The sequence below is a fragment of the Synechococcus sp. 65AY6A5 genome (assembly GCF_002760415.1).
GTDB lineage: Bacteria > Cyanobacteriota > Cyanobacteriia > Thermostichales > Thermostichaceae > Thermostichus.
On record NZ_AXUW01000001.1, the window covers coordinates 1,354,552 to 1,397,854 of the forward strand.

At 58.0% G+C, this 43,303-nt stretch carries 38 protein-coding genes, 1 tRNA gene and 3 pseudogenes; 24 read left to right on the forward strand and 18 right to left on the reverse strand.

The features are described from left to right. Positions 1 to 822, reverse strand: an 822-nt coding sequence (locus tag SYN65AY6A5_RS06460; protein WP_143597144.1) for a glycosyltransferase, incomplete at its 3' end; no start/stop codon positions are given. Between the two features lie 171 nt (positions 823 to 993). On the opposite strand from SYN65AY6A5_RS06460, the gene SYN65AY6A5_RS14385 reads away from it, so the two are divergent. The 3 genes from SYN65AY6A5_RS14385 to SYN65AY6A5_RS06475 all read left to right on the forward strand — a co-directional run bounded on the left by SYN65AY6A5_RS14385 (position 994) and on the right by SYN65AY6A5_RS06475 (position 3,600). Next, positions 994 to 1,137, forward strand: coding sequence for a hypothetical protein (locus SYN65AY6A5_RS14385; RefSeq protein WP_011432125.1), 144 nt, complete (start codon positions 994 to 996; stop codon positions 1,135 to 1,137). Positions 1,138 to 1,312: 175 nt separating this feature from the next. Then, a complete protein-coding gene (locus SYN65AY6A5_RS06470) occupies positions 1,313 to 2,632 on the forward strand; it encodes a 2OG-Fe(II) oxygenase (protein ID WP_240530998.1) in 1,320 nt (439 codons plus the stop codon). A 17-nt stretch (positions 2,633 to 2,649) separates the two neighbouring features. After that, positions 2,650 to 3,600, forward strand: coding sequence for a glycosyltransferase family 2 protein (locus SYN65AY6A5_RS06475; RefSeq protein WP_099884093.1), 951 nt, complete (start codon positions 2,650 to 2,652; stop codon positions 3,598 to 3,600). Positions 3,601 to 3,709: 109 nt separating this feature from the next. On the opposite strand, the gene SYN65AY6A5_RS06480 is transcribed toward SYN65AY6A5_RS06475, so the two are convergent. After that, the gene (locus tag SYN65AY6A5_RS06480) at positions 3,710 to 4,243 is read right to left on the reverse strand and encodes a prepilin-type N-terminal cleavage/methylation domain-containing protein (RefSeq protein WP_099884095.1); all 534 of its coding nucleotides are present in this window, start codon (positions 4,241 to 4,243) and stop codon (positions 3,710 to 3,712) included. A gap of 203 nt (positions 4,244 to 4,446) precedes the next feature. Here SYN65AY6A5_RS06480 and SYN65AY6A5_RS06485 point away from each other — a divergent pair, with 203 nt between their 5' ends. After that, positions 4,447 to 7,383, forward strand: coding sequence for a methyltransferase domain-containing protein (locus SYN65AY6A5_RS06485; protein WP_240530999.1), 2,937 nt, complete (start codon positions 4,447 to 4,449; stop codon positions 7,381 to 7,383). An 81-nt stretch (positions 7,384 to 7,464) separates the two neighbouring features. Here SYN65AY6A5_RS06485 and SYN65AY6A5_RS06490 read toward each other — a convergent pair whose 3' ends face one another. Then, the gene (locus SYN65AY6A5_RS06490; RefSeq protein ID WP_099884097.1) at positions 7,465 to 7,983 is read right to left on the reverse strand and encodes a phosphoribosyltransferase domain-containing protein; all 519 of its coding nucleotides are present in this window, start codon (positions 7,981 to 7,983) and stop codon (positions 7,465 to 7,467) included. 65 nt (positions 7,984 to 8,048) lie between these two features. After that, positions 8,049 to 8,969 carry a branched-chain amino acid transaminase gene (locus tag SYN65AY6A5_RS06495; RefSeq protein ID WP_099884099.1) on the reverse strand — a complete coding sequence of 307 codons (921 nt, stop codon included), beginning with the start codon at positions 8,967 to 8,969 and terminating at the stop codon, positions 8,049 to 8,051. A 202-nt stretch (positions 8,970 to 9,171) separates the two neighbouring features. Here SYN65AY6A5_RS06495 and SYN65AY6A5_RS06500 point away from each other — a divergent pair, with 202 nt between their 5' ends. Then, positions 9,172 to 9,591 (forward strand): PepSY domain-containing protein, encoded by a 420-nt coding sequence (locus SYN65AY6A5_RS06500; RefSeq protein WP_240527698.1) that lies wholly within the window; start codon positions 9,172 to 9,174, stop codon positions 9,589 to 9,591. Between the two features lie 202 nt (positions 9,592 to 9,793). Continuing rightward, positions 9,794 to 11,227 carry a hemolysin family protein gene (locus SYN65AY6A5_RS06505; protein WP_099884544.1) on the forward strand — a complete coding sequence of 478 codons (1,434 nt, stop codon included), beginning with the start codon at positions 9,794 to 9,796 and terminating at the stop codon, positions 11,225 to 11,227. A 4-nt stretch (positions 11,228 to 11,231) separates the two neighbouring features. Here SYN65AY6A5_RS06505 and SYN65AY6A5_RS06510 read toward each other — a convergent pair whose 3' ends face one another. Further along, positions 11,232 to 12,767, reverse strand: a complete 1,536-nt coding sequence (locus SYN65AY6A5_RS06510) for an aminotransferase class I/II-fold pyridoxal phosphate-dependent enzyme (protein WP_099884547.1) — start codon at positions 12,765 to 12,767, stop codon at positions 11,232 to 11,234. A gap of 122 nt (positions 12,768 to 12,889) precedes the next feature. Between SYN65AY6A5_RS06510 and SYN65AY6A5_RS06515 the strand changes: the two genes are divergently transcribed. Beyond that, positions 12,890 to 13,456, forward strand: a complete 567-nt coding sequence (locus SYN65AY6A5_RS06515) for a DUF2854 domain-containing protein (protein ID WP_099812264.1) — start codon at positions 12,890 to 12,892, stop codon at positions 13,454 to 13,456. Between the two features lie 193 nt (positions 13,457 to 13,649). Here the strand turns inward: SYN65AY6A5_RS06515 and SYN65AY6A5_RS06520 are convergent, their stop codons facing one another. From SYN65AY6A5_RS06520 to pilM, 4 genes are all read right to left on the reverse strand, one after another. After that, positions 13,650 to 15,725 carry an AMIN domain-containing protein gene (locus SYN65AY6A5_RS06520; RefSeq protein WP_240530482.1) on the reverse strand — a complete coding sequence of 692 codons (2,076 nt, stop codon included), beginning with the start codon at positions 15,723 to 15,725 and terminating at the stop codon, positions 13,650 to 13,652. Between the two features lie 326 nt (positions 15,726 to 16,051). Further along, positions 16,052 to 16,774 (reverse strand): hypothetical protein, encoded by a 723-nt coding sequence (locus SYN65AY6A5_RS06525; RefSeq protein WP_011429877.1) that lies wholly within the window; start codon positions 16,772 to 16,774, stop codon positions 16,052 to 16,054. Continuing rightward, entirely contained in the window at positions 16,774 to 17,478 is a 705-nt protein-coding gene (locus SYN65AY6A5_RS06530) for a PilN domain-containing protein (protein ID WP_011429876.1), read from the reverse strand. The genes SYN65AY6A5_RS06525 and SYN65AY6A5_RS06530 overlap by 1 nt, the downstream gene beginning before the upstream one ends. Before the next feature lie 63 nt (positions 17,479 to 17,541). Beyond that, the gene (gene pilM, locus SYN65AY6A5_RS06535) at positions 17,542 to 18,624 is read right to left on the reverse strand and encodes a type IV pilus assembly protein PilM (RefSeq protein ID WP_240530483.1); all 1,083 of its coding nucleotides are present in this window, start codon (positions 18,622 to 18,624) and stop codon (positions 17,542 to 17,544) included. A gap of 249 nt (positions 18,625 to 18,873) precedes the next feature. On the opposite strand from pilM, the gene SYN65AY6A5_RS06540 reads away from it, so the two are divergent. Next, on the forward strand, positions 18,874 to 20,031 hold the full coding sequence (locus tag SYN65AY6A5_RS06540) for an iron-containing alcohol dehydrogenase family protein (RefSeq protein WP_240531000.1): 1,158 nt from the start codon (positions 18,874 to 18,876) through the stop codon (positions 20,029 to 20,031). A gap of 20 nt (positions 20,032 to 20,051) precedes the next feature. On the opposite strand, the gene SYN65AY6A5_RS06545 is transcribed toward SYN65AY6A5_RS06540, so the two are convergent. From SYN65AY6A5_RS06545 to SYN65AY6A5_RS06555, 3 genes are all read right to left on the reverse strand, one after another. Then, positions 20,052 to 20,990: a DMT family transporter gene (locus SYN65AY6A5_RS06545; protein ID WP_240527702.1), complete on the reverse strand. Its 939-nt coding sequence runs from the start codon at positions 20,988 to 20,990 to the stop codon at positions 20,052 to 20,054. 249 nt (positions 20,991 to 21,239) lie between these two features. Further along, positions 21,240 to 22,358, reverse strand: a complete 1,119-nt coding sequence (locus tag SYN65AY6A5_RS06550; RefSeq protein ID WP_011429872.1) for a glycosyltransferase family 9 protein — start codon at positions 22,356 to 22,358, stop codon at positions 21,240 to 21,242. A gap of 112 nt (positions 22,359 to 22,470) precedes the next feature. Further along, a complete protein-coding gene (locus tag SYN65AY6A5_RS06555) occupies positions 22,471 to 23,244 on the reverse strand; it encodes a hypothetical protein (RefSeq protein ID WP_228375449.1) in 774 nt (257 codons plus the stop codon). A gap of 34 nt (positions 23,245 to 23,278) precedes the next feature. On the opposite strand from SYN65AY6A5_RS06555, the gene SYN65AY6A5_RS13825 reads away from it, so the two are divergent. The 3 genes and pseudogenes from SYN65AY6A5_RS13825 to SYN65AY6A5_RS14770 all read left to right on the forward strand — a co-directional run. Then, positions 23,279 to 23,518 (forward strand): hypothetical protein, encoded by a 240-nt coding sequence (locus SYN65AY6A5_RS13825; RefSeq protein ID WP_011429871.1) that lies wholly within the window; start codon positions 23,279 to 23,281, stop codon positions 23,516 to 23,518. Between the two features lie 203 nt (positions 23,519 to 23,721). After that, positions 23,722 to 25,005 carry a DUF4912 domain-containing protein gene (locus SYN65AY6A5_RS06560; protein WP_099812268.1) on the forward strand — a complete coding sequence of 428 codons (1,284 nt, stop codon included), beginning with the start codon at positions 23,722 to 23,724 and terminating at the stop codon, positions 25,003 to 25,005. Between the two features lie 164 nt (positions 25,006 to 25,169). Then, positions 25,170 to 25,353 (forward strand): annotated as a pseudogene (locus SYN65AY6A5_RS14770) (hypothetical protein); the annotation flags it as partial. A 24-nt stretch (positions 25,354 to 25,377) separates the two neighbouring features. Here SYN65AY6A5_RS14770 and SYN65AY6A5_RS06570 read toward each other — a convergent pair. Next, positions 25,378 to 26,418: an anthranilate phosphoribosyltransferase family protein gene (locus tag SYN65AY6A5_RS06570; RefSeq protein ID WP_099884103.1), complete on the reverse strand. Its 1,041-nt coding sequence runs from the start codon at positions 26,416 to 26,418 to the stop codon at positions 25,378 to 25,380. 113 nt (positions 26,419 to 26,531) lie between these two features. Then, positions 26,532 to 27,497 (reverse strand): LysR family transcriptional regulator, encoded by a 966-nt coding sequence (locus SYN65AY6A5_RS06575; protein ID WP_011431998.1) that lies wholly within the window; start codon positions 27,495 to 27,497, stop codon positions 26,532 to 26,534. A gap of 127 nt (positions 27,498 to 27,624) precedes the next feature. Between SYN65AY6A5_RS06575 and SYN65AY6A5_RS06580 the strand changes: the two genes are divergently transcribed. Further along, entirely contained in the window at positions 27,625 to 28,776 is a 1,152-nt protein-coding gene (locus SYN65AY6A5_RS06580) for a serine hydrolase domain-containing protein (protein WP_099884105.1), read from the forward strand. Positions 28,777 to 28,909: 133 nt separating this feature from the next. On the opposite strand, the pseudogene SYN65AY6A5_RS14775 reads toward SYN65AY6A5_RS06580, so the two are convergent. Beyond that, positions 28,910 to 29,117, reverse strand: a pseudogene (locus SYN65AY6A5_RS14775) (hypothetical protein); the annotation flags it as partial. A 50-nt stretch (positions 29,118 to 29,167) separates the two neighbouring features. On the opposite strand from SYN65AY6A5_RS14775, the gene SYN65AY6A5_RS06590 reads away from it, so the two are divergent. The 4 genes and pseudogenes from SYN65AY6A5_RS06590 to SYN65AY6A5_RS06605 all read left to right on the forward strand — a co-directional run bounded on the left by SYN65AY6A5_RS06590 (position 29,168) and on the right by SYN65AY6A5_RS06605 (position 31,283). Beyond that, complete coding sequence (locus tag SYN65AY6A5_RS06590) at positions 29,168 to 29,746, forward strand: XdhC family protein (RefSeq protein WP_049749728.1); 579 nt, start codon at positions 29,168 to 29,170, stop codon at positions 29,744 to 29,746. 70 nt (positions 29,747 to 29,816) lie between these two features. Then, a complete protein-coding gene (locus tag SYN65AY6A5_RS06595) occupies positions 29,817 to 31,028 on the forward strand; it encodes an RNA-guided endonuclease TnpB family protein (RefSeq protein ID WP_011429863.1) in 1,212 nt (403 codons plus the stop codon). Between the two features lie 15 nt (positions 31,029 to 31,043). Continuing rightward, positions 31,044 to 31,196: pseudogene (locus SYN65AY6A5_RS14780) on the forward strand (hypothetical protein); the annotation flags it as partial. A 13-nt stretch (positions 31,197 to 31,209) separates the two neighbouring features. Then, a tRNA-Met gene (locus SYN65AY6A5_RS06605) sits at positions 31,210 to 31,283 on the forward strand. Between the two features lie 58 nt (positions 31,284 to 31,341). On the opposite strand, the gene SYN65AY6A5_RS14390 is transcribed toward SYN65AY6A5_RS06605, so the two are convergent. After that, the gene (locus SYN65AY6A5_RS14390; protein ID WP_240527422.1) at positions 31,342 to 31,554 is read right to left on the reverse strand and encodes a hypothetical protein; all 213 of its coding nucleotides are present in this window, start codon (positions 31,552 to 31,554) and stop codon (positions 31,342 to 31,344) included. Between SYN65AY6A5_RS14390 and SYN65AY6A5_RS14395 the strand changes: the two genes are divergently transcribed. Further along, complete coding sequence (locus SYN65AY6A5_RS14395) at positions 31,492 to 31,626, forward strand: BolA/IbaG family iron-sulfur metabolism protein (RefSeq protein ID WP_240527421.1); 135 nt, start codon at positions 31,492 to 31,494, stop codon at positions 31,624 to 31,626. The genes SYN65AY6A5_RS14390 and SYN65AY6A5_RS14395 overlap by 63 nt on opposite strands. Positions 31,627 to 31,637: 11 nt before the next feature. Here the strand turns inward: SYN65AY6A5_RS14395 and SYN65AY6A5_RS06615 are convergent, their stop codons facing one another. Continuing rightward, the gene (locus tag SYN65AY6A5_RS06615; RefSeq protein ID WP_011429861.1) at positions 31,638 to 32,762 is read right to left on the reverse strand and encodes a SpoIIE family protein phosphatase; all 1,125 of its coding nucleotides are present in this window, start codon (positions 32,760 to 32,762) and stop codon (positions 31,638 to 31,640) included. Between the two features lie 371 nt (positions 32,763 to 33,133). Here SYN65AY6A5_RS06615 and SYN65AY6A5_RS06620 point away from each other — a divergent pair, with 371 nt between their 5' ends. The 7 genes from SYN65AY6A5_RS06620 to grpE all read left to right on the forward strand — a co-directional run bounded on the left by SYN65AY6A5_RS06620 (position 33,134) and on the right by grpE (position 42,745). Beyond that, on the forward strand, positions 33,134 to 34,930 hold the full coding sequence (locus SYN65AY6A5_RS06620; protein WP_240531001.1) for a hypothetical protein: 1,797 nt from the start codon (positions 33,134 to 33,136) through the stop codon (positions 34,928 to 34,930). Positions 34,931 to 35,020: 90 nt separating this feature from the next. Next, positions 35,021 to 36,061, forward strand: coding sequence for an NADP(H)-dependent aldo-keto reductase (locus SYN65AY6A5_RS06625; RefSeq protein ID WP_011429859.1), 1,041 nt, complete (start codon positions 35,021 to 35,023; stop codon positions 36,059 to 36,061). A 150-nt stretch (positions 36,062 to 36,211) separates the two neighbouring features. Next, positions 36,212 to 37,771 (forward strand): S-layer homology domain-containing protein, encoded by a 1,560-nt coding sequence (locus tag SYN65AY6A5_RS06630; protein ID WP_168174242.1) that lies wholly within the window; start codon positions 36,212 to 36,214, stop codon positions 37,769 to 37,771. A 130-nt stretch (positions 37,772 to 37,901) separates the two neighbouring features. Continuing rightward, positions 37,902 to 38,846: a hypothetical protein gene (locus SYN65AY6A5_RS06635; protein ID WP_041438197.1), complete on the forward strand. Its 945-nt coding sequence runs from the start codon at positions 37,902 to 37,904 to the stop codon at positions 38,844 to 38,846. A 63-nt stretch (positions 38,847 to 38,909) separates the two neighbouring features. Next, the gene (locus SYN65AY6A5_RS06640; RefSeq protein WP_011429856.1) at positions 38,910 to 40,130 is read left to right on the forward strand and encodes a DUF445 family protein; all 1,221 of its coding nucleotides are present in this window, start codon (positions 38,910 to 38,912) and stop codon (positions 40,128 to 40,130) included. 63 nt (positions 40,131 to 40,193) lie between these two features. After that, the gene (locus SYN65AY6A5_RS06645; protein WP_011429855.1) at positions 40,194 to 41,855 is read left to right on the forward strand and encodes a bifunctional UDP-sugar hydrolase/5'-nucleotidase; all 1,662 of its coding nucleotides are present in this window, start codon (positions 40,194 to 40,196) and stop codon (positions 41,853 to 41,855) included. Positions 41,856 to 42,007: 152 nt separating this feature from the next. Continuing rightward, entirely contained in the window at positions 42,008 to 42,745 is a 738-nt protein-coding gene (grpE, locus tag SYN65AY6A5_RS06650; RefSeq protein WP_228375447.1) for a nucleotide exchange factor GrpE, read from the forward strand. 13 nt (positions 42,746 to 42,758) lie between these two features. On the opposite strand, the gene SYN65AY6A5_RS14140 is transcribed toward grpE, so the two are convergent. After that, a complete protein-coding gene (locus tag SYN65AY6A5_RS14140) occupies positions 42,759 to 43,160 on the reverse strand; it encodes a transposase (RefSeq protein ID WP_240530486.1) in 402 nt (133 codons plus the stop codon). Positions 43,161 to 43,303: the final 143 nt, after the last annotated feature.

The window sequence follows — 43,303 nt, forward strand, 5'->3', positions numbered from 1 at the left end:
GGCTTCGGAGTTGTAGGTGTCGCAGTAGGTGCCGGGCGCCAAAAGTTCGTCCAATCCTGAGGCGAAGGAGAGCTGGTCAGTAAGCAGAAAGCCCCCTGCAGAAATCACTTCCAGGTTCCTTAAGTTCAGATCCCCATTTTGGCTGCAGTTAAAGGAAATCAGAGAATGGGCAAACCATTTGGCTGCCTCTTGGCGGTTGGCTGTTTTGATGAGGATGGGCAAATCTGCATTCTTTATGGCTTGAACCAGCCGGCAACGCCTGGGATGGCGGGATCCCTGTTGGCCGATAAAGACCACTTGATTTTCTCTATCTTCCACCCAATCGTGGGTAACAGTGCGCATGGAGATAAGAGGCAACCAGGCAAGATTCTCAGCGCCTGCTGCGGCAAACCAGTGCAAATGCTGGAAGTTATAGGCAGTAGCGACGTAATCAAAGCCTTCAGTAGCCCAGTAGGCCAAGAGATGGTTGATGGGAAACTCCCAGTGGTGGGTGTCTCCAGCCAGTAAAACAGTTGGACAGCCAAACTTTTTGGTATTAAGAGGATTGCTGTAGTCGAAGCTCGAAGTCCAAACAACAACTAGGTCAAACTCCTTATTTGTAATTTGCTCAGACTGCTGCACAAAGTCATAGAGGTCATAGTCTCCCTCTGGGCACTCCACCAATTCCTTAGAGAGATTGACAAAGTTTAGTCCAAAGCCCTTGGCTCTCCTCTTGGGGCAAAGACTGACCTGCCGATCTGAAAGCTGCGGGGGCGGGATATAGTCTGGCGGAGTTGGCCAATTGAGGAGAATTCGCGGAGCATTGGCCTTGATGTCTTGCATTTCTCGACTCCCCAAGTTGAGCGGCAGGTTCTTCTAGATCCTACAGGCTACTAGGATTGGACACAACAACAAGGGATCTCTGTTGCCCTGGAAAACGATAAGCCGAGAATAGGTTATAAGCAACCTCATGGATCCCTGTCTGCAAGAGCCGAATCCAGTTTACCTGCCTGGATGGCCCCTACCCAAGACGAGCTCTCCTACGACAATGGCATACCCATGGAAAGCTGGCGGCACACGTGCCAGATGGACTTGCTCATCTCCACCACCCATGCCGAGCGAGGTTTTGAGGCTGTACCCAGCGAAGTGGGAGGGTAGGAGGCCACCTGGATTCTGTGGGCCACTGCCGCTGGGGAACTGATGCCTGCCAAGGCTGAACTGGAGCAGCAAAGGGCTGAGCGCCTGGCCTAAAAAGCGCCTGGCCTAAAAGTTGTGAGAACTGGGGGTGGATCCGGGTACATTAAGCTAGAGCAGACGTCAGGGATCCCTCCCCATGGATTGCCAAGACCTTGCTCAGGATCTTCTCCTAGAACTGGAGCAAGCTCAGAGTCTCACCCAGCTCCTAGATTGGGCTTTAGCCTGCCTTCCTAGCCAGCAAATCTTCTGCCAGATTGGCTGGGAAGAGTCCGCAGCTGTTTTGCAGGCAATGCTTCGCTATCCTGAAAAGTTAGCAGTGATTCTACGGAATCCCCTACAGAGCTCATCCGAAAAGTCAATCAGCACAGAAGATATCCAAACCCAAATTTCTCAGTTGGGATTAGAAGAACGGGTTCTACTCCTAGAAGGCCCCATTCCTGCCCTTTTGGCAGATCTCGGTCAATGTTTCCCAGAGACCCAGATTGGCGTTTGTTTCTGGACTGAACTCACGGACTACCGTACCTGTCTGCTTCAGTCTTTGCTACTGCGGGATTACTTGGCCGACTCAGCCCTATACTTGGTCAACCATTGCCGCTACGGAGCCATAGCCCAAGCCAACCTAGATTTGATGGGGATAGATCCCAGTTTTCATCTGCAGAAGGTTTTGCCCAATCTAGGCCAAGGGATCCATCTCCTCACTTGGGATCCCCAGCGCAAAGGCTTAAGCGAACGAGACCTGGCTTACATCCAAGCAACTGCCCCTGGATTATTGCTATCTACCAGTCCACTGTTCCTCACCTTTGCTCAGCCGGATCCACCGGAGCCAGCGCGGTTTTATCCCTGCAGGTACGTTAAGCTAGATAACTTCCTACCTGCTGAAGTCAACCAAGCAATTCTAGAGCATGCCATCGCTCACCAAGATAAGTTTATCCCCTCCAGAAGCTATAGCCAAAACAACACCGAAGCTGAGTCACTGAAGTTTCGGCGATCCTTACGTCTGGATTATGCTTATTTTCAAGAGTATGGATCCCTGCTGAGAGAAAAAATTGCGGCAGTGGCTCCCGATATCTTTGTTAAGCTTGGTATTGAAGATTTTGATATTCAAATCTTTGAAATGGAGATGGTTGCTAGCCATGATGGTTGCTACTTTACCATGCATGCTGATAACTCCTACCCGCAAACCGCTTTTCGACAAGTGAGTTGTGTATATTACTTTCACAGAGAACCAAAGCCCTACCGAGGAGGTGAGCTGCGTATCTATGACACGCAGAGGCAGAAGCCACACCCACCAATCCTGTACGGAACCTATGACGAGGTGATCCCGACCAACAACAGCATCGTCTTTTTCTCCAGCAGTTGCCTACATGAAATCCTGCCGGTATTTAGCCCTAGCCAAGCCTTTGCCGATAGCCGCTTTACTATCAATACTTGGCTAGGAGCCAAGCAATTCACCTAAAGGCTTGCAGCTCCACCATGGCCAGAGTTTGCATAATTACCACTGTTCGGGATCCAGGCGTGTGCTTGGAGTCGTTCATTCGCTATCACCTTGCCCTTGGAATTGCCCATATTTATATCTTCTTTGACGATCCAGAGGATCCCGCTATTCAGGTAGCACTTCAGTTTTCCGATGTAACGGCTATTCCCAACGATGAAGCTTTGCAAGTTCAACAAGCATTGGGGAATGTTCTCTACCCAAAATATGGCCCTCATGTTGGCTATGAGGTCATGGCTCGTCAGATCCTTAACGTAGAAACTGCTATACAACTTGCCCTGGATCAGGGCATGGACTGGATTCTTCATATTGATGGAGATGAGCTTTTTTATCCTGGCCAGATGATGGCTTTGGATTGGTTTGATCAAGTAAGCGACGATATATTCCAGGTTACGTTCCTAAACCACGAAGCAGCTCCCGAAGCGTTTGAGATCGAAGACTACTTCCGCGAGGTCACTTTATTTAAGAGAAACCCTGCTATTTTGGATCCCGGATTCTATACCCAGTTTCAGAAGATCTCTAGTAAGAGTCAATACTTTTTGGCTTACCAGAATGGAAAGTCAGCAGCTCGGATCTATCCCTCTCTTCTGCCTAACAGCGTACATAGCTTTGATATTCCAGAATGTCATACCTTGGTAACATCATTCCCCTCTATTTTGCACTACTTAAACTGCGGCTTTCAAAACTACTATAAAAAGTATGCTCAACTGGGAAACTTTCCCGACTACTGGTGGCGCTCAAAGTCTAATCCTATTCGGGTTCCCTTTCACTTGGCCTCACGGGATGCCTACTGCTCAGGAGATATGGCTTGCATGGCAACCCTCTATCAAGAGTTCGTACTTTATGACAATCCTGCAATCAACCAGAGCCTCATCGAAAAGGGTATTCTTACTCGCATCTCCTACCCATCACAGTTACTGTCCTCGCTCTAGTTCACTGGTTTAGCCTAGAGCCCTTGCCTACTCTTGAGGGAGACTGGAGCAACTGAAATAAAAAAGCTCCCCACAGGGAGCCACGGAGTACATAAAGTAGAGATAGAAACTAGTCAAAGACGTTGCAGCTCTTACCAACAAAGGTAGCCGCAGTAGCCACAACTGTTTCCTTTGATCCCAGCCCAATCGAGCATTGAATTTTGTTGCCAGAAGCGTTGATGTACTTATTGTTGTTTGCTGTGGTGTCCCAGCGCATTCCCTGAGGCGAAACAGAAGAAATCTCGGTGGCCACTGGTGTCTCGTAGTTGGGAGCGCTCCACGGGTCATTCATGTATTTATCCTTCTTACTGCCGCAGTAGCTTGTGGGGCAGCCGTACTGAATCGTAGTGTAGTCACTAGGATACTGGGAGAAGTCCAGCCGATAGACTTCAGAAGCACGACCTACCGCAGTAAGAGCTGCCTGGGCTTCAGCCGTACGGGAGCGGCGCACTTGGTTTAAGAACTGCGGGATCGCCACCGCCGATAGAATACCGACGATTACAATCACCACCAACAGCTCAATCAGGGTGAAGCCCTTGGCTTTGGAGAGAATTTGCTGAGCCAGCTTGGCCCGCAACAGAGACTGACGAGACTTCGCACTCATGGTACTCGATCCTTTGACAACCTAGAGAGTTAACCGTGCAGGTTACCTGCCGCTATTAACTTACCCCGCTGGCGGGCAGTTCATAACAGTCCCCTCCCACGGAGTGCAATTGCGGATCTCTGCTAGGGGCAGCCCAAAAACCGGTGGTCTAGCTGAGCTGGCTGCAGCGGGGCAAACTAGGACTAGTGCTCTCCTTCCCACCCATGAACCCTACACTGCAAGCCCAGATCCTGGAAGCTAGGCAACTGCTTCAGCAGGCTCCCAATGCCTTTGCAGAGTGGCTGGTGGCTTTCTACCGAGAGCAAGACGCAAAGGGTTGGCGGGAGTTTTTGCGGGGCTTCTGTGACCTCCCCTCATCTTCATTGGCTGATGAGTCGGCTTCTCCCTCTGAGCCAGAGGCAATCACCCTATCGGCGCTGGAGCAGGCCTTGGTTGCCAACCGGCTGAACCTTGCCTACCAGCTCTACACACCTTTGGTAGAAGCAGGAATCCTACCGGCGGAGAAGGTGGTAGAGGTGTTGCTATCCTTGGCAGAAAGCCTGGAAAAAAGCTCCACTGAAGATTCGCAGCAACAACGTTTCCAGGTTTGCCTGAAGCTGCGCGAGCTGGCTTTTGAGCTGGATCCATCCCGGCGGGACAACACCCAGGTTCTACTGTTGCGATCCCTGCAAGCTCAAGACGAGCTGGCCGTGGGCTTTTACGGGCAGGCTTTGGCGGAGCAATTGGCCAGTTTGGGAGAAGAGCAGACCCTAGACATTACCCAGGAGCCCCTCCTGACTCAACTTCTCACTCGGCTATGGGATGACGGCTACCTGGATCTGTTCTTCGAGGTGGCCACAGCTTTACAAGCTCGTCTTTTGGAGGACCAGAAATCCGGATTTGCTGCTTTGCTGGCCCAGCTAGCCAATGCGGTGGATCCCGAGCAGGCGAAGCGCTATGAAGGTTTGTGGACGATAGAGGACTTAATCGGTGACTTTTTTCAGAGGGCAGCCCGCGCCTTCTTCCGGAACTCTACCAGTGATGGCTATTCCATTTTAGGAGAAGCTCTCATCACGGCGGCCGAGAGCTCACAGGTGCAAGAGAACTTTACTCTTCGCCTATCTCTTCTGTCAGAATCCATGGAGAAATTGATCCATGCTGCACAGCTGGAACGGGTAAACTTTGTTATCCAGAAAATTATAGACTTAATTTTATCGAGGGAAGCCGACTTAGGATCACTAAGAATTAACGATGAAAATCTACTCGAGAGTCTAACGATTGCTAAAGCCATTCTGTTTCGAGTTTGCTTTTGTTGGAGTTATCTAACTGATGATCGCTCTCTGATTCGTCATTACCAACAAATTGGTGGTAGAATCTTTAACGACTGCCTAAGCTTAATGGCTTCTCAGCGAGACTTTCTTTGGTCGGAATATTGGCAGAAGAATCAGCAAGACTACTGCGGATCTGGCAGAACTAAGCGAAAGCTGAGGGTAGGCTTTCTGGGTAACTGCTTTCAGCGACATTCGGTTGGCTTTCTCAGCGAGGCTACTCTCAGGAGCCTATCTCGCGATCTTCTGGACGTTGTCTACTACTACTACCAGGGGTGGAAAAATGAAGATATGGCCAGTCATGACAACATGTACCAAAAATTTCGCTCTCACGAAAATCTCCATTTTCGCTTTTTTCCAGAAGAAACCAAGCCGCCTCAAGTAGCTGCCCAAGCGCGTGAGGATCGCATCGATATCATGGTTTTTATGGACTCCCTTACCAGTCACGATGCCAGCATCGTAGCAGCTTTGCGGGCCGCTCCTATCCAAATTGGTTGGCTTGGCGGAGATGCTGTCGGTTTGCCGGAATTTGACTACTTCTTTGCCGATCCCCATATCCTTCCTGAGGAGGCCCAAGCTGACTACCATGAAAGAATTATTCGCTTGCCCAGCTACTGTGCTGTTGATCATCTGGACGTCTGTGCTGCCAACGAGGTAGACTTTAAGACTGGTCTGAGAATAGAGCCGAAAAATGTTGTTTTCCTAACCGCAGCTAGTGCTTACAAACGCACTCCCAAATGTATCGACGCTCACCTGCAAATCTTAAAGGCCGTTCCCAACGGAGTTTTGATTGTCAAAGGATCAGGAGAAATTGCTACGGTTATTAGACACTACCAGGAAAGAGCCAAAGAGCTGGGCGTTCTCGATCGCGTCCGATTTCTTGCTCGAGCCAGCAGTGTGGAAGAGCATCGTGGCCAACTAGCCTTAGTGGATCTCGTTCTGGATACCTTCCCCTACACAGGTGCAACCCACACCATGGAAGCTCTCTATATGGGTGTGCCAGTCCTTACCCTAGTGGGCAGGCATTACTATGGCCGAATGAGTTACAGCCTGCTGAAAAATGTTGGCCTCGAGGATTGCATCACCTGGTCGGTGGAGGAGTTTATTGAGCGTGGGATCCAGCTAGGCAATAATCCAGAACGCTTGGCTAAAGCTAAGCAAACTATTCGAGATTCATATTACAGATCAATAGTATGGGATCCAAAGCGGTTGGCTAAAGCTATGGAGAGAGTTTTCTTCGAGCTAGCTTATGAGCATCAACTTATTCAATCTATTCCTCCTCTAGAAGATTGCCAAGCTGAGCCCAAGCCCGCTGAGTCTATTCGTCTTCATATTGGAGGTAAACAGCCTCATCCAGACTGGAAGATTCTAGATAGTCAGGTAGGAGACCATGTGGATTATGTTGGAAGCGCCATTGATCTCAGTCAATTTGAAGATAACTCTATAGAAGCCATCTACGCTCCCTATATTCTGCAGCGCTTTAACTACACACGTGAACTACCTACTGCTCTCAAAGAGTGGCACCGGGTTTTGCGCTTTGGGGGCCAGTTGATGATCAGTGTCCCAGATATGCCTACTCTCTGCCGTCTTTATCTGAAGGATGAAGTTTCTTTAGAGCAGAGGTTTCGCATTATGCGTATGATGTTTGGTGACCAAGTAGATGAGCAAAACTACCATAAAGTTGGCTTCTCGTGGGAATACTTATTTGCTTTACTTGCTCAGGTAGGTTTCAGGGTTATTCGAAAGGTGGACAGATTTGGGCTGTTCAATGATTGCAGCGATATGGTCTTTCTCGGGGAACCAGTTAGCCTAAATGTAGTTGCAACTAAGTAGGGGTGCAACTTCAGCAACCGGAATACGGTGTATTGAGCCGCTTGTCGATCTAAAAGCTTACTCAGGAGTTAGATTTGCAGTTTAACCCAAAGAGCGCAGGGACTCCATTAGCTGCTGGGGCGTCATCTGCTCGTAGGGCTCAAAGGGCTGGTGGATCCAAGGGTTATCCGGCAAGTAGTCCACATAGTAATCCGGCTGATAGATGGAAGCTGCTTTGTACCAGAGCACGCCGGTGCGGATTTCCTCGATGTAGAAGCCGTAGTGGTGCTTGAGCCAGTGGACAGAGCGCTTTAGGGTCATGCCAGAGTCTGCCAGATCGTCCACCAACAGCACGTGGCTGCCCAGGTTGGCGGTGGTCATGGCTAGATCCCGCGAGAAGGTCAGTTGCCCCCGCTGGCGGTTACCGGGCCCAGAGTAGGAAGAGGCTGAGAGAATAGCCAGGGGCAGGTCGAAAAGACGGGCCAGGGTATCGCCAATGCGCAGCCCCCCCTTGGCAATACAGACGATTTGGTTAAATTCCCACCCGCTTTCGTAGACTTTGACGGCCAACTCCTCGATTTTGCGGTGGTAGTCGGCCCAGGTAATGGAAATTTCGTGCAAGGGATCCCCCTCTACCCATCTAGAGTGCTCAGTTTAATAATGACGCTTCTCCCCTCGACTAGGGACTAGCTTTCTTTCAGAGGGATCACCTTCACCCAATGGGCATAGGCGGGATCCCGATTTTCGGTAATTGCCGTCAGCTTCTGCCGCAACTGCTCGGTGATGGGGCGGGAGGAAGGCAAGACGTACTGCTCGATCTGGCGAATGGGGGTGATCTTGGCGGCAGTGCCAGTCAGGAAAGCTTCATCGGCAATCAACAGCTCCGACTTATCGACAGGCCGTTCTTGGGTAGGGATCCCCAGATCACGGGCCAGGGTGAGGACGCTGTCGCGGGTGATCCCTTCTAGGATGTCCTGGTCGAAGCTGGGGGTAATCAGCACGCCGTTGCGCACGATGAAGATGTTCATGCCCGAGGCTTCGCTCACTTTGCCCTGGGAGCTGATTAAGATAGCTTCGTCGAAGCCAGACTGTACTGCCTCGGTCTTGGCCAGGGAGGAGGTAATGTAGGCACCAGTGATCTTGCCCCGCAGCGGTAGGCTGCGATCCTCTTGGCGGGCCCAGGAGCTGATGCGGCAGGTGACTCCCTCCGGCGAGAGGTAGTCTCCCAATTCCAAGCCGTACACGAAAAAGTCTTTCTCGATATTGTGCAGCCGCGGCGAAATGCCCAGGTCGGAGGTGTACACCAGGGGGCGGATATAGAAAGAGGTGGAAGGGCGATTTTTCCGGATCAGCTCCACAATGACCTGCTCGATCTTCTCGGCGGGCAGATCGAAGCAGAGCAGGCGAGCACTCTGACTCAGCCGTCGGCAGTGGCGATCCAGGCGAAACACCAGCACCTGATCTGGGTTTTGCGGATCGGGGATCCCGCGCAGGCCGCCAAACGCTGCCGTCCCGTAGTGCAGAGCATGGGTGGCAATGGAGATCTTCGCCTCGGCAAAGGGGACGATCTGGCCCTGAAAGTAGGCGTAGGGCAGAAAATCGGGCATGGTCGGCACCTACTGCGGTGGGGAAAGATGTAAGAGTAGGAATATTATCACCGATGGAGGCAGCGCCGGCAGCACTCGGGAAGATATATGCACCGCAGGGTTTTTTAGCCAGTCCATTTCTGCGAGGGCTGCGGCGGCAAATAGCTTCTAATCTACGAGGGGCTGACGAACTACACCCTATGACGCAAGGAGCCCACTCCCCTTGCGAAGGCAACAATGCTCTTTTTGGCAAGGCTTCTTTCACCCCGAGGGTGGTAGGGTAAGAATGTGGTTACTCAAACAGTTGGAAATGAAGCTTTCAAAACCTTCTGTTGCTTCCTTGCTTTTGCTGGGCGTTTTGCCCCTCAGCAGCCCGATGCTAGGGGTAGGCGAAAGCACAGAGGCAGCTTTTGCTCAATCTCCTGCTCCAGCCGTCCGCATTGAAGAAGCGATTCAGATTGCTCGATCTGCTGTTCCCAATGCTGTGATCAAAGAAGTTGAGTTGGAGCGCGAAGATGGGCGCTTAGTTTGGGAAGTAAAATTCACCAACGATGTTGAAGTCAAGATCGACGCCACTAGCGGCGATGTTGTCGATATCGATGACTGCACGAACTGGGGTAAGCGTTGCCGGAAAAAGCGGTAGTTGCCACTGCTTGATGAATGCTTGATGAAAAAGTAGCAATCTTGAGAACTGCAAAAGCTGGGGATCCCGTTCATTTGGGCAGGGGGAAGGTGTTCGCATAATAGCCGCCCGATGGCTGAGGCCAGTTTAACTGCTGGCCAGGGGCAGGTGGTCGAGTCGGTCTGGGCTAAAATGCTCTCTATCCGTCTTGCTGCTCCCCCTGATGGACGACCCTCCTTTAGCCTCGGCCCCCAGCCCTGAGTTCTCTTGGGGAGAGGCGTCTCTCAGTCTCCTCTGGGTTATCGCCCTTCTCCTCATCAACGCTTTTTTTGTGGCGGTGGAGTTTTCCTTGGTGTCGGCGCGGCGCTCCCGCATGGTGCAGCTGGCCAGCGAAGGGAACCGCCAGGCGGGGATTGTGCAAAAGGCCCAGGAACAGTTGGAGTATGCCCTCTCCACCGCCCAATTGGGCATCACCCTAGCCAGCGTCCTGTTGGGCTGGATCGGGGCCACCCAGGTTGCGCCGACGCTGTTTTTGGCCTTGAGGCAGTTGGCTTGGCTTCAGAATGTGGATCCCGCCCTTATCCGGGGAGTGGCAGTGGTGGTGGTGTTTTCGCTGCTCACCTATTTCCAAATTGTGGTGGGAGAGCTGATCCCGAAAACTCTGGCCATTCTCTACTCGGAGCCGATTGCGCTGCAACTGGCCTGGCTTAACCGCTTGGTGAGCCGCTTTTTGCACCCTTTCGTGGAGCTGCTCCGGTTCTCCTCCCGCTGCTTGTTGCAGCTTTTTGGCGTCCGCATCCCGGAGGCCACTTCTTTTTACAGCACCATGACAGTGGAGGAGCTGCAACTGCTGATTGCCTCGTCGGTGGAGTCGGGCAACATCGAGGCGGAGGAGCGGGAGCTGTTGAGCAACATCTTTGAGTTTGGCGAGACAGTGGCCAGCGAGGTGATGATCCCGCGCACCAGCATCGATGCGGTGCCGGAGACGGCCACGGTGCAAGAGGTGCTGGCCGAGGTGGCCGAATCGGGGCATTCCCGCTACCCGGTCTATGGCGAGTCTTTGGACGACATCCGGGGGCTGATTCACGTCAAGGAGCTCATTGGCGAGCTGGCCAAGGGATCCCTGGATTTGCATAGCCCTATCACCCCCTTTATCCGCGAGGCCCACTTTGAGCCGGAGAACAAGCCGATTGCCGAACTGTTGCCGGAGATGCGGCAGCACCACTGGCCGATGGTGGTGGTGGTGGATGAGTTCGGTGGCACGGCGGGCCTGATCACCATCCAAGACCTGGTGGAGGAGATCGTCGGCAAGCTCTCCGATGGCCCAGATCCCAAGGCGAAGGAGCCGGATATTCAGGAGCTGGACGAAAATACCCTCCTCATCCAGGCCCAGTTGGACATTGAAGAGGTCAACGAGCGCTGCCACCTCAACTTGCCCCTCCACGAGGACTACCAGACCCTGGGGGGCTTTTTGATCTACCACCTGCAGAAGATCCCGCGCGTGGGGGAAAAGTTTACCTACCAAGACATGGAGTTCCAGGTGGTGCGCATGGAAGGGCCGCGGGTGGATCGGGTGAAGGTCGTCCGCCACCGCCGCAGCTCTCCCAACCCCCTGCCTTCCCTGCCCCCTGCTCAGACGGCGCAGCCGGGCACTTGAGGAGCTAGGTTTTGACGACCTTGAGGGTCTGCAGCCGCACATCTTCGGGGCCGTTGATAAAGCCGCCTGCCTCGTGCACCAACAGCAGATAGTCCACCGCTTCCTGGGTCACTTCTTCGCCGGGCACCAGGATTGGGATCCCAGGGGGGTAGGGGGAGATGATCTCGGCACAGATATGGCCCACAGCCTCCTGGAAGGGGATCCGCTCGATGGGGGCGAAGAAGGCCTGTCGCGGCGAGAGCCGTTGCGGCGGCAGGGGAGGGCGTTTTAACTGGGCCAGGCGCCGCAGTTTCTCGGCCAGCGCCAGCGAGGGCTGGGATCCCTGCGCCTGCTCCGACAAGGCGGCCACGCTCTCCACCAGCCGGTCAATATCCCGCTGGGTATTGCCGAGGCTAACAATAAAGACCACGTTGTGCAGGGTAGACATCTCCGGCTGCACGTGGAAGTGCTCGTTGACCCAGTCATGGGCGTCGAAGCCAAAAAGGCCCAGCCCCGACACCGTCACGGTCAAGCGGGTGCGATCCAAATCGAAAAAGCCGGGAGTGGAGCCAATGCGTTCCGGGCCAAAACAGAAGATCCCGGAAATACGGTTGAGGCGGGCGCGGGCCTGATCCGCCAAAGCCAGGGCTTGGCCCAGGAGAACTTCCCCTTCCAGGGCCATCTGCCGCCGCGCCACGTCCAGCGACATCATGAGCACGTAGTTAGGGCTGGTGGACTGCAGCAGCTGCAGGATGTTGCGGACTCGGTTGGGATCGACTCGGGATCCCTTGAGGTGCAGCATCGACGCCTGGGTCATGCCGGAGATGACTTTATGGGTGGACTGCACCACCAGGTCAGCCCCGGCTTCCAAGGCGGAGAGGGGCAGTTCTGGGTGAAAGCCAAAGTGGGGCCCGTGGGCTTCGTCCACTAGCAGAGGCAGGTTGTGGGCATGGGCAATGGCTGCCAGCGCTTCTAAGTCGCAGCAAACCCCATAGTAGGTGGGGCTGACCACCAACACGCCCTTGGCGTCGGGGTGTTCTGCTAGGGCCCGCTCCAAGCCAGCTGGGGTGATGCCGTGGGCGATGCCCAGCTCCAAGTCAAAATCTGGCTCAATGTAGACGGGCACGGCCCCAGAGAGGATTACGCCGGCGATGGCCGACTTGTGACAGTTGCGCGGTAGTAGGATCTTGTCCCCTGGGTCGCACACCGCCATCACCAGGGTTTCTACGCCACAGGTGGAGCCGTTGACCAAAAACCAACTGCGATCGGCGCCGTAGGCCGCTGCAGCCAGCTCCTGGGCCTCTCGGATCACGCCATCGGGATCGTGGAGGTTGTCCACCTCCGGCAGCTCCGTCAGATCCGCCCGGAAGACGTTCTCTCCCAGAAAGGCTCGCAGATCGGCAGCGATCCCACGTCCCTGTTTGTGGCCTGGCGTGTGAAAAGGAGCCTTATCCAAGCTGCAATAGTGGCGGATGGCCTCAAATAGAGGTGCTCGCTCCTGGGCTTTGCGATCCAGCGAGCGCAAGCAACGAGAGGTTTTGGACAGATTGGACAGAACCACAGACCACTCCTCAACACACCAGGTGGGCATTTTGTGATTATCCATCCCAATGGAGGCTAAGTCCACCGCTGGCGCTTTTCCTGCTAGCCTGGGTTTTCAGGTGGCCTTTCTTCCTCTCCTGTATGTTTGAAAAACTGCCCTTCCCCCTGAGCACTCTCGTGTTGCTGGCCGGCGTTGCCGCCACGGCTTGGGGCTTTGCCCACTACAACGATCCCACCCTCAATCTCATCGGCCTGTTTGCCGGGATCCCCTTGCTGTTGGGAGGGATAACCATGAAGGTAGTGGAACTCAAGCCGGTACCTGCCCTGGCTGCCCCTTCTCTCGAGGTGATCCAAGCCCGCGCCCAGCAGGCCACGGAAATTCAAAAGCAAGTCCGCGCCGATATCACCAAATATAGCTACGGGGCTAATGCCCACCTGGAAGATGCCCTGGAGTTTCTGGGTCTGCGCGGCCCTCTGGAAGCAGATCTGCCCAAGGTGAGAGGGTACAGAGAAGAGCTGCGAGATGGCCGGTACACCTTAGTGCTTCTGTTCGATTCCCCCAAGGTTCCCTTCCAACAATGGCAGGAAAGCTACCAGAAAAAAATGCAAGGCTTCTTTGGCCGAGATGTGGAGGTGCAACTGGGGCAGCCCCAAGAAAATCAGGTGGAGTTGGCGCTTGTTGCCCGAGGTGGATCCCAGGCCACTTGAAGAAGCCATTAGCTGCTGAATGCAACTCAACGGATCCCGAAGCTAATGCAGCCAGTAACTCAGGACTGTCGAGAGTTAACTCATGAGGGGTGTGGGGAGCTATGGGTCCTGCGCTGTGCCTGTAGTATCAGTGTTGGGAGGATATCACGAAACTTGGCAGTTCGGCATAACCCTATTTTACGGATTGGGAATTTTACGGATTGGGAGGAAGACCAAAAGCAACATTATCATCCATAATGTAGGGCGTTAGCATGAAGACCACCTCATTGCGCTCGTTATTCACACTCTGAGATCGGAACAAAGCACCCAAAAGAGGCAAGTCGCCTAGGAAAGGCACTTTTTGAACGTCAACAGTGTCTCTGTCTTGAATGAGGCCAGCAATAATAAAGGTTTGCCCATCTCTTAACCTGAGCTGAGATGCTTCCAGCCGCCTTCTGTCGATGTTAAAAAGTTGAATGCCTGCAAAGTCTCCGCCTTCCAATACTTGAATGGGTACAGGAATAGAAATTTCCGGCTGAATGGTCAGGGTAACAAACCCATTGTCATCTATCCTAACTTCTGAGACGTCAAGGATAACCCCAGCATCCTCTCGCTGCAAACGCTGAGTAACAACTGGAGGCTGGTTTTCGCCCTGGGGTATGGTGATGGTTTCAACGTTAACAGGCACGCTGGTTGCAATGCTAATTCGACTGGATCCGCCATCTGCCACCACAACTTTGGGGTCAGTTAGAATTTTTCCAGTTCCATTTTGTATTGCAGACTGCACTCTTAGAGCCAAAGACTGCTGCAGCCGGTTGAGAGTGTTAAATATTCCCGTGATGGATCCTGATGGGCCTGCAGGGCCGATAGAGCTTACCGAGGATCCCGCAGGTTGATTGAGCGGTTGACCACCAAAATTGGCGTCTCCCAAGGTTCCAAGGGCAAAGTTGCCAGATGCCCCTCCCAAGTTAACTGATAAGCTTTCGTTTTTGTTCAAGCGAATATCAACTGCTCTCAGGGAAATCAAAACCTGTCGCCGACGCACATCCAATTGGGCAATCTGAGCAGCCGCGATGTCCTGCTGCCGCGAGTTGCCGATCACCGTAATGGAGTTGGTGCGCTCGTCCACAACGAATTGGGCACCGGGAGCAACGGCGTTCAAAACTTCTTCCAGCCGACTGGCCAAATCGGTGGCGACTGCCTGATTCACGCGGTAATTGCGCACCAGGATCTCAGTCACCCCTGGCAGGTTTTGTCCAACAAATACGGTTTGGCCCCTTCGCTGGGCCTGCAACTGTTTTAGCCGCAAGATAAAGTTGAATGTCTCCTGTAAGGGCGAGTCTTGCACGTCCAGAGAGATGGTTAGATCGGGTGGGACGTCGTTGAGCACCACATTCAACCCTGCTCGCCGCACCAACAAGCTCAGCACATCGCCCACAGGAGCATCTTTCAAGGTCAAGCTAATCCTGGCATTGGATCCGAGATCCACTGTAGGTGGATCAGGCAGGATTGTGCCAACGGCAATATCGCCAGCAGGAGGAGCCACAGCTCTCCCCTGGAAGGGGGATCCAGTGGGCAAGCTTCCTGGCGGCAATTGCGGTTGGTTAAGCTGGCCCACGGAGGGCACCTGAGAAATGACCGGCCTAGGAGAAGCTGGCTGAGGAGTAGGAGCTGTCTGAGCTGGCGGGGAAGAGGGGGAGTTTTGGGCAAGAGGCTGAGGAGTAGCAGCTGCCACGCGGGGAGAAGGAGAGTTTTGAGCAGCCGGAGAAGAGGCAGGGGTTGCCGGTGGGGCACCAGGCTGAGCTCGAGTTGGCGAGGCTGGTTGATTGGGCACTACTTCTTGGCTGGGCGCTGCAGCTACAGGAGCTGGCAGGGCAGAGGGCAAGCCCTCAAACTCGAAGACCAACTGCGTTGGGCTACGCTGGGCCAGCAAGCCCTGGGGAGCTGCCGCAACGCCGGCAATTTCTATCCGCACGCTGTCATTGCCCATTTGCTTGGCCTCGATGAAGCGCACTCCCGGCAGGGGAGACTCCTGACGATAGCGACCTTGACCTCCATCCAGTTGGGCATTGGTGATATCCCCAATCCAAGATTGGCCCTGCTGGGTAAAGAACACCTGTGGACGGGCGCCCCCTGCGGTGTTGATCTCCAGCTTCATGCGGTTGCCGTGGGGCACCAGGCGGATATCGGTAATGCGGCTGAGGCTTTGTGGATTGGCGGAGGTCAACTGCTGGGCGGCGGCTTCATCGAGCTGGCTTTCCACAGCCAACAGGGGCAGTGAAAGGATCAAGCTCAATGCACATCCCCAGGCGACTCGACGGTTCATCATCCTCACACCTCACTCCGTTAGCCAAGCGTGTTTCTGCTTTACTTCAGCACGGGTTCACCCAGTGCTTCCCTAATCAAAGCCGAAATTTTCGGCTTTGCCACTACCTGCAGCCGCTTTAGGGGAAATTTTTCGATAGGCAACACTATCTGTGCTTTTCCCCAATGGTTCCCATTTCCCGCCCGTCCCCTCCAATCCCAGTAGCGAGTCTCTTCAGGTGGGATCCCGTGGGGAAGCGACACTCAAACGCAGTGTATAGATTGGCTACAGATTGGCCTTGCCAAGCCGGGCTACTGGCTGGGTGTTGGCTGTCCTCCCTCAGGAGGTGTTTGCCCTTCAGGTGCAGGAGCAGTGCCGAGAGGAACGCCTTTGTTGTAGTAGTAAGCAACCAGATCGAAAGCGGCGTCTAGGTTCTCTGTGCCTTGGCCAGGGTTGAGAGAGATGTTGCTCACCCGGAACAGAGCGCGAAAACGCTCGATGTCTCTCATGAGGTTGATGATGTCGGTGTAGGGACCCCGCAGGGTGACGCGGGTTGTCTGCAGTTGGATGGCTGGGGCGATGATGGCAGGCACTTCTGGGTTGTTCGAGGAAGCTGGCGTCAGAGGGGAAGGGCTGAAACTGAGCAACTGAGCATTGGGTTGTCCCCGCACCAGTCGGTTGAGATCGATCAGTTGCGTGTCGGCATTCTCGGGGGTGGCGAGCAAGGCGCTGATCTGTTGCTGCTGCACGCGAGCCCTCTCGATTTGGTTGGGCAGATCCTGTAAGCCGGCAATCTGGCCCTGTACCTCCTGCAACTGGCTGGTTTTTTGGGCTACCTCTCTTTCTAAGGCTTGCACCTCTCTAATCAGAGGACGGAGTTGGGTGAAGGCCAAAAAGCTCGCCGCGCCCAGGCCCAGGATCCCGATCAACAGGCCAATGCGAATAGGGGTCAGCTCGACCCCCAACAATACCGGCGGCCCTGCCGGAGGTGCCACCAGTTGTTCGTCGTGAAAACTTTCCACCGAGCCGGTCATCAGTTCCCCTCCACTTGACGCAAAATGCGGATCTTTTCCACCAAGCCTATCGCTCCCCGCTGCTCCAGCTCGCGGGTCAACTCCGGGTCGGGATCCCCTATGGTTCGAATAGTAACCGTTAGGCCGTAGGTGACGCTGGGTTCAGTTTCAGGGGTGCCCTCCACTCGAGAGGCACTGTTGAGAACGGCACTGGTTACGAAGTTGGAATCCAGCAGAGTGAGCAAAAAGTCGTTCACCAAGGGAAAATCCAGCGCCCCGCCTTGGATGTTCACAGTATCGCCAGAGGCGCTGATGTTGGTTATCCATACCCCTTGCCCAGGGATCCTGCGCCGCAGTTCTTCTAGAATGGCCGACCAGGGCTGGACGGATCCGAGAAAAGAGCGAAACCCTTCCGTCTGGGTGCGAATGGTTTGCAGTTCTTGGCTGAGGCCCTGGAGTCGGGTCAACTCGGCATTGGCTGTGCTGAGTTCACCGTCGAGGCGGGTTCGCTCTGCCCTCAGAGTATTCCGCTGACGGGAAAAGCTGTCTTGGAAATACAAGAAAGCCCCCATGGCCACAGCAGCCACGGCAACCCCCAGACCAATGGCCAAAGCCCAGCTCTCAGCTCCGGCGGCAGTTTCCGGGCCAGCCACCACTCCCCCTGTCTGAACTGTGGTGGGAACCTCCGGTCTTTCTTTCAGAAAGTTGATCTCTGGTGTGTACATCTCACCGCCTCGCTCATGGTTGGGTATTGCGCTTAGGGGATCCTCTTGGGCGGATCCCGAAGACTACTTGCTGGCTTCCCGCATGGCCAGCCCCAGGGCCACTCCCATCGCCGGTCGCTCCTCCAAGGGCACCTCGATTGAATCCGGTATCAGGATGCTGCCGAAGGGATCCGCTAACTCTACGGCCAGGCTCAGCGACTGCGACAAGAAACCATCCATTTGGCCAATAGCCGCCCCCGGCCCAGCCAACAATACCTTCACCACAGGGGAGTTACTCTCTGCGCTGGTAAAGAAATCAATGGAGCGCCTCAGCTCGTCCGCCAAATCGGAAACGACCCGCGCCACGGCTGCCACGCCCGGGTTACTGGGAACCGGTTGCTCTCCCGTGGCCAAAACATCGGCGGGGTTGATCAAGGGTAACCTTAGAGTTCGCAACAGGTCGCCGGTGCGGCTAACCGGCAAATTCAGGGCCTGGGCTAGCACCTGCCGCATGTGAATGGTGCCGATGTTGACGGTGCGGGTAAACTGCGGGATGCCGTTGACCAAGATGCTGATCTCGCTGCTGTCGTAGCCGATGGAGCTGAGCAACACCGCCTCTTGGGGGCTGTACTGGATGAGTTGGTCACGGATGGTGCGAATGAGGGAGAAGCTGGCCAGCTCCACACAGCGCGCCTTCAAGTTGGCCGCCTGCAGCACGGCCAGGTAATTGTCCACCACCTCTTTGGGGATGGCTGCTAGCAGCACCTCGATGCGCTCAATGCCATCCTGGGAAAGGTCTAGGCCCAGGGGCTGGTAGTCCACATCCGCCTGATCCCGGGGGTAGGGGATGTAGAGCTCCGCCTCCTGTTCTAGAACCACCCGCCGCAACTCATCGGCAGGCAGGTCAGCAGGCAGGCGAATGAGACGGACGATCGCCTCTCGCACCGGCACCGCGGTCGCCACTGGCAAGCTGGTGGGCACCTTGTATTCGTTTAGTAAGTTGGCCAATGTCAAGCCAACTGTGCTCGGATCAAGAATGCGCCCCTCGATCACTGCCCCCTCTGGCATTTCCACGCTGTGGTAGTGAACCAGACGATAGCGACCATTGCCCTGCTTCTTGACTTGGGCAACAGCAAGGCGCTCGGGATTGATATCTACCCCAAGCATGGTTTGAGTTTTGGAGCCACCAAGAAAGCCGAACACGCCCTGCCCTCTGCGCCACTGCTAGACGCATACTACCCAATTTGTCTGGGGGTTACCACCATTTGCAGTTGACTGCTGGCAAAGATTTGTGCTAGCTGACCCTCCCCTGCCAGGGATCCCAACCCGTTCCAAGCAAGCGAGGCTTGCCTGTAGCTACACCCTAGATGGGAAAGGCAGAACTTGCGGCTAGAATCGTAGTCTGTATCTATATATATGGACACTGGGCTGACCCTATCGCCCCTCTTTGAAATGCTGAGAACTTGTGAATTCGACCTGGCCATTCCGGCCCCAGGCCGGCTATACCGCGGCAGCGGCATCCTCGAGGCTGTCCCCCTGACAGCTCTGGGATCCCGCGTGTTGGTGATCGGGGGGGAGCGCTCCCTGGCCGTGGCCGAGCTGCCCCTGAAGCGCAATCTGGGGCGGGATCCCGCCGTTCAGGTTTACTGGAGCACCTATGGTGTCGACTGCAGCGAGTCGGAGCTGGCTCGCCTACAGGCCCTGGCCACGGCAGAGTCCGTAACCGGCATTGTAGGGGTGGGGGGCGGCAAGGCCCTAGACACGGCCAAGTTGGTGGCCCATCGCTTGGGGATCCCGGTGGCGACGGTGCCCACCTCCGCCGCCACCTGTGCCGCCTGGAGCGCCCTGTCCAACATCTACTCTGACACAGGTGCCTTTCAGCGGGATGTGGCTTTGGATCGGGCACCTGCCGCTTTGATTCTGGACTATGAGCTCATCCTGCAGGCCCCGGCGCGCACCCTGGTGGCCGGGATTGGAGATGCCTTGGCCAAGTGGTACGAGTCTTCTGTCAGCAGCGGCGCCTCGGAAGATGCCCTGGTGATCGGAGCTGTGCAGCAGGCCCGCGTTTTGCGGGATTTGCTCTTGCAACAATCGGTGGCGGCCTTGAGGGAGCCGGGTGGCACGGCTTGGAAGCAGGTGGTGGATGCCTGCATTTGCCTGGCGGGGATCGTCGGCGGCTTGGGAGGGGCCAAGTGTCGCACCGTGGCCGCCCACGCCGTTCACAACGGCCTAACCCATTTGCCGGGACACCGGGCCACCCTGCACGGGGAGAAAGTGGCCTTTGGCATTTTGGCCCAGCTCCGCCTAGAGGAGATCCTGCAGGGAAGCCAGTTGGCGCTGGCCGCCCGCACCCAGTTGCTGGCGTTCTACCGCCAGGTGGGGCTGCCCCTCAACTTGCGGGATCTCCACCTCGACCACCTGGGATCCGCCGAGCTGCTGCAAGCAGCCCAGGTGGCCTGCCAGCCAGGCTCCGATATCCACCACCTGCCCTTCCCCGTCAGCCCGGAAGCCCTGCTGGTGGCTCTTACCACCACCGACCTGACCAGCTCCAGCCCCGCCTTGCTGCGGCTTTAGGCCCGCCAGCCTCTGCCACCTTAAACTTTGCCGGTACGGGCCTGAGTTTTCCTCACCCGCCGCCGCGCCTCGCCGTAGGCCCCGGAGGTGGCGCCTGCCAAGATCAGGGCTCCGCCCAGCCAGGTCCACCCATCTGGGAGCTCGGCAAATGCCCAGAAACCGATTAGACTGGCCCAGAGCAAGCGGGAAAAATCCAGAGGCAGCAGCATCGTCACCTCAGCCAGCTTGTAGGCTTGGGTGAGGGCCACCTGGCCCAGGCTGCCCAACAGCCCCATCGCTGCCATCCACAGCCACTGCTCCGGCGAAGGCCAGGTCCAAACCCAAACAGCAGCCAAGAAGGAAAGGGGGGTCTGCAACAGGCCCATGTAGGCCGTGATCGTGAGGCTGGACTCGGTGCGGGCGAGGATCTTGAGCACAATGGTTACCCAGGCAAAGAGCGCTGCCGCCGCCAAGGCCAGCCCCGTTCCCAAAGAGAACTCCCGCAAGCCCGGCCTCAACACCACCAAAGCCCCGACAAACCCCAGGCCCAACCCCAGCCAGCGGGAGGGGCGCATCTGTTCGCCCAATACCCAGACCGCCATCATGCCGGCAAACAAAAGCTGGACAAAGCTCAGCGCCGTGGCCTCTGCCAAAGGCAAGAGGCTGGCCGCCCAGAAGGAAAGCAGCATCCCCACCGTGCTGATTGCCGAGCGCAGGAGGTAGAAGCTCATCTTGGCGGTGCGCAGCGAGTGGATCCCTGCTCGCAAAAGCAGCGGTACCAGGGCAAGAAACCCGAATAGGTTGCGCGAAAACACAATCTCAAAAGGGTGCAGGGCAGGCGTGTTGAGGCGGATGATCGCCCCCAGGCAGGCAAAGCAGAAGGTGGCCAGCAGCTTCAGGGCAACCCCTTGCCAAGCCCTCTTGTTTCTCCGCTCGGCAAGGTGATCCACCTGGTGGCGATACCCCGTCCCCAAAGTCACAGCTCACACCCAAATGGTTTAGGCACAGAGTTTTCAGCCTCGGGCTCTCAGCTTAACCAGGCTCCTAGGGATCCGGCTGCGCTTCTGGGCACTCCCTGCCGTCCACTGGCCCATCTGATCGGCGGGGCGGGGATCCCTGGGAGCTATGGCCATCTCAAATAGCCATGAACAAGTTGTTCCCTCGCTCCACAGCTCCCCTCTCCCAGAGGGAGAGGGGCTGGGGGTGAGGGGAGAGACGGGCTGGAAGGTCTAGGTCTTCTTCAGGATCTGTCGGAGGTAGGCAATCACTGTCTCTGGCTTGAGGTGGGCCATGCAGGGGTGGCCTTCCACCAGGCAGGCTTCGTTTTTGAACTTGTTTTCTGCGCAGATCCGGCATTTATAGGAAGTCTGGGTAACGTAAACATGGGGCAGGCGTGGAGCCCACAGCCGCACGGGGCTAGCTCCATCGCCATCGGCGTCGTTGCCAAACAGGGCAATGGTGGGGCAGCCCACGGCCGCCGCAATGTGCATCGGCCCCGCGTCCACGGAAATACAAACCCGCGCCCGCTTCAGGGCCCCGGCCAACTCGAGGAGGCCGGTCTTGCCCCGCAGGTCGATCATCCCCGTCTGGATCAGGAGTTGGTCTTCGCCGTCGCCGTGGTAGAGGGATCGCTGTAGCTCGGGGGCGCTGCCAATGAGCCCCACCTGCAAGCCCTGCCCCTGGCACCATTCGATCACCTGGCGCCAGTACTGCAAGGGCCACATCTTGGCACGGCGGGTGGTGGTGATGTGCACCAAGACTTCCGGTACTGCAAAGTCGGGATCCCGGCTGGGCAGCTCCAGGCGGAAAAAGTCGGTCTCTACGTAAGCCAGGCGGCAGAAGATCTCGGCGATGTAGTTGCTAGTGAGGATATCTTTGTAGCGCTGCAAAAACGCCAGGCTGTTCCAGTCGTCGTCCTGGAGCATGCGCTGCACCGGGTCGGAGCCGGGATCCAACTTGCGGCGAAAATCCAGGGTCAAGCCGGCCCCGGCAATGTACCGGGGTCGCAGGGCCGTCACCGCCACCAGGTTGAGCTCGCTGAACTCGTCGCAGTTGATGGCCAGATCGTAGGGCCCGGCCTGGGCCACCCGATCCCGCACTGCCGCCGTCAGGGCCTCGAGGTAATCGGGGCGGCGGCTGTAGAGGGGGAAGCTGAAGTCGATATAGGGACAGTGGAGCTCAAAGTCGCGGGTGGTCTCGCTGCCGAAAAAATCCAGGACACAGCCGGGGTATTTCTCCTTGAGGCCGCGCAAGAGGGGGACGGTGACCACGAAGTTGCCCACCTTGCTGGAAGAAAATACCGCTAGGTGGGGCCGTTCCCGCAGAGGCTGGTTGGCAAACCGTTGCATAGGGTTGGGATCCCCAAAAAAAGCCGTTTGCGTCGGCGGTGCGGAGCACGTTTGCTAGGCTAGCATCCCCAGATCCCCTTCGCGGCCAGCGCCGGGATCCCTGGGCCAGACTTTAAGGCCGGCTGGCTTGGCTGCCATCCCAGATGACCACCACGGCAAAGCGATCCAGAAAGCCGCTGCTGGCGTTCATCTGGCGCAGGTTGAAGGCGTCTTCGGCGGAGATCACCAGGTCGTAACCCAGCGTGCGCATGGCGCGAAGGCGGTGGGGCCGTTCTCCAATCCGGTTGACCAGCGAGCGGGCCTGCTCTTCCGAGGTGGTGTAGGCGGCGGTGCCCTCGCTGCCCACAAAGGCGGCGTTGAGGTCTTGGCCAAGGTTGATAGGCGGGTAAACAGGGTTGCCGTCGGGATCCAAAAGGCGCATCGACTGGCTGGGCAAAAAGTCCAGGCCCCGCGCATCGACAATTAACCCAGTTACCTGGGGCTCTCGCCGCCGGGATCCCGCCTCTAGGCCAGTTCCACCCCCTGGGCCCATCCCTGAGCCAGGGCTGGAGCCGCGCACCCCGCTCTGGCCGCTGCCGGGCCCGATCACGTCTCCCTGTCCAGAGCCAGAGCCGCCGCCGGGGCTGGTGCCCAACTGCCGCAACAAGTCCAGATCGAAAATCGGCCCTTCCGACCCTGCGTCCTCGACAGGAAACGCCGACTCTACGTTTTCTACCTGGTCGGGAGTGACCGGACGCCAAGGCGTTTCTTCCGGGAGGGGTTGTTTCTCAACCGCTGGGGCAGGGGATCCCCCCTGGAGGCGGTAGAGGGGAGGAAACAGGGTTTGCGCTTCAACAGCTTCCCCCGGCCAGACCAGGATCCCCAGCGCTGCCCAGATCGCTCGCATCCCTGCACCGTGAGTCCTATCTTTCCACCACCTCATGCCCACACCTCTTGGCCTGATAACCTGCGGCTCACCCTTCCCCCATGCTACCCAGGCAAGGCCGGTGCGGCAGGGGATCCCGCGCAGTCCTCTTTTGGACTGGAGAGCAGCGGCTGATGCTTGGCCGCCCATCCGCCGGCAAGGGCGGGCCGCAAGCCCATTTTGGGGATCCCTGACTCGAGATGGCGGGGAAAACGAGGCTTTGATCCCCAGCGATCCCCAAGCTCTTGACCAATAGGCAAAAATACGTGAACATAAGTTCATCATTCCTTTGATCCCCGTTGATCCCGACCTATGGTCATCAGCGGTTGGAAAACGCCAAGCAGGCTGTTACCCCAGTGGGCCAGGGGTTGCCCTTAGCCACAAGCTGGGATCGGCCTTTGGGTTAGCCAGTGGAGTGTGCGCACAAGCCCGATCTGTTGAGGACAGGAGACCCCGACCATGCCACAAGAGCGGATCCCGTTGGAAGAGATGACCATCCGGCAGTTGCGAGAAGAAGCTGCCCGCTACCAGATCCCCAAGTACAGCCGCATGACCAAGGATCAGCTCATCCAGGCTGTCCGGGAGGCCCAGGCCAAAGCTGGCCGCCCCGCCGATACAATGCCGGAGCCGAGCGGCCAAGAAGCGGTGACTGGCACCAAGTTTGTCGGCCCAGGGCGTAGCAATCCCGATCTGGTCGATGTGGACAAGCCGCTGGGGGATTTGCCGGATGGCTATGGCGAAAGCCGCATCGTTTTGCTGCCGCGGGATCCCCAGTGGGCCTACGCCTATTGGGATGTGCCCAACGAGGCTAAAGAAAGCAAGCGCCGCGAGGGAGGGCAGCAGTTGGCGCTGCGCCTCTACGACGTAACCGATATCGATTTCGAACGCCAGCCGGCCCACAGCATGCAGGAGTACCCCTGTGACGAGCTGGCCCGCGAGTGGTACTTGCCGATCCCGGTGAGCGACCGCTCCTATTTGGTGGAGATCGGCTACCGGACCGCAGATGGCCGCTGGCTGATGTTGGCCCGCTCGGCGGCGGTGATGGTGCCGCCAGTCTTTCCCTCCGACTGGTTTGAAGAGCACTTCCTGACGGTGCCCTTTGACATGCCCCTCCAGGGCCGCACCCTCTACCAGCTCACCGAGCCCTACAAGCGCAGCGCCACCGGCATGGGCGTGGTGGCCTACAAAGGCGACGAGCCGCAGCGGCAGAGGACGGCGGATCCCTTCCTGGAGATGGTGGGCGGCTTCGAGGCGATGCGGGTGGCGGGATCCCTGTTTGGCAGCCACCAGATGGGCAGCCGTCAACTGGTGCCCGAGCAGGCCATCAGCTCGTTTATTATCCCGTCGGGCGTGGGCATGATGGGAATGGCTATGGCCATGGCCGAAGTGCCTGCTGCTCCCTGGATGGCTTCCGGGTCGGGACTAGGGCTGTTCTCCGGCGCTTCCGAAGTCCTGCCGCGGCGCTCCCGCAAGTTCTGGCTGGTGGCCGATGCCGAGCTGATTGTCTATGGGGCCACGGAGCCCGATGCCACCGTCACCATCGGCGGGCGCAAGATCCAGCTCAACCCCGATGGCACCTTCCGCTTCCACATGGCTTTCCCGGATGGCAACATCGACTTCCCCATCTTTGCTGTGGCTGCCGACGGCGAGCAAAACCGGGAGATCCACATGACCTTCGACCGCCGCACCCTCTCCCGCCGCACCAACACCAAGGAGGAGGCCATCGAGGAGCTGTTGCCCTAAAGGATCCAACCTTCGGCTTCTCGCCCCCTGGAGCTGGCCGGGGGGCTTTCTTTCCTGGGCTGGAGAGCTTGACTCTAGTCATCGAAACAGGGGATCCCAGCCCTAGGAGAGCATGACTCTAGTCAATAATAAGCTCAACTATACTGAAAATAATGTATAATATGTTCAGTACGGATTACTACCAGTTGATCTTTCTGTTTACTTTCGAGTCTGCCAACATGGTAGCCAAAGCAAAGCAGAAAATTGGTAGTAAGACGACACGGAAACTGCGCTTTGGGTATTCTACTCAAAGCTTTGCGGGATACCGCCATTCTGGTTGGAAACAAACAGAATGCTATCGCTGCATAGTTGAACAGTGATGTTCAGCAGTGTTCAGCGTAAATGTATCAGGTCAACCACCTGGATCAGTTGTTTCAGCTTCTCCATCACCCGTCCAGAGCGAAGCAGGTCTTCCGCCTGTTGGATCCCTTCTGGCAAGGATGGGGCGTGGCCGAGGAGCCACAGATAGCTGCCCCCATTCCAGAGAACGGCTGGGGTGAGTTCACAGGGATCCCCGCTGAGCACCTGCTGCATCTGTTGGAGCAGCTCTTTCTCGCCGGAGAGGGGAATCTCCGGGCCTGCCAAGTGACAATCGCGAGCCTTCAAGAGCAGCCGTTTCCCGCCCTGGTTGAGAATGGCCGCCCGTTCCCGCGGCAGGTCGCAACTGCCTTCCAAACCTTTGACGGTGGTAAATTGCCGGATCTCCCGCAGGGCAAACAGCTCCAGCATCGTGGCCTCGGTGGGCGGATGCACGTACCCGGCCACCAGGTGAAAGGGGCCTTGGTAGGGTGTCCAGACCAGCTCCAAGGTGGCCAAGGGGGGGCGCTTGCCGATTTGATCCCGGTAGTCCATCAGGGCCTGAGCCTGGGGAAAACAGGTGGGCAAATACAAAAATCCCAGCCCGGTTTGTTCCAGCAGTTGCCCCACCCGCTCCAGGGATAGCCCCCGCCAATCCACCCCCAAGCTCCGCCACACCGCTTCCAAGGGCAGCCCATACTTGGTGGGACAGAAGCCAGAGCCATGCAGCAAAACGGCTGACCCTGCCGCCGCCAGCAGCAAAGCCACCAGCACCCCCAGCGGCGCAGTCCGCGAGCGGCCATCGTAGGGATGGCCAAAGATGATCAAGGGATGGGGCAAATCCCGTTGGGGCAGAAGAGGGCCGTCTTCTGCGTAGGCATCCAACATACCGGCCAGCTCTTCGGCAGTGGGGCGCTTGATGCGGTGGGCAATTAAAAAAGCCCCGATCTGGGCGGGAGTGGCCTCCCCCCGCAGGAGCATTCGAGCAGCGCTGGCGGCCTCTGCCCGGCTGAGATCCTGGTGGGTGTGGGTGCCGCTGCCGATTTTTTTCAACAGCTCGCGAAACTCTTGGCTCATAGCATCGGCGGTCGGGAGCGCTGGGCTACCCAAGTAGGGGGAGATAACGGCGGAACACTTGCAACTACCGATACAGGTATTTGACAACTTACAGAAATTTCTACAAAAAATCCCTACAGAACTGACAACAGCCCGGCAGAGGGCTGAGGGAAATGGGGATCTGTACCGGAAGCAGGCTCAACCTCAGACTGCCTGATAAGCTGGGCGGCCAACTGCAAAAACCGGCGAATGGGAGGGATCCGATAGCGATCGCTGGTGGTAACCATAACCACCTGTCGCCTCAATAGGGGGGGCTCGGTGGGTCGCACCTGCAAATCCGGATCGGCGCAGCAGTCCACCAGGGCCGACTCCGGCAGGAGGGCAATCAACTGCCCCTGTCGCACCACCCCCCGAAAGGCATCCAAGGTGTTCAGTTCCAGGGCTGCTTTCAGGGGAAGCCCCTGTCGGGCCAGATGGGATCCCACCAAGGAGCGCATGGCATAGCCATCCTTGAACACAGCCTGGGGATACTCCGCCAGCACCTTCCAGGGGATCCGCTCGTAGCGGCTGAGGGGATGGGTGGCGGGCATCAATACTTGAATTGGCTCCGAGTACAGTGGCTCCACCACCAGTTCTGCCCCCCGGGTCATCAGGGGATTCTCCATTACCAGGGCCACGTCCACCAGCCCATCCCTGAGCACCTTCAAGGCGCGGTCGCTGCCCAGAGCGGTAACCCGCAACTGCACCTCTGGGTACTCCCGGCAAAACTGTTGCAGCACCGGCGGCAGTTGATGGGCGATCAGGGAATGGATCCCGGCAATGCAGAGCTCGGTTTGCTGGCCCTGCAGCCATTCTCGAATGCTTTCCTGAGCCCGCTGCCATTCTTGACAGATGCGACGGGCATGGGGCAAAAGCCGTTCCCCGGCCACAGTTAGGGCCACCGGGCTTTTGCGATGCAACAGCGGAGCCCCCACCGCTTCTTCCAGGGCCTGGATCTGGCGGCTAATAGCCGATTGGGTCAGACCGCTGAGGCGAGCAGCGGCCAAAAAGCTGCCCGTTTCCACCACGTTCAAAAAGGCTTGCAACAACTCCAGCCGCACTCGGGATCCCTTGATGATGTAGCCTGCCGTGGTGGCATCCTAGCTGGGGAAGCGGTAGGCTTTTGTAAACACCGTTACAAGTTGTTTGTTGGACTGGGGATCCTCAAGCCGGGAGGAGAGGAGGCAGATGGGCTGGGATCCGACCTTGCTGGAGGGGCTGCTCAACTCCGCCATTCCCCACCTTTTCCCCGCTGCCCAGGTGGTCATCCGCCACAAGGGAAGGTGTATCTACTCAAGGGCGGCAGGCCATCTCGACCCTGAGACCCGGCGCCAACCGACAACCTCGGCCACCCGTTTTGACCTGGCCTCGCTGACCAAGCTGTACACCGCCACCGCCTGCATGGCCCTGGTGGAAGCCGGAGCGTTGCTGCTGGATCAACCGGTGAGTCTCCTGTTGCCGGAGTTTCAGGGATCCCGCCCCATTGCCCCCTATGAAGATCCTCTGCAGCCGGGGAAATGGATTGCTGTGGAACCGGAATCCTTAGGCCAGCTTGTTGCAACAGAACAGGTGACGGTGCGGCAGTTGCTGGCCCACACCGCCGGTTTGCCCGCCTGGCGGCCCCTGTTTCGACAGCCCGATGCCGAATCGGCCCGGCACATGGCCCTGCACACCTTTTTGGCCTACAGGCCGGGATCCCGCAGAGTCTACAGCGATCTTGGATTGATCCTGCTGGGGCTGGCTTTGGAACGTCTGAGCGGAACCCCTCTGGATCAGATCTTGCATGCCCGGATCTTGCAGCCTCTGGGCCTGAGCCAAACTCAGTTTTATCCAGGGGATCCTTTCGACCCACCCCCTGTCTCTGTCTCTTGTGCCCCCACCGAGCTGTGTCCTTGGCGAAAGCGCCGCCTACAGGGGCAGGTTCACGACGAAAATGCCGCCCGCCTGGGCGGGATCGCCGGCCATGCCGGACTATTCGCCACGGCAGAGGAAGTAGCCGCTTTCGGAGAGAGTTTTTTGACGGGATCCCTGTTGCAGCCGCAGACGGTGAGGGAAATGACCCGCGAGCAGTTGCCTCAGCAAGGGGATGCCCACCGCTGTCACGAGCGCCGGGGTTTGGGGTTTGCCTTGCGCTCCCCGGATCCCTTGGCCAGCAGCTACCCGTTCAGCCCCAGCGCCTTCGGCCACACCGGCTTCACCGGACCCTCCCTGTGGATCGATCCAGAGCGGGAGCTGGTGGTGACGCTGCTCACCAACGCCGTCTACCACGGTCGGCAGGAGAACGGATTCCAGGCTTTCCGGGTTGCCTTCCATCAGGCCATCCTAGAGGGGCTTTCTTGATCATTGAGTCCCTGACCGTTCCCGCTAGGGTGCCGTAGGCATAACCGAGGCTGAGGTGGACGAGACCTTTTACCGACAGTTGGCAGACATGCTGATACATTTACGCTGAACACTGCTGAACATCACTGTTCAACTATGCAGCGATAGCATTCTGTTTGTTTCCATTCGCGTTAGCGGGACGGAGTCCAAACAGAATGGCGGTATCCCGCAAAGCTTTGAGTAGAATACCCAAAGCGCAGTTTCCGTGTCGTCTTACTACCAATTTTCTGCTTTGCTTTGGCTACCATGTTGGCAGACTCGAAAGTAAACAGAAAGATCAACTGGTAGTAATCCGTACTGAACATATTATACATTATTTTCAGTATAGTTGAGCTTATTATTGACTAGAGTCATGCTCTCCCGCGGGCCGCTGGTGGTAGCCACCGTGATCCGCACCCAGGGATCTGTGCCTCGCCAGGCGGGGGCGAAACTGGCTGTGGGATCCGATGGCACCCTGTTGGGCACTGTTGGCGGTGGGGCTGCCGAAGCGGAAGTCATTGCCCGAGCGCAAACCCTTTTGCAGACCGCTGTTCCCGTTGGCGATGGCGATGGGGAGTCCTCGCCGGCTGGGATGCCGGTTTCCCTCGATCTCAACAGCCCTCCCTTGGGCGTTTGCGGGGGACGGATGCACATTTGGCTACAGCGATGGCAGGGATCCCTTGCCCAAACGTTGGTGGCCCAGATCCTCCAGGCTCTGACCCAAGGGCAAAGGGCTTGGCTGATCACTCCCCTCCATCCTCAGGGGTTCCCCTACCTCAGCCTTAGCGACAGCGGTGCGGAGCACTTTGCCCCCCTGCCATCCCGCCCACAGCTCCTCGCGGGATCCTGGGTCGAGCCCCTCCTCCCTTCCCCCACCCTGCTGATCGTCGGAGCGGGCCACTGCGGCCTGTCCCTGGCCCAGGAAGGGATCCCGGAGACCGCCTTCAGCTAGAAATCGCAGGAGCCCCGCACTGTACCCGTAGGGTCAGTGTCGGGAGGAATGCGGAAGTTATGATAGAACCATGACCCAAGTCCTGACCGTCTCCTGCAAGCTCAAGGTGTCCCAGTCGCAAGCCGCAAAGTTGGATGCGACAATGGATGCCTTTGTGCAGGCGTTGAACTGGGTCAACCAAAACACACCAGAAAAAGTAGTCAACGCAGTCAAACTCCAGTCCCTTTGCTATTACCAGATTCGCGCTCGGTTTGGCTTGTCCAGTAACTTGGCTCAGCAAGTCTGCAGACGGCTGGCCGGTGCCCGTAAAGTTGCCCAACAGAAAAACCGCCCCGTCAAAGCGTTCAAGAGAGGCTTTGCGACCTACGATGCCCGTATCTTTTCGTTGCGCGAGAAAGACTGGACGGTGTCGCTGACCACGGTGGAGGGTCGGGAGCGCTTTGAGCTGGCGATTGGCCGCTACCAGAGAGAACAGTTGGCAGGCTCCAATCCCAAATCTGCCACTCTGGTCAAGCGCAAAGACGGTTCCTACTCCATTCAAATCTGTGTGGAAGCGGAGCCATCCCCACCGCAACGCACGGATAGAGTGCTGGGGGTGGATTTGGGCAGGACGGATATTGCTCATACATCGGAAGGAGATAACTGGAATGGACAGCAGTTGAACAAAGTCCGAGACCATCACTCGCGGTTGAGGGCGGTACTTCAACGCAAAGCCAGTAAGGGCACCCGCAGTTCGCGGCGCAGATGCAGAGAACTGTTGCAACGGCTGTCTGGCAAGGAGAGGCGCTTTCAGGCGTGGGTCAATCATCGCATCTCCAAAGCTATTGTCTCTAGGGCAAAGGCGACAAACAGCGCTATTGCTCTGGAAGACCTGACAGGGATCCGGAAAAGAGTCAATCAACAGCCACGCAGCAAGACAGAGCGTAGGCGGGCAAATAGTTGGGCGTTTTATCAACTCCGTCAATTTTTGGAGTACAAGGCTCTGCGTGCGGGGGTTGCTCTGATTCTTGTTCCGCCTGCCTACACGTCGCAGACCTGCCACCGGTGTTTGCACATTCATCCCGACCCTGCGCAATCCTACCGCAGTGGAAAGAAGTTTAAGTGTGGACACTGTGGATGGGAAGGGGATGCGGATTTGAATGGTGCGAATGTGATTGCGCTTTTGGGGGCTGTCGTAAACCAGCCTAGAGGTTCGGGCCTGTTTTGTTCTCTGGTAGAGCAGAGCAGGCTCAGGGCTACTGAAAGCCCGCTCCGTACCGCTTTAGCGGTCGGAGTCGGGTAGTTTACTCGGCTCTTTGCCCCCATCGGTCTGGAGATCCACGCCGAAACCCCCGCCGAGATTGCCATCAGCATCACCGCCCAGCTCATCCAGGTGCGACGGGGATCCCCGAAGAGAATGCCCGGCGAAACTCAAGGTGTAGGCTTGCCGGTTAGCCGGAGGACAAGCTAGGCTAGAAAAGCGCCGCGGGGTAGAGCAGCCTGGTAGCTCGTCGGGCTCATAACCCGAAGGTCACTGGTTCAAATCCAGTCCCCGCTATAGGAACTCAACATCTGCAGGCATTGGGAGAGCTTCTCTAAGTTGTCTTGAGCCGAAGCTAGGAAGACGGTGCATGGATCCGCGGGAAATCGAGGCGTTGATACAGGCTGCCCTGCCCGGAGCCAAGGTGCAGGTAGAAGATACAGTTGGCGATGGCAACCATTTTCAGGCTGTCGTCGTAGCTGAGCAATTCCAAGGCCTCCCCCTCATCAAACAGCACCGGCTGGTGAACGAGGCCTTGAAGCCCTACCTTCAGGATGGCCGTCTCCACGCCCTAGCCCTCCGTACCTTTACCCCTAGCCAGTGGGAGGAGCTTCGGAGAGCAGCCCCCGGCTCAGCTTGAGCGGGCTTGCACTAGCCAAAGCTAATACGGAGCAGAGAAAAATCATCCTCAAGATCGGCCTTGCCGCGGAAAGACTGAATGTGCTGCAGAACGTGATCGAGGCCAACGCAGGCATGCTTGCTTAGGAAGGACTTCCAGTTCTCTATCCCCCAGATCCCTTCCGAGCTGGACACTTCGTAAACCCCGTCGCTGAACACGTAGAGACAACTGTTGGCCGGGATCCGGACTTCGTCCCTAGCAAAGTCCTGATCGGGCAAAATGCCAATCGGCAAATTGGGGGTCTTCAGCTCTAGGGGGATGGGGTCTGATTGCGCAACCAACAGAGCGGGGGGGTGGCCAGCGCTGGCAAAAGAAAGCAAGCGAGATCCCGGCTGATAGACCCCATACCAAAGGGTGAAGTACATTTCATGGTGGGATCCCATTGGGAAGGATTGGTTGAGGGCGCGCAACACCGCATCCGGCTGCCGCAGGTCTGTATCGGGCAGGCTCTGGGAACGCAACTGGTTCATCACCGACACCGACAACAACGCGGATCCCACCCCGTGCCCTGACACATCTAGCAGGTAGATGGCCAGGTGATCCTCGTCTAGCCAGTGGTAGTTAAACGAATCCCCCCCCAGCTCCTGGGAGGGCAAAAAGCACCACTCAATCGCTATTTGGTGAGGTGGGAAGTCGGCCGGCTTGGGCAAAAGCGAACGCACATAGCTGGCTGCTTCGGCCAACTCCGCCCGCAGTCGGGCCGTTTGCTGCTGCAGGTCATAGCTGAGCTGGTGCAAGCGCAGCCCAGCCCGCACCCGCGCCCGCAATTCATTGGGATCGATGGGCTTGCTGAGGAACTCATCTGCCCCGGCATCCAGGCCCTGGATGCGGTCTTCGACTTCGGTGCGAGCGGTAAGCAAAATAAAGAAGGTGGTGGAAAACTTGGGATCCGCCTTGATGCGCCGGCAGACCTCCAGCCCATCCATATCCGGCATCATCCAGTCACAGATAATCAGCCCCGGGGTTAGGAGATGAGCTTTCTCCAGCCCTTCCAAGCCACCGCTGGCCATCTCGACGGTGTAGCCCTGCCGCTCCAGGGATCGCTTCAACACCAGCCGAATCGTGGGATCGTCGTCCACAATCAAAATGGCCGTCATGACCACTGCACCTCAATCCCGAATCAACCCGAATTAAAACGCAACTCTAGCCCGTACTGGTAGGCAGACCGTTTATCCTAGCCCAGGAGTTGCGGCAGAAAAACCGGCTTGGAGGGCGGTTAGCGGAAAAGCCTCAGCAACCTCATCCCCCAGAGCTAAAGTTGCGTATCCCTTAGTGGATCCCTAAAACCGTGGTTGCACGCTACCCAAAAGCTGACCGTTTCAAGATACTGGTGGGAATAGATAACAGCGGGGGGGTTTTTGGGCAGATTCTGCTTTAGAGACTTCCATTGGACAAAGAGATACGGATCACATCTTATCCATCCTTTGCCGGTCTAGAGTGAACTTTGAGGTTAAACGGCCTTGGCTGCATGAGCGCGTCTCCTCTACCGTTATCTCCTCCGTCCGTTCGGGATTCGCAGGCGGCTTCAGCCGCGGCACCCCGCCAAGCTCCCAGGGGAGAAATCCGGCTGGAGGATCTGGACGAGAAGCAATTGCTGGCCGGCCTGTCGTCGGTGGTGCTCAACCCGGCAGCTTGGAGTTGCTTTAGCATCAGTGAAACCAGCCGCTTGCTGCGCCCCCTGCAAATTTGCCCCGACTTGACCGGAACTCCCGTTCTCTCCCCAGGCGCCACTGCTGAAGTTGTCTATAAGTTCCTGCTGAGCGACGGTCGGATTGGAACCATGAAGGGGCTGATCTCGATCGAAGACTTTCGCAGCAAGCGGCTGCATTCTATTTACGAGGAACTGCGTATTGAAAAAATCATACCGGTTTTTAACGAAGCGGTTGTCGAGCAGATCATCGATCAGTTGAAGCCGATTTTTGCCCGCGACCTGGACGAGCTGCTTTGGCAAGAAAGTTTTTACTTCACCCCTCAAGATCTACGCCAGCCGGAGTTCTTGTTGCGCGGCCTGCGGCCCGAGGCGATCCCACGCCGCTTTCGGCCGCACCTGCAAAGGGTGTACTCCCACATCATAGGGGTGTGTCGCAGCTTGCCCAACATCGCTTTCCAACTGTGTCTGCGGGCCTACCTGGAGTACAACGAGGTCAAAAACAAGCATCTGTTGGCAATTCTGCTCAGCAAGTATTTTTACACGCTCTATCGCATCGGTGGACTGGACGGTTGGAAAAGTCGGGATCCGGTGGAAGTGGGATCCCTCTACTCTTCCAATCGACGGGCTCGGCTGCAGGCTCTTTCTCACCTGCTGACGCTGGACAACGACAGCGACGAACCGCTGGCAAGCCTTGGGGATCCAGGGCCGCGCGGCAGCTATTTCAGTGGAGAGGGGGAGCCTGCTGCTGGCGAGGTGCCGAGCGCAGAAGAGATCGAAAAGCTGCGGCAAGATGTGGAGGCAGCGCGCAGCCAGGCCGCCGAGGCCCAGCAGCTGGTAGCCCAATATCAAGAAGAGAAAAAACAAGAGCTGCTCAACCGCCTGCAGGATCCCAATAAGTTTCTCCTTTTCAGCCTCCATCAATTTTTCGACACTCTCCTCACATCCCTGCCGGTGGAGGTGAAAAGCGAGTACGGAGCCGTCTGGGTGCCCCGCACTTCCCACTTGGACGAAAAAGAGCGGGACAAGCTGACCGAACATTTGCACCAGATTACCAGCGAGGCCTATTTGCTGAGCATCCCCTTTGCCGAGGCGACGATCATTGGCTATTGGCGGGTTTTGGCCGATTCGTTCTACAACCAATGGGTTTTGAATCAGTACAAGCAGTTGCAAAGCTACGGAGTGGATCTAGAGCAGCAGGGCATCCAAATCCTGGAGCGCGAACGATTTTTAGATGAAGTGCAACTGCGCTTTGCTGGCCGCCACCGCGAGATCGTGACTCAAAATGTGGAGAAGATCAGCCAAATTGTGGTAGACAGCCTGGCCAAGCGGGTGGCCCTCAACACCAGCCAACAGAGCTTTCAAGCCATGCGAGCCAAATTGGCCACCGTTTTGGATATGGAGATCTCCCGCAAGGACATGGCGCAGGTACGGCGGCTGATCGACTACTTCACGGATGTGTTTTTGGGCAAGCGGGAGGAGCTGCGCTCGCCCTATCCGGTGGGCACCATCTTGCAAGTAAGGGCAGCCATCGAGCTGCGTCCCCCCGACAGTCGCACCCGCATTGGCCTGGAAATCCTAAACCAGATCTACCGCGAGTACATGCCTGTGCTGTAGCAAGAGTAGGGGCAGGGATCCCAGGGGCTGGCAAGTTTTGGGCACAATGGGGACTGGTGTGCTGTTTAGGGTTGGAGACGGCAAGTTCCCATGCGCTACCGCCAGCTTGGCCACAGTCCTCTGCAGGTTTCGGAGATCTGCCTCGGCACCATGACGTTTGGTGAGCAGAATACCCAGACTGAGGCTTGGGAACAGCTCGATTACGCAGTAGAACACGGGATCAACTTCATCGATACGGCGGAGATGTACCCGGTGCCGGCGCGGGCGGAAACCCAGGGAGCCACAGAACGCTACATCGGCGAGTGGCTGCAGCACCAGCCGCGGGAGCGCCTTGTCATCGCCACCAAGATCACCGGCCCGGGGCGGCCCTGGCACTGGATCCGCGGCGGGTCTCTCTCGATTAGCCGCAACAACCTCAAACAGGCGGTGGCCGGCAGCCTCAAGCGCCTGAAAACCGACTACATCGACCTCTACCAAATCCACTGGCCGGATCGCTATGTGCCCCTGTTTGGGGGTGTGGCCTACGATCCCTCTCAAGAGCGGCCCACGGTTCCCATTGCCGAGCAACTGCAGGGTCTGGCGGAACTGGTGCAGGAGGGCCTGGTGCGCTACATCGGCCTGAGCAACGAAACCCCTTGGGGAGTCTGCGAGTTCTGCCACGTGGCCGAGCAGTTGGGCTTGCCCAGGGTAGTCTCGATTCAAAACGCCTATAGCCTCCTCAACCGCACCTTTGAGATGGGGCTGGCGGAGGTCTGTCGCCACGAACAGGTAGGGCTGCTGGCCTACAGCCCCCTGGCCTTTGGGCTGCTGACGGGCAAATACCTGGGGGGCGCCAAGCCGCCGGGATCCCGTTTGGCCCTGTTCGAGGGCTTTGGCCAGCGCTACCGCAAGCCCAATGTGGAAGAGGCCGTGGCTGCCTACGTGCGCATTGCCCGCCAGCACGGCCTGACCCCTGCCCAGTTGGCTTTGGCCTTTGTGCGCAGCCGTTGGTTTGTCACCAGCACCATCATCGGGGCCACCAACCTGGCCCAGCTCAAGGAAAACCTCAGTTGCCTCGAGGTGGAGCTGTCGCCTGCGATCCTGGCAGAAATTGAGGCGGTGCACCAGCGCTACCCCAATCCCGCCCCGTGAAACTTCGGAAACCGATAGAACTTTTCAGGAGATTTTTTCGTCTAGGGTTACGGAGTGGGTAACTCCATCCGGCTCTTCTTCGATTGTTGATTGTTTGGGCCGATGTCTTTTCTTAGAGCCTTTCTAGCAGGTAGCGAGGAGTTGTAGGGGATGCGTGAGTTTTCTCTTTGGCAAAGTTGGAAGGCGGCAGCCGTGATAGCGAGCTGGGGCAGTTTGTTGCTGGTTGCGGATCCCGTTTGGGCGCAACTTTCCGATATCAGCACCTACTGGGGCGCCCAGTACATCGCCGGGCTCAATGAGCGGCAGATCATCGGCGGCTTCCCAGACGGCACCTTTCGCCCCAACGAGTCGATTACGCGGGCCCAGTTTGCCGTTATCGTCACCAAAGCTTTTGGGCTAGATACCAACGTCCCTGTGCGCCCCTTTGCCGATCCCATTCCCAGTTGGGCAGCTCCCTCCATCGGCGCGGCGGCAGCAGCGGGGTTGGTTTCCGGCTTTCCCGACGGCACCTTCCGTCCCAACGATGTCCTCACCCGCGCCCAGGCCATCACCGTTCTGACCCGCGCCGCCACCAACGGCAGGCTCCTCGAGGATCCCGGTCAAATTGAAGCCATTCTGTCCGGCTTTACCGATGCCAATTTGGTTCCCAATTTTGCCCGCGCCCCCATCGCGACAGCAGTTCAAGAAGGTCTGTTGGTGCTCTACCCTGATCCCACCCGACTGAATGCCCAGGCGGTGGCCACGCGGGGGGAAGTGGCGGCTCTCACCTACCAAGCGCTGGCCAAGGTGGGCCGGGTGCCCAGCCTAGACCCGCCTGTGGGAGCTGCCATCCCCGGGCCAGGGATCCGCACCGAGCTTCTGGCTCAGGTCCCCCCCACGCCTGAGCCCCTGGCCACGCCGGATATCCCCGTGGAGCCGCTGGTGGAAACGCTGCCCGCCGCCCCAGAGGTGAGAACTTTCTTTGCCCGCGAGGAGCTGGGATCCGTCAAGCCGGGAGATACCTTGACGGTGTATTTGCTGGGATCGCCAGGGGCGCAGGCGTCTTTCTCCATTCCCGGCATTGCCTACAACCTGCCCCTGCAGGAAACCCGCCCCGGCCAATACGAGGGCAGCTACACCTTCCGCAGCCAAGACCGGGCCTCGGAAGCGCCAGTATTTGCCCGTCTGGAGCGGAATGGGCTGGTGACCCTGGTGCGATTGCCGGACAAAACCATCAGCATCGGTCGGGTGACCGACACCACCTTCCCCACCATCAGCGACCTGGCGCCGCCCAACGGAGCGGTGACCGACAACCCGCGCCCATCCATCTCCGCTCGCTTTCAAGATGACCAGGGAATCGACCTCAATAGCTTTACCCTGCTGGTGAACAACGTGGACGTTACCGCCCAAGCTCAGCTCAGCCGCACCGGCTTCGCCTACACCCCAGCCGAGCCGCTGCCCACCGATCGACCGACCTTGATTGCCGTCCAAATTGCCGATACCAGCGGCAACACCGCCATCCAGCAGTGGTCTTTCCAGGTGCAGGCCGCCCAGCCCACACCCACTCCAACGCCCACCCCTACTCCAACACCCACACCCACTCCAACACCCACGCCGACTCCCACACCCACGCCCACACCGGAAGCGACTCCGACCGCAACAGCAACGCCTACCCCCACCCCAGAGCCTGTAGTGGAGCCTTTGCCTTCTCCCTCTCCCAGCCCTTCTTAGGCAAGAGGGATCCCATGAACAGGCTTTAGTGGTGTTTTAAAGGCCAATGGGTTGCCCCTAGATACTACATCTAGTGGGCACGAGCTGGTCAGGATGCTAAGCTACTGCCAGTTGTGACTGGACGGGATCCATGAGCTCAGCGTTGCAGCCGTTTTTGCCGTCGTGGCAAAGGGTTGGCTTTGGGTGGCTGGTGAGTGGGGTGTTGTGGGCTGCGGCGGTCGCTCCCATCACTGCCCAGCAGTTCGAGTTCACGCCCCAAGCCCCTCAGCCAAATCCCGTCCCTACCCTGCCTCTGCTCAGCAACCCGCCCGGCTCCACGGCTCCGCAAGCCCTGCCGCCTGTGCCTCAGGTGCCGCAAATGCCCCTCACGGGGGATCCCCTCCCCCCACCGGGGGATCCGAGCCCGGCCCCAATTCCGGTGGTGCCCGTTCAAGCGGCCCCAGGTGGACCAGCTCCGCCAGGCGAAGCCTACTCCTATCAACGGCGGCCCGACCTCAGCCCAGGGGGGAACCTGGCTGGGGCCGCGCGGGGCGAGCTGCCTGCCGGCACCCGTATTCCTCTTACGGTCTACCGACCCATCACCTTCCAGCCCTACCAGGCCATCAGCGCCAACCTGGAAGTCTCCGAGCCAGTGCTGGATCGCTTTGGCCAGGTGGTGATCCCGCCAGGGAGTGTGGTGTGGGGCACCTTTGAGCCGGTTTACAGGCCCAGGGATCCCCTCAGTCGTGGCGAAGACAATGCCGACCTGCGGAAACAGATCCTCGGCAACCGCTTTGTGGCCAACCGCCTCACCATCGGCCCTTCTACCTATCTCATTAGAGGCCAGTCTGCACTGCTCCCGGTTGGGTTGGATCGCAACGCCGATGTGGGCACCACCGTCGCCCGTGGGGCGGGCTATGGGGCGGCGGGCGGGTTGGCCTTGGGGGTGCTCACAGGGGGATGGGGCTTTTTGCCCATCCTGGCCGGCGGCCTGGCGGGTGCTGCTGCAGGTAGTACCAACATCGACCGGGTGGTGACGCTGCAGCCCAACGCCCTGGTGGAACTGGAACTGAGCGAGAGCCTGATCATCCAATAGCCTTGACAAGAAGCGAGCAGGAGCGGGTCGGTAGAGTAGAGAAGATCCCCCCAAGTTTGCTCCATGGCCCTTTGGATCTACGTCGTGCCCCCCCTGGCCGGGCTGGTGATCGGCTATTTCACCAACGACATCGCCATCAAGATGCTCTTCCGGCCCTACCGGGCCTATCGGATTTTCGGCTGGCGCATCCCCTTCACGCCCGGCCTGATCCCGCAGAACCAGCCCCGCCTGGCCAAGCAGATTGCCAAGACCATCATGGGATCCCTGCTCACGCCAGAGGAGCTGCACAATCTGGCCCGCAAGCTGCTGCGAACTGAGCGCATGCAGGCAGGGATCCGCTGGCTGCTGGGGGTGGCGCTGGATCGGCTGCAAAACCCCGAGCAACAGCAGCAAACCGCTCAGGTGCTGGCGCGCATCTTGGCCGATCTGTTCAACGAGTCGTTGCCCCGCCTGGTGAAGGTGCTCGCCCGCCAGGAGACTTTTTTGGAGGGGCCGATTAACCAACTGTTCGACCAGGTGCTGCTAGAGCTGCGCCTCAACGCCGAGCAAGCCCGGCAGCTTTCGGAGTGGATCCTGAAGCAGGCGCTGCCCCCCAAGGTGTTGCGGCAGAACCTGGTGGATTTTCTCACCGATCGCAACATCGAAGCTTTGGATGAAGAATTTCGCGAGCGGGCCACCGGCTCCTACTGGCTGGTGGCCAACTTGTTTGGCCTCAAAAACGCCCTGCTGCGCCTGCGCACCTATTGCCTGGAGGAGCCGGAAGGGGCAGAGGCCATCTTGGAAGATCTGCTCAAAGACATCAACGCCCCCCGCCGCCTGACCGAGATCCTGCAGAACCTCTCCCTGCAAAACCTGCCGGTTTCCGCCGTACGTCAGTTGCGCCGTGCCCTGCGCGATGGGATCCAAGATTACCTGCGCAGCCAAGGGCCAGAGGTTATCAAGGGGCTGGGGGAGAGCATCGATTGGGAAAAAGTGGCCAGCCTGGTGTTGGGTCGCCTGCGCAACTCCAAGGCGCTGATCGCCTCCATCGATCAGATCAGCGCCGACCTGGCTTTGATCCTGGAGCGCTACCTAGAGCGGGATCTGGAATCGCTGATGATGCAGGTGATCCCCGTGTTGAACTTAGATCAGGTGATTGCCGACAAAGTCAACGCCACCTCCCCTGCTGAGCTGGAGCAGGCCATTCAGCAAATTGTGCGCCAGGAACTGCAGGCCATCGTCAACTTGGGGGGGCTGTTGGGTTTTTTGGTGGGCTGCGTGCAGGTGCTGTTTTTGCTGAGGTGACGGCCCCCTTCCCCAGAAAACGGGAGCTTGGATTGCGGCTTTTGCTTCAGTTATGATATTGGAATGCGGTTAACAATTCTCCACACTTCCGATCTCCACGCCAACCTGCATCCCTGGAACTACTTTGCCGGGATCCCTGCAGAACATGGCTTGGCCAAGCTGGCCACCCTGATCAAGCGTGTGCGAGCAGCCAGCGAGGATCCAGTGTTGCTCATCGACAGCGGCGACACGATCCAGGGATCCCCCTTGGGCACCTACTATGCCCAGGTGGAGCGGGTCTCCCCCCATCCCATGGCCCACGCCCTCAACGCCCTCGGCTACGACGCCTTTACCCCCGGCAACCACGACTTTAACTTTGGGCTGCAGGTGCTGCAGGATTTCACCGCCGATCTCCGCTGTCCCACCCTGTGCGCCAATATTCTCCGCCACAACGGGGATCCGCTGTTTCGCCCTTACCTCATCCGAGAAGAGGCCGGGATCCGCGTCGGCCTGCTGGGGCTGACCACCCCCCGCATCGACACCTGGGAGCGGCCCGACTACATTGCGGGGCTGCGCTTTGCCCCCCTGCTGGAAACTGCCCAGCACTACCTGTCGCTGCTACGGCCCCAGGTGGACGTGTTGGTGCTGATCCTGCACAGCGGTTCCAGCCAACTGCCTCCCCTGCGCAGCCCTGAGGGCTGGCGCAGCCCGGATCGCCGCGGCTGGGCCAGCAACAAAAGCTTGGTGGGGGAAAACGAGCTGCTGGCCCTGGCCGAGCTCGAGGGCATCGACGTCATCCTCTCCGGCCACACCCATCAGACCATTGCCGGCCTGGGGGGGGCCAAGGCCCTGGTGGTGCAGCCCGGCTACTGGGGCAGCCACCTTTCCCACGTGTCTTTGGAGCTGGAGCGCCACGGCGGACGCTGGCAAGTTGTCGGGAAAACTGCCCAGTTGCTGGCTGCGGAAGGGATCCCTGCCGATCCCGAACTCCTGGCCCTGACAGAGCCCTACCACCAGGCCACCTTGCGCTACATCCGCCAGCCCATTGGGCAGGCCCGTTGTGCCTATCGCGGCGGGCTGGCAGCCCGTTTTGGGGCCAACCCCCTAGCAGAGCTGCTCCATCAGGCCCAACTGCAGGCGGTACGGGAGGCCGGCCTTTCGGCGGAGCTCTCCCTGGTCAACATCTGCAGCAGTGCCGGCCTGGCAGCGGGCCCCATCTTTCTGCAAGACGCCTACAGCCTCACCGTTTACGACAACACCCTCTGCGTCTTGGAGATCACCGGCGACATCTTGCGACGCGCCCTCGAGCAAACCGCTGGCTATTTTCGCCAGTTGGATCCCGAGCATCTCCCGGCAGATCCCGCCTCTGTCGTCGCCCCCGAAGCCCGCGGCTACACCTTCGACCTCTACCACGGCATCGACTACTGCTTCGATCTCACCCGCCCTGTAGGCGAGCGCTTGGTGACCCTACAATTTCGCGGCCAGCCGGTGCAGCCGGATCAGACCTTTCGCCTGGCCATCAACCACTACCGCGCCGGCGGTGGGGGGGGCTACAGTATGTTCCAAGAAGCCCAAACCCTCTGGATCTCCGCCGACAGCATCCGCGACTTTCTCGCCCGCCACATTCACACCCATTCCCCCATCCAGCCCATCTACCGCCACAACTGGCACCTCATTCCCAACTTGGCCGAGATCTACTTTCCCCAGAGCTTGGGCCAGCTCCAGGACAGCCTGCTGGTAGGCTAGAACAACTAGGGATCTCAACTGGCTGGCAGAGGAGTCGGTAGAATACGATCAGCACAGAGCCCAGTTTGGCTGATTGCGACGCTGGTTTTGAGACTGCCAAACTGTCGGCACCCGACGTTACTGCTCCTTAATCACGCTTGTCGACATAACCCATGACTGCTGAAGAAAAGCAACCGATGCCCACAGAAGATGCCTATCCTGAACTCCAGGAAGAGGAAATCGACGTAGAAGCAGAGCTGGAGAAGCTGATTTTGGAAGACCGTGAAGCGGAAGCCAGCACCTCCTCTGGCGAAGCCAGCGCTGAGGCTTCTCAGGATCTCAGCGAAACCTTAAAGCAGCTCCAGCAGGAGTTGGAAATAACGCGCCAGCAACTGAAAGAGAAGGAAGAGTCCTACATCCGCCTCTATGCCGATTTTGAGAACTACCGACGGCGTACCCAGCGGGAAAAAGAGGAGTTCAGCCAAAAAGAACGGCAGAAATTTGTGCTGGAGATCCTGCCTGTGGTGGATAGCTTTGAGCGGGCGCAGCAGCAGTTAAAGCTGGAGACCGACCGCGAGCGGGAGGTGCACAACAGCTACCAAAGCGTCTATCGCTTGCTGGTGGAATGCTTGAAAAAGATGGGCGTATCCCGCATGAAATCGGTAGGCCAGCCCTTCGATCCTAACCTGCACGAGGCCATAGCCCGCCAGCCCAGCAGCGAGTACCCCGAAGATGTGGTGGCCGTCGAATATCAACCGGGCTACAAGCTGGGGGACTTGGTGATTCGCCACGCCATGGTGGCTGTCTCGTCGGGCAGCCCAACCTCTGAACCGTCTCCCTCAGACCCAGCCACCCCCAAACCCGAGCCGGAAAGCACGCCTGCCTCTCCCCAAAACCCCCAACATTCGTGACGTACTCCCGCACTCATGCTGACGCATAGAGTGCGGGCTTCCCAGTGACTCCTGCCCAATAGCAGGACATTTCCTGAGCTTGAAGAACGGGACGCCCCACCGCTCTAGATTTGATGACCCTCGCCGAGCTGTGATCCCTGCCAATCCTCAACCCACAGTGCGGACAATCGTGCCACCGCTCATGCAGCTTTTTGGGCACATCTCGACCACACCCCGAGCACCCTTGACTGCTGCCGCGGGGATCCCCTGCAATCGTCAACAGCCCAGCTCTTTCAGCCTTGGCTGCCAAAATTTGCAGGAACTCACCCCACCCAGCATCATCAACAGATTTGGCTAGTCTGCTTCTAGCCAGACCCCTAATAGTAAGCGCCTCATGAGCAATGTGCTTCCCCTTACTTAACAACTTCTTTGCCATCTTGTAGTGAAAATCTTTGCGCTGGTTGGCTACTTTGTAAAACCGTCGGGCAAAGGGCGGTGTTGGACCAGCTTGACCGGCCCAACCTTGGGCAGATGGATAAACTGCCCTCGAATGCAGTCCTGCTTCATCTGAGGGAAGGT

Coding starts and splice junctions, on each gene's coding strand:
- SYN65AY6A5_RS14385 (WP_011432125.1), top strand. CDS start 994: ATGGCCCCTACCCAAGACGAGCTCTCCTACGACAATGGCATACCCATG.
- SYN65AY6A5_RS06470 (WP_240530998.1), top strand. CDS start 1,313: ATGGATTGCCAAGACCTTGCTCAGGATCTTCTCCTAGAACTGGAGCAA.
- SYN65AY6A5_RS06475 (WP_099884093.1), top strand. CDS start 2,650: ATGGCCAGAGTTTGCATAATTACCACTGTTCGGGATCCAGGCGTGTGC.
- SYN65AY6A5_RS06480 (WP_099884095.1), bottom strand. CDS start 4,243: ATGAGTGCGAAGTCTCGTCAGTCTCTGTTGCGGGCCAAGCTGGCTCAG.
- SYN65AY6A5_RS06485 (WP_240530999.1), top strand. CDS start 4,447: ATGAACCCTACACTGCAAGCCCAGATCCTGGAAGCTAGGCAACTGCTT.
- SYN65AY6A5_RS06495 (WP_099884099.1), bottom strand. CDS start 8,969: ATGCCCGATTTTCTGCCCTACGCCTACTTTCAGGGCCAGATCGTCCCC.
- SYN65AY6A5_RS06505 (WP_099884544.1), top strand. CDS start 9,794: ATGGACGACCCTCCTTTAGCCTCGGCCCCCAGCCCTGAGTTCTCTTGG.
- SYN65AY6A5_RS06515 (WP_099812264.1), top strand. CDS start 12,890: ATGTTTGAAAAACTGCCCTTCCCCCTGAGCACTCTCGTGTTGCTGGCC.
- SYN65AY6A5_RS06525 (WP_011429877.1), bottom strand. CDS start 16,774: ATGACCGGCTCGGTGGAAAGTTTTCACGACGAACAACTGGTGGCACCT.
- SYN65AY6A5_RS06530 (WP_011429876.1), bottom strand. CDS start 17,478: ATGTACACACCAGAGATCAACTTTCTGAAAGAAAGACCGGAGGTTCCC.
- pilM (WP_240530483.1), bottom strand. CDS start 18,624: ATGCTTGGGGTAGATATCAATCCCGAGCGCCTTGCTGTTGCCCAAGTC.
- SYN65AY6A5_RS06540 (WP_240531000.1), top strand. CDS start 18,874: ATGGACACTGGGCTGACCCTATCGCCCCTCTTTGAAATGCTGAGAACT.
- SYN65AY6A5_RS06550 (WP_011429872.1), bottom strand. CDS start 22,358: ATGCAACGGTTTGCCAACCAGCCTCTGCGGGAACGGCCCCACCTAGCG.
- SYN65AY6A5_RS06555 (WP_228375449.1), bottom strand. CDS start 23,244: ATGCGAGCGATCTGGGCAGCGCTGGGGATCCTGGTCTGGCCGGGGGAA.
- SYN65AY6A5_RS13825 (WP_011429871.1), top strand. CDS start 23,279: ATGCCCACACCTCTTGGCCTGATAACCTGCGGCTCACCCTTCCCCCAT.
- SYN65AY6A5_RS06560 (WP_099812268.1), top strand. CDS start 23,722: ATGCCACAAGAGCGGATCCCGTTGGAAGAGATGACCATCCGGCAGTTG.
- SYN65AY6A5_RS06570 (WP_099884103.1), bottom strand. CDS start 26,418: ATGAGCCAAGAGTTTCGCGAGCTGTTGAAAAAAATCGGCAGCGGCACC.
- SYN65AY6A5_RS06580 (WP_099884105.1), top strand. CDS start 27,625: ATGGGCTGGGATCCGACCTTGCTGGAGGGGCTGCTCAACTCCGCCATT.
- SYN65AY6A5_RS06590 (WP_049749728.1), top strand. CDS start 29,168: ATGCTCTCCCGCGGGCCGCTGGTGGTAGCCACCGTGATCCGCACCCAG.
- SYN65AY6A5_RS06595 (WP_011429863.1), top strand. CDS start 29,817: ATGACCCAAGTCCTGACCGTCTCCTGCAAGCTCAAGGTGTCCCAGTCG.
- SYN65AY6A5_RS06615 (WP_011429861.1), bottom strand. CDS start 32,762: ATGACGGCCATTTTGATTGTGGACGACGATCCCACGATTCGGCTGGTG.
- SYN65AY6A5_RS06620 (WP_240531001.1), top strand. CDS start 33,134: ATGAGCGCGTCTCCTCTACCGTTATCTCCTCCGTCCGTTCGGGATTCG.
- SYN65AY6A5_RS06625 (WP_011429859.1), top strand. CDS start 35,021: ATGCGCTACCGCCAGCTTGGCCACAGTCCTCTGCAGGTTTCGGAGATC.
- SYN65AY6A5_RS06630 (WP_168174242.1), top strand. CDS start 36,212: ATGCGTGAGTTTTCTCTTTGGCAAAGTTGGAAGGCGGCAGCCGTGATA.
- SYN65AY6A5_RS06635 (WP_041438197.1), top strand. CDS start 37,902: ATGAGCTCAGCGTTGCAGCCGTTTTTGCCGTCGTGGCAAAGGGTTGGC.
- SYN65AY6A5_RS06640 (WP_011429856.1), top strand. CDS start 38,910: ATGGCCCTTTGGATCTACGTCGTGCCCCCCCTGGCCGGGCTGGTGATC.
- SYN65AY6A5_RS06645 (WP_011429855.1), top strand. CDS start 40,194: ATGCGGTTAACAATTCTCCACACTTCCGATCTCCACGCCAACCTGCAT.
- grpE (WP_228375447.1), top strand. CDS start 42,008: ATGACTGCTGAAGAAAAGCAACCGATGCCCACAGAAGATGCCTATCCT.
- SYN65AY6A5_RS14140 (WP_240530486.1), bottom strand. CDS start 43,160: ATGGCAAAGAAGTTGTTAAGTAAGGGGAAGCACATTGCTCATGAGGCG.